Origin of the sequence: Nostoc sp., assembly GCF_036918245.1 — a bacterium.
Classification (GTDB): domain Bacteria; phylum Cyanobacteriota; class Cyanobacteriia; order Cyanobacteriales; family Nostocaceae; genus Nostoc.
Genome location: NZ_JBALEF010000084.1, coordinates 1 through 45,544 on the forward strand (window position 1 = coordinate 1; position 45,544 = coordinate 45,544).

Genomic DNA, 45,544 nt, shown 5'->3' on the forward strand with positions numbered 1-45,544 from the left:
ACTGGTTCAAGCTTTCTCGGTCTATATCTTGAGGCAGGTTTTGGTTCATATTTGTGATACTCCCCCTCAAGTGTCCCCCTTGTCAATACTCTGCCGCCTGAATCCTTACGCTAAATCTACTTTTGACATTAGAATAAGAGTCTGGCTACTAACCTTGCAGCCGCTTACGAACAAGGCAATGAATATTAATTGATAACCGATATTAGAGCTATTTCGTAATTTTTCATGATTATACAGGAAATAAAGTAATGTTGAAGGTTTTTGCTGACCGTGGTGGTACATTCACAGATATTGTTGCTGTTACTAATAATCAAGCAATTATCGATAGACTTTCAAAACATCCCGAACGTTTTTTAATTGTGACTCTGCCTAATCAGCAATGGATCATAGTCTACAAACTCCTTTCAGAAAATCCCGAACAATATCAAGATGCAGCCATCCAAGGTATTCGAGATATTGTGGGTATTCCTAGCAACGAACCCATTCCTACTGAGGCGATAGAAGTGGTAAAAATGGGGACAACAGTAGCAACAAATGCGCTGTTAGAAAGAAAAGGAGACAGGGTTGTTCTTCTGATCACCAAAGGGTTTAAAGATGCGCTGCAAATTGGCTATCAAAATCGTCCTAACATCTTTGCGCGCCAGATAATTTTACCAACGATGCTTTATGAACAGGTGATTGAGATAGATGAACGCTATGATGCTAACGGAAATGAATTAATATCTATAAATATTGAACAAGTTAAAAGTGATTTACAAGCAGTTTACCATACAGGAATTCGGAGTTGTGCTATTGTTTTTCTGCACAGCGATCGCTATCCTGCTCACGAACAACAAATAGCCCAGCTTGCCCAAGAAATTGGTTTTACTCAAATATCCGTATCCCATCAAGTTAGTCCGTTAATGAAGTTGGTTAGCCGAGGAGATACAACAGTAGTTGATGCTTATTTAACTCCTATTCTGCGTCGCTACGTTAACCAAGTAGCCAGTCAGTTACCCAGCGTCAAATTAATGTTTATGAAATCTGATGGCGGTTTAGTCGCAGCCGAACAATTTCAAGGAAAAGATAGTATTTTAAGTGGCCCGGCTGGCGGTATTGTTGGCGCAGTTCAAACTAGTAAAAGGGCAGGTTTAGAGTTAGTTATTACCTTTGATATGGGAGGGACAAGTACAGATGTTGCCCACTTTAAAGGAGAGTATGAACGACAACTAGATTCGGAAATTGCTGGGGCGCGGATGCGAGTTCCTGTATTAGCAATTAATACCATTGCTGCTGGAGGTGGTTCAGTTCTCTTTTTTGATGGTTCTAGTTATCGTGTTGGCCCTAAATCTGCCGGATCAAATCCTGGGCCTGCTTGTTATCGACGTGGTGGGCCATTAGCGGTTACCGATGCCAATGTAATGTTAGGTAAAATTCACCCACAATATTTTCCCTCGGTTTTTGGCATTGATGGTAATTTACCTTTAGATAAAGATATTGTTATTCAAAAATTTACCCAATTAACTCAAGACATTCAAGCCGCTACATTAAATCATTCTACTCCCCAAGAAGTAGCCGCAGGATTTATGGCGATCGCAGTGGAAAATATGGCGAACGCAATTAAAAAAATTAGTCTGCAACGCGGTTATGATGTTACCCAATATGTGCTTTGTTGTTTTGGCGGTGCAGGTGGGCAAGTTGCTTGTTTAATTGCCGATACCTTGGGAATGAAAAAAATATTTATACATCCTTATGCTGGAGTTTTATCTGCTTATGGGATGGGATTAGCTGATGTCCGGGCGATTAGAGAAGGAGGAATTGAGCAATCTTTAACTCAAGCATTAATCTTTCAACTACAGCAGTTAATGGAATATTTAGAAACTCAAGCTAGAAGCGAAATAGATGAAGTACTAAGTCAAGTAGAAGTAATCCGAAAAATCAACTTAAAATATGAGGGGACTAACTCTACCTTGACCGTTAATTTTGCCGATGATTTGGTATTGATGCAACAAGAATTTGAGAGTGAACATCAATCTCGGTATGGTTTTATTCAATTAGAGAAAAGCTTAATTGTTGAATCCGCTTCAGTGGAAGTAATTCAGAAAATGGATACTCCCGAAGAACCTTTAATTATTCCTACTCGCCCTTTAAATGAAGTCCCCCTGTCTGTTGAGACAGTAAGGATGTTTACTGCTGATAGATGGCACGACACTCCTGTTTATCGACGGGAAGATTTACAACCAGAAGATAGTATTAATGGCCCTGCGATCGTTGTGGAAAAAATTAGCACAATTGTAGTAGAACCTAATTGGCAAGCAAGATTAACTGAACACAATCATCTAATTTTACAGCGTCAAGATTGATGAATTCATCAGGTTTGCCTGTATTTGTAGGATAATCAATATTAGTTCCCTTGTAGTAAACCTAAATAGAAGTTAAATGTCACCTTACGTTTATCCGGTTATTAAAACCGCAGAGATAGAAACTACATTCTCAGAATTAGCAGAACAATGGCGGCGTGAGATAGGAATGCTCTCTGTTGCTTCAAAAATATCAATGCATCCCGCTTATCAAAGAATAATCGGGATGGGACAACCTGTTGTTCCTTTAATTATGCGTGAACTTGAGCGCGAACCAGACCATTGGTTTTGGGCCTTAAGTGCAATTACAGGAGCAAACCCTGTCAAACCCGAACAGCGTGGTAGACTTCAGCAAATGGCTGTAGCTTGGATTGAATGGGGGAAAGCAAATGGATATAGATGGTAAGTTGGAAAGCTACAGAGAAAATAAATTTCCCAACTTATACCATACTGAATATTCTGTAACCAGTAAGCAAAGTACATCATATAATTGTTTTGCTTGGGCTGCGGGTGAGGATGATCGCTGGTGGAGTCCAATAGACCCAGATAATATGTATTACTGGGTAGAAGGTGTAACAGCAGAATTAACTATGTCAGCTTTTATCCAAGCATACAAAAGCTTAGGGTACAAACTTTGCGATAATTCCGAGCTTGAAGTGGGTTTTGAGAAGATAGCAATATACGCTACTTCTGATGGTGAACCAACCCACGCTGCCAGACAATTATCTAACGGAAAATGGACGAGTAAACTTGGACGTTGGGAGGATATAGAGCATGAACTTGAAGGTTTGACAAGTGAAATGTATGGTTCTGTACAGCAGATTTTAAAACGTCAGACTTATTAATTCAAAATTAAAATTAAAGTGACTATGGAAATGAAGCTAACTAGGTTAAAACAAGAGGATTAGTTCAAGACGATTAACTTAGCTTTTACAAAGTTACAACAAACAAATCATGTTGAAGATGAGCATATTTTACATGACTGCAAAATGGCTTTTAGAGACAAAGTAGATTGGAAAACTAATTTAGATGATTTAAATTATGAAGAAAAAGTAGTTTTTCAATACTTAATTGACGTGGGACTAGTCGAGAAGCCAGAAAAATCTAAGCAAGCAAAACAGCAAGAGTTAGTTAATGGACTGCTAAAATTTACTTTTATTCTCGGTATTTTTGGCTTGGGGTTTGCTGTACCATTTATAGCTAATTTTGTAAAGGAGTCTGAGGCTATATCCGACTACAAAAGCGAAATATCAAATTTAGAATTGCAAATCGACAATTATAAAAAAGATATTCAAGACCTAACATCCGAAAATCAAGAGTTACAAAAAATCGCTAAACCAGAAGTGATTCAAGAGCTTGAGCAAAAATTAGATAATGCCGAAATAGCTAGACAAAATCTTAATGAAGAGCTAGCTAAGGAGAAAAGCAAGAAATGTCTAATTAGATTTCCTTAAATCAATAAATTTGTTGTTGGTAGGGCAAATCTAGCTATGAAATCATCTATTTAAAGAAAATCTCAAAATGTACATAACAACTCAACCCGATCCCATTGGTTTAGAAATATTCAAAAATCTCTATCAATTTATCGCTGAACAAATGGGAATTGTGTTACAAAACACGGCTACATCAGTGAATATCAAAGAGAGGCTGGATTTCTCCTGTGCTATTTTTGACTCATCGGGATTATTAGTAGCAAATGCTCCCCATATTCCTGTACATTTAGGCTCAATGAGTGAAAGTGTCCGCAGTTTAATTAACGATAAAGGCGATACTTTCAAACCGGGAAATGTCTATCTATCTAATAACCCCTATAACGGTGGAACACATCTCCCTGATGTCACTGCAATTACCCCTGTTTTTTTAGAAAGTAGTGAAAATAATCCATCCCCCATGCCCCATGACGCCACTTGCTTCAAGTCGGCAAAGCCGCCCAACGCAGTGGCTCCCCAATGCCCCATGCCCCTATTTTTTGTTGCTTCTCGCGGACACCAAGCAGATATTGGTGGAATTACTCCCGGTTCTATGCCTCCTCACAGTACCACAGTAGAAGAAGAAGGAATTATTTTTGATAATTTTCTCTTGGTTGAAGAGGGCAATTTTCGAGAACTCGCAGTCAGACAGCACCTTTTAAATCATACTTATCCTGCTCGCAACCCTGACCCAAATATTGCTGATTTTAAAGCACAAATTGCCGCCAATGAACGGGGAGTACAAGAACTTCGTAAAATGGTTTTACAATACAAGCTCGATACTGTTCAAGCTTATATGAAATTTGTGCAAGCTAATGCTGAGGAGTCTGTTAGACGTGCGATCGCAGTTCTCAAAGATGGCTCATTTACTTATAAAATGGACAATGACGCACAAATTCAAGTTAAAGTAACGATTCACCCAGAAAACCGCAGTGCTACCATTGATTTTACTGGGACTTCTCTACAACTAAATAGTAATTTTAATGCTCCTAAAGCTGTAACTCAAGCAGCAGTCTTATATGTCTTCCGTACTTTAGTTGATGATAATATTCCTCTCAATGCCGGGTGTCTTAATCCTCTAGAAATTATTATCCCGGTTGGCTGTATGCTCAACCCAACCTATCCAGCCGCAGTAGTCGCGGGTAATGTAGAAACTTCTCAAACTATTGTTGATGCTTTATACGGTGCTTTGGGTGTTATGGCCGCTTCTCAAGGAACGATGAATAATTTTACTTTTGGTAATGAGCAATATCAATATTATGAAACTATCTGCGGCGGCTCTGGGGCGGGGATTGATTTTGCTGGCACTAATGGTATTCATTCTCACATGACTAACTCCTGCTTGACCGATCCAGAAGTTTTAGAAACCCGTTATCCTGTACTTTTAGAAAGCTTTAGTCTTCGTCCAGATAGCGGTGGCAAAGGAAAATATTCGGGTGGCAATGGAGTTGTCCGCCGCATTCGATTTCTAGAACCGATGACAGCTAATATTCTCTCTGGTCATCGGCTTCTTCCTCCCTTTGGATTAAATGGTGGGGAGGCAGGAAAAGTAGGACGCAACTGGATACAACGTCAGAATGGAATTGAAGAAAATTTAGACAGCACAGCAACAGTAGAGATGAAAACTGGGGATGTTTTTGTAATAGAAACTCCTGGCGGCGGTGGATTTGGTAAATGCTCTTAAATAATCAAAAATTGGTATAAGCTAGCTTCAACTTCCCCAAAAATTTGAGCATAGCTAAAACCACAGCATCCGGCGACTCAATCAAGAAGCCATGACCACCACGTTCGATGACTACAAGTTCAGCATTGGGAATACCTTGAGCAAGTTGCTGGGAAAACTTTAGCGGGGTGAGAATATCTTGTTTACCAACCAGAACTAAGGTAGGACAATGAATTTGTTGGAGGCGGTCTATTGTGTCACTGCTAAGAATGGCTTGACTGTGATGATAGAGTGAATGAGTTGCAGGTGGGAAAGGATATCTGATAGCAAATTCAATCAGACCTTCGATCATGTCAGGAATTGAGTAGAAAGCATCTGTAAATATCCAGGGCAATATGACTTTTTCATAAAGTTTTAGGTCTACATTACTAGGAAGTTCGCCCCAAGTCTCGATGATGCTGTTGAATAATGTATCACCTTTTGCCAAAGATGAGAGTAGCATCAGACTTTTTACTTTTTCAGGGTGTGCTAACACTAACTCTTGGGCTATCTGACTACCCATTGAATGGCCTGCTAGATGCACCTGATTAATTCCGATGCGATCGAGCAATGCTGCAACGTCACTAGCCATCTGTTTCAGACTATAGGGGTTTTCGGGAGCAGAACTTCTCCCCATACCTCGATTATCCAAGCGAATGACTTGATACTGCGAAACCAGCGATGGCATAATTAGCGACCAATAGGCATGATCGCAAAGAAAGCCAGCTATTAATAGCAAAGGCTCACCCGTTCCCTTAATATCGTAGAACAAATCAATCCCGTTAATCTGAACCTTGGGCATAGTAAATAATTCTGCTAAACCTTATTTTTAAGCAGGGATAGACAAGGCTAAACTCCTACGTCTTGAATTTCTCGTCCACGGGAATTTGATAGCCGTTGGCGAGGCGATTGGTCATATTGGCAGTGGCTGCGATCGCCATTAGTTCCCCAAACATAGTATCATTCATACCCTTGGCACGTGCTGCTGCTGTGTGCGAGGCGATACAATACTCACAGCCATTCGTCGCACTCACGGCAATGTAAATCAGTTCGCGCATCAGTGGATCGATCTCACCAGGGCTAACCATCACTTCCTTTAATGCTTGCCACGTTCGTTGCAGGGTAGGGGGATGGTTGGCTATAGCTTTCCAAAAGTTATTGATGTAGTCATTCTGACGTGTAACGCGGATGTCGTCATACACTGCACGTACTTCATCGCTGGCTTCTTCGTATTCGATCAGCTTAGTCATGTTTTAATTCCATATAGTTTCCCCAGCGAGTGGGAACCCCTAGATTGTAATACTGAGTTGCAATTAAAGATAGTAATATCATGTTCCCTTGGCATCTATTGGTGAAAATTCTACATCGTCTACAAATGACTTGGCATAGGCTAGGATTTGTTGGGCGTTCTAGTAGAACAGACTAAACAGGAAATTTACACTATCCTGTCAGATAAATAGGTGGGGTTGTCCATGAAGAAATTGCTCCAGCGTATTAAAGCATTACTCCAACGTATTCTCAAGAGGTCTGCATCCAATTCTCAGCAACCATCGCCCCTAATAAATTCTCGATTAGAAACTTCTATTCCCACCGTTTCTCCTCGATGGGAATCTGGTTTGGTGCTTGTGTGTTCACAATGTGCAAACGAGCGGTCAGGCTCAACGGCTTCCGAAGACTTAGAGAATTGGTTGAAATCTCGTTTAAAGTTTGAGGGATTATGGGGTGATTTTCGGGTGGTTAGCACCAGTTGTTTAGGAGTTTGTCCACGGATGGGTATTACTGTTGTTCTTATCAGTAATGGAAGTTACGGAAATAGTCCATGTTTAATTGTAAATCCTCGGAGCGATCGCGAAGTTCTGTATTCATACATCAAACAGAATAAAAGCTGACTGCAAATGTTTGCTAAAGTTTAAAATTATTAAATTCAGAACTGTATTTTATCTCGCACTATGTTTTAAACTAGTGTTTTCTATGGTAGTAGTTTGTCCTACTAGAAAAACATACTTTGATTCTAAGTGTTTAACTTTAGCGATCGCACCCCAACGAATATAGCCGTACAATACCCGTTGCTAGCTTTATTTGACCCTTGTTGCAGTAACTTCTAGGGAAACAAGCCTTGACACTTCCCGAATCAACCCTGACACTTACTTGACCTTTTTTTGACTTACCAGTTGGTGTTTTTGATGAATTTATTATAATGCTCAAAAAATGCTCAGAGCTAAACTGGTTTTATTATAGCTCCTACGCCAACCGCAGATAAGGACACTTCTGTAAAAATCCAGAGGCCTTATTATGGGCATCTAAATTATGAGTATGTGTTGGCGTAGGTCGAATAATGCCACCAAATAGGTCATCCAACCCGTAGGGTGTGAAAAATTGCCATTGTCCTTGGGTATTTAGTCGAACTCCCACAGCCGTAGCGGTGTGCAGCCAATCTGTGATGCCATCCTCTGTACTAGTGTAGAGTCTGCTACCAAGACGCCAACGAGCAAAACTGGCTTGATTTTTGACATCAAACTCGTCATGAGGAAATTGTTCTGTGAGAGTCGCCTTTGCTGCTAGTTCTTGAGAACGGTTCCCCTCTATATCAAAGAATGCAATATCGAAATCTTTAATGCCTAACCCACAGTCATTGCCAAAAATTGAAGACCAAACGGTGTTTCGGACTGCACCCCCTGCTAACCACCAGTTAGGTAGATTTAGTTGAGCGATCGCTCTTAATACTGTATTAATACGTGTATCAGCTAAAATCATTTGTAAGCGAGTGTTACTATTCATATCAAATTCCTGGGATTGTCAAGTAGAAGGTGAAAATATTATCATTCATATTTCATTAAACTTACGGTGTTAATATTCCTGTTGTGACACTTTGCAGTTCAATGTTTATCAGGACAAACTCTGTAGTCATAGTATAAATAAAACAGGTTACACAAAAGGTGAAATTATGAATTTAGAATTTAGAATTTTTAATTATGGAAGATTTATTTGCGCGACTAGAACGCACACTCAATCCTGAACTGCCTTCTTTAACAGAGTCACAACAACAACTCTTACAAGAACTCAGTATTGATGAAAATCAACCTGGTACGATTCTGCATGACTTTCAAACTCTGATAGATTTCTTACAACCAAATGGAGTAGAAGTTAGTAGTGTTAATAATCTTTTACCGTTAAAAGTATTATCAGAAGTTAATTCTCGGTTAAGTCACCCAATTGAAACTAAACTCAAACGCCCCGTACAGAAATCATACCCCTACATTAATGGACTATATCTGTTATTACGCAGTTCTGGAATAGCCCAAATTAAATCCCAAGGGAAGAAGCAGTTTTTAGTTTTAGAAGCAGCAATTTTGCAATCATGGTCAAACCTTAATCCAACCGAACGCTATTTCAACTTATTAGAAGCTTGGTTGATTTGGGGAAATAACGAAGTTTTAGGCGAACGTCAAGATTCATTCGGGAATTTATTTAGATGTATTCAACTTTGGCCTCGTGTCCCAGATAAAGGTTTAAAATTCCCTAAATATGAAGATCAAAATAATATTAGTTATTACCCTGGGCTGCATAATATTGCCCTGTTAGAGTTATTTGGATTGTTATCTATCAAACATGGGAAACCACAAGAAGGCAAAGGGTGGCGCATTACTAGTTTACAACGCTTACCCTTTGGTGATGCTTTGTTGCAATTCCTCTTTCCATTAGGTATACGAGGAGAATTACAGGATGATGTAAATATAAATTTTGGAAAATTGCAGTCACATTTTAAACCATTTTTTCCCGAATGGGAGCATAATTTCTTTGTTCCCAAGCAAGGCTTTACTGATGGTATTTATATTTTTAAAGTATCCCTTTTAAAGGCTTGGCGACGCATTGCCATACCAGCAAAAAAACCATTAAGCTGGCTAGCAGAAATAATTCTCGATGCTTTTGATTTTGATTACGATCACCTGTACGAGTTTAGTTATAAAGACTATTTCGGTCGCATAATCAAAATCGGTCATCCCTACATGGAAACACCCCCATTTGCTGACCAAGTGCAGATTGGTGATTTGTCTTTAGAAGCAGGTGGTAAAATGACTTATCTTTATGATTTTGGTGACAACTGGAAATTTGATGTGCAGTTAGAAGCAATTAATCCACCTGATAACAAAATCAAGAAACCGAAGATTTTAGAAGTTTACGGAAATGCACCTCAACAGTATTGGAGTGAGGATGATGAATTGGATGAAGAAGATTTATAAAAATGTAGATAATGAAAATTTACTTATGTTCTCGTGTCTTTTGTTTGTGTCTATTAAAATCCGCTTTCAGATTGAAATAGTTTTAGTTACAATAAAGTAATACAAATTTTAAGGAGATAAAAGCTGTGAATCTTCCATATACTGGAGGTTGTCAATGTGGACAGATTCGTTATGAAATTCATGCTCAACCTTTAACCCTTTATCTATGCCACTGCAAGGAGTGTCAGAAACAATCTTCTAGTGCCTTTGGTATGTCTCTTACAGTATTACGAGATGCTGTTGTAATTGTTCAGGGAAAACCGAAAACTTGGACTCGGAAAACTGATAGCGGACGTGAAGTAAACAACCTGTTCTGTGGCGACTGCGGAACGCGATTGTTCCATGAACGGACTTACAACCCAAATACTATCAATGTCAAAGCTGGAACCTTAGATGATACCAGTTGGTTACGCCCAGTGGGTAATATTTGGACACGCAGTGCCCAGTCATGGGTGGTAATTTCAGACCAATTGCTCAACTATGACGGACAACCAGAGGATACACAGGCTTTATGGGAAAAATGGAAACAACAACATCCATAAAGGCATAACTCCTGATATTAGACATTATATTTTTGACACTTAAATCAATGCCCTTGGTTGTGAGTCTAACTCATGACTGTACCAAAGGAGATAATGATAATATTTTACTGGAAAAGTGCTTTAATGAACATATTAACTTATTTAAAAAAGTAATAGTAAACTCAAATTATAAGTTCAGCTTGTGTACTATATATATTTCCACTTGTCTGCAAATCATTAATAAAGCTAATACAGTATTAGTATTTCACATGAAAACTTACTGGATATTTTCAATCAAGTAATTATAAGTGAAATTAGATAAGTAAGACGATTTCGGTTCATTTTCAACACTTTTAACAGTTATTTCTAGACAAGCTTGATGAAAAACGATACACCGCAAGAATTGAACCCAGACCAACAAATTGGGCGCTTGATTGATGAGGTAATGTCTTCATCTGTGACTGATGAACAGTACCGCAAAAAGATGCAGCGACGCAAAGAAGTGCAAGATAAGCGCATAGCAGAAGCTGTACCAGAAAAAGGGTTAATTATTGTAAATACTGGTAACGGTAAGGGTAAAACCACTGCGGCTTTAGGGATGGTGTTGCGATCGCTCGGTCATGGGTATAAAGTAGCGATCGTCCAATTCATCAAAGGTAGCTGGGAACCTTCCGAAAAAAGGGTTTTCAGCTATTGGGAAGACCAGATAGAATTTCATGCAATGGGCGAAGGCTTTACCTGGGAAACTCAAGACCGCGATCGCGATCTTGACAAAGCTAGCGCCGCATGGGAGAAATCGTTAGAATACATCCGCAACCCAGACTTTCATCTAGTGTTGTTAGACGAAATCAATATAGCCCTCAAAATGGCTTACTTACCAGTAGAAGACGTTTTAGCAGGTTTGGCACAAAAACCCGCTAACAAGCACGTTATTCTCACAGGTAGAGGCGCACCACCTGCTTTAATTGAGCGTGCTGACTTAGTAACTGAAATGACCCTAGTTAAGCACCCTTTCCGCGATCAAGGTGTGAAAGCACAACCGGGAATTGAGTATTAAATGAGAATTCAGAATTCAGAACTCAGAATTCAGAATTGTTAAAAAACCAGGTTTCTTACTTAGCAGAGATCAAAAACCTGGTTTTTAATTCTCGTATGTCATACCAATTTGAAAAAAGAATGCAACACATAGATAATACCCTTCCCCAACCCTGCCCTTGCTAAGGGGTGCACGTCAGCGCGGGTGGGCTTATCTGTCGTAAACATTTTTTGAATTGGTATCAGATGTGGAAAAGCAGATTATGCCTATATACAGCAGATTTCAAATTAATGAGGTACAAAAGCTAAGTCTGTTATCCAGGTATAAAGTGTATTTTAGTTCAGAATTCTGAATTCTGAATTCTGCTGTAAGTCCCATTTGTTACTTCTTATTCCAGAGACTTAAAAATGCTTGATAGATGGCTGGAGTCATCTGACTTTGTAAGTGATTTAGTGCATCACGATGGTTTGCATTGTTGTCATCATAATAAGTAAACAGATTCGTCAGCTTGACAATCTCAGGATTTTGATCGTTTGTTCCCCTCCATTTGTTAGTAACTTTGTGTAAAACGTCCTTGGGTAAATTTTGTTGTAAGTTATTTAATGCTGCGATGTAAGAAGGATTTTGAGGATTCTTTTTGAATTGGAAACACAAATCTATCAGCTTGACTTGTGACTGGGGCTGGGGCTTATCTGTTAGACTAGATTGCTGTAGAATTTGACGCTGTTCAATAGTGGCAATGCCATTTTCAGTTAAACCCTGAGATTTCTGAAATTTCTTAACTGCTGTATAAGTGGCTGGCCCATAAAAAGGCAAGTCTTTTGGAATTTCGGCATTGGTTGCAAAACCGTGAAACTTCAATCTATTCTGAAGTCCTTTGACTGTATCTTCCATTACAGTTCGAGTCTCGGAATCAGCGTTACCATTAACCGTAAGTTTTTGTGAATACTGTTTCTGAAACTTTTTAATCGCTTCTTCCGTAGGATCGTCTGTCAAGGAGTTGTTATTCCGCTTCCAGGGAGCAAATTTAGTGAGATCCGGCTTAGGATCGATCTCAGGAGCTAAATATCCCAATCCGATCAATATGTGACGGATGACTTCAGGGCTACTAACGGCCATGCTTTTTGGTTCCTTTGCGATTAAACTACCATTTAATGTATCTTGTTTTACAAAAATTAGGTAAGTAGAAATAAATAAATCTAACATTTCTTGTTTGCAAGGCGTTCCGAAAGTTAAGTGATGTGTGACGAAAAGCTGCAACTTTTTGAGACGTTCGGCGTAGGCGACTACAGAGAGTGAAAAAGAAAGAGCCGCGATCGCTTATTCTCAACTATTAATGATACTACGTGTTAAGTGCACACATCTGTCATTGGTGTAAACTTAAGCTGAAAGCTATATCGGGTAGGTGTTTGACACATCACCTCACGCCCTCATCCCCTAACCCCTTCTTCCAAGGGAGAAGGGGAATTAAATCTCAGGCTCCCCTCTCCCCAGGGAGAGGGGCTGGGGGTGAGGGTAAAACGTTCTCACCAAGCGGGTTTCACGTTAAGTTGACACCAATGCACATCTGTGCACCCCTACTGCTCTATCCACTGCAAATTTATCAAAATTAATCTAGTGGAGTACTAGCTAACTGACTCTCTGGCGTTGACAACATATAAAAACTCATTTTCATTCTTGGGTAAGAAAACGAGTGGTTTTTCCCTCGCTGGCTGCTGCAATTGAGGAGGAAGTAAAGTATAAATATCTTGGAAATCAACTGTAATCTTCTTAGTAGTGCCATTAACTAAGAAACAAGATGGATTCTTATTTCCACTCCTATATTGATCATAGAGAGCATCAAGTACTTTCTTGCGTAATTCTTCAACAGGAGAAACGTAGATAAAATAACCTTGGGCATCTAGTTCTTTAGCTCTTTTAGATGCATCGTCTGAATCTAGAAAGAAATTTATCTGAGTGTCTTGAACTTCTAAAGGACATTGCTGCAAAGGTTTTCCAGATACTACACTATATAGTTTCTCTCCCGAAGGAGCACCAACACTAAACAATTGGTTGCCAGTATTTTCAGCTTCTCCAGCTTGGAAGTCGAACCAAGCTTTCGTAACTGAACCATCTCCAAGTCCTTTGACCAGTCTTGGTACTACTGTTTTATCAAACTCTTCTTTAGTGGCAGGAATCGGAAAATTTGGAGGTAGAGAAAAAGGGGTAGCAATTGCGTATTGAAGTATATCCTTATAGACCGTAACTCCTTGTCCTTGTTGCTCTGGGGTGCTGTAAAGAGTAGTTACACCTAATACTGTTTTGTTATCTGCTAAAGCTGGACTTAGCCCACCTAGCCAAAGAATAAAGGTGAGGAGAACTATTAAAATACGATTTAACTTTTTCACTGGATTTCTGAATTGGAAAACTTTTTGTATTTTGCACGTGTAACTCTGCGCTAACAACCGAAGTTAAGGAACTTAAGAAATAAACTTAAAAAATTTTGGTCGGTAATTCCCCAAAGCTTTTACCAGCAATAATTTCATCTACCAACAACTTCAGCAAAACTTCTGGTTCATCTCTGGTAGTTTTGCAAAAAATGCATCGTCAGTCACAATAGATATCTGGCGAAATTAAATCTGCGTTATCCACAACCCTTGTAGAAACGTAGCACTGCTACGTCTATACATTCATATTTTTAATATTCATAATATTTAACAAACCTGATTTCAGGAAAAGCACATCTCATCTTTGTAGCACCTTCTTGAGTGAAGTAGATATTTTGGCGGCATATTACAGGCGCTAACTACTGACTATTACTTTATGAGTGTATGTACAAAACTTAAGGGACAGTAATGAATCCACTACAACGCAGGCGCAAACGGGGTGTTATTCTTACACATCAAGGGTTTGAGAAACTTCAAACAGCAAAATGTCAGGCACAAAGTTGGGAAAATCTAGATAAACGTTATACTTTGGAAGATTTAAGCGATCGCACTGGCTTAGATCCAGATACACTGATGAAGGTATTTCATTGCCAAGTAGGAGTTGACAAGCAAACTCTAAACATCTGTTTCAGGGCTTTTAATTTATTACTTGAATCAAGTGATTATCAACTACCTCGGACTGATGAAGTAATCAGTAATCAGCATTCAATCCAAAATTTAACTGATTGGGGCGAAGCACCCGATATCTCTGTATTCTTAGGACGTACAGCAGAACTAACAACACTAAAACACTGGATTCTCGAAGAACACTGCCGACTAGTGACTTTGTTAGGTATGGATGGGATGGGCAAAACCAGCTTATCAGTAAAGCTAGCAGAACAAATTCAAGATAAGTTTGAGTTTGTAATTTGGCGCAGTCTCCGCAATGCTCCACCAGTCAAAGATATGCTAGCCGATCTAATTAAACTTTTATCCAAAGGGCAGGAAACTAATTTATCAAAAACTTTAGACGGCAGAATTTCACAGTTGATTCATTATTTAAAAAATGCTCGTTGTTTATTGATATTAGATAATCTAGAGACAATTTTACAAAAGGCTTCAGGTAAATATCATATTGGATATTATCGTCAAGGTTATGAAGGTTATAGCGAACTTATAAGACGAGTGGTACAAACACTTCATCAAAGTTCCTTAGTGCTTACAAGTCAAGAAACACCGAGAGAAATTAGGCAACTGATAGGAGAAGAATTACCCGTTAGGTTATTGCAACTAAAAGGCTTACAAATCCCAGAAGTAGAAGAAATCTTTAAACCCAAAGGTGCTTTTTGGGGTTCAACTGGTGATTTGCATCAACTCATTGAGAGCTATGCTGGTAATCCATTGGCATTAAATATAGCCTTTAACAAAATTGATAAGTTATTTGACGGTAATATTTCGGAGTTTTTAAACCAAAAAACATTAGTTTTTGGTGAGATTAGCCAGCTTTTAAAAAAGTATTTTCAACGCTTGTCAGATACAGAAAATATAATTATTGAGTGGTTAGCAAATAATTCTCAGCCAGCCTCACTTACAGAACTGCGATCGCAAATATCACCTACTATACCAACACCACAATTATTAGATGCTTTAGAATCTTTGCAAGAGCGCTCTCTAGTAGAGAAGAATGCTTATCTTTTCTCTGTCTCCCCAATGATTAGAGAATATATAAATCACCAATTAATCCAAAACAAAATTAGCTCAGATATAAAACAGCAGCATCCATCACAAAAACATCGCTCAATTACTACCAGAGAAAAAAGCAAACTCTCGTTTAATATTCCAGCGCTTCCCGTCGTGAAGCAGCAAGGTTAATTTGTCAGCAGTAAACTCAAAATGCAACTGACGATTTTCAAATTCTGGCCAAGCAGCTTTAAAATTCTGCTTTGTTAAATCCCGAAATGCAACCGTTAAATGGGGTGCAAAAGGGCGGGTTTTAGAAACCTTGTCAACAATTCTCAAGTTGCTTTCTGTATAAGCCATTAAATCAGCTTGCAAAGTTAAAAGCTCTTGACTTCTGACGACGTTAATGTAGATGACACGAGGCGCAAAGGCATCAAACCCTTTGAGTGTAATTGCCACTGGCTGTTGTCCACTGGCAAACTCCTTCAAGGATGCTTCTAATAGTGGCAAGTTAGCATCTGCCCATTCAAAGGGCGGTTGCAGGGTAATATGAGGCGGAGACTTTAGCGCCCCGCTACTAGCATAGCGATCGGCAAAGTACTGCTTAATCTCGTTGGCGTAGTCTTGAATATCTTGCGGTGGTAGGAGGGCGATAAAAAAACGGCTCATCTATCTATATTAATTATTTTTATTGCTTAGTAATTGGTGGTTAGTGGGAAAACTTAGGGAAGGCGGTTCGAGTTGGCGCTTGATCCGCCATGTTGTTTACCGAAAGAGAAAACTAAATGAGCGATCAAATTTTTCTGTCTGATGAGGATGTTGTTTCTATGGCTCAAGATGCTAACTTAACTGAGGCTTCAACATCAACAGGTGAAGAATTGATGGAACGTGTGAAGTATTTGGTGCATAGGAGCAGCCACTTAGAAGAGGAAAAGGCTTCAGATTGGTTTGAAGATGGTGTGAACTGTAAGCTTTTACTGGCTCAGGGTGGCGGTTGGCAGAAAGGTAAAATCCGAATTTGCTTTGAATTTGTTCCTGACAAGCCCACACCAACAAAACCACTGATTCCCACGAACTCGGCATCTCCACTGGATGATCTACGATCGCACTTAGAGGTCTAATAGTCACAGATGCGTCGCTTCTGCTGTTTTAGTGAAATCTTCAGTAAATCGCTGTAGTTCGTGTATATTGCTACTCAAAAATAGTCATAACTAAAGCAGGCTGTCTATTGTAACTGGAGTTAAGAAGCTAATGCCGTGGTTTGTAAAAATTGAAGAAGGCAAAGTCGATAAACCTACCTTTGACCAATATGTACCTGCCCACAAAGCCTACATTCAGGACTTGATTGCTAAAGGACACAAAGCACGAACAGGCTATTGGGCGGAGCATAGAGGCGGGATGTTGCTGTTTGAGGCAGCCTCAAAGGAGGAAGCGGAAGTGATTGTGGCTGATGACCCCTTGGTGAAACACGGCTGCGTCAACTATCAGCTTTATGAATGGCGAATTGTTATGGAATAACACACACTTACTGAATTTTCATGTTATGTTTATAGAAGACCTGGATCTATGCGATCGCAACACCCAAATCTTGTCAGAACCGGAAGGTAGCAGCAACACGGGAGGCTTGTGGTAGGCTTAGTCTCCGGGTCGCCCTATTTTTAGGAGCGGTTAGCAACAATGCCTGGTTTTGGAGATATTGTTCAAAAAGCTTTTTACCTCGGAGTTGGATTAGCTTCTTACGCAGGTGAGAAAGCAGGGGGAAAATTAGCCGAAGTGCGATCGCAAGTCCAAAAACTGGCAGATGAAATGGTGGCAAAGGGCGAAATGAACACAGAAGAAGCCCGCCGCTTCGTTGAGGACATGATGAAACAAGCCCAACAAGCCCAAGCATCTGGTGAAACCTCTGAGAAAACGCCCCCTTCTCAACCTCGCCGCATTGAAATTTTAGAGGACGATGAAGAGCCAACGGTCAAAGAGGCGTCAAATGATGAGAATGTAGATAAATTACGCCAAGAAGTGCTAAACCTGCAAGACGAGTTAAAACGATTGCAACGGGACTAATAAAAAGCATTGTTTGAGCAAAATATCAGTAATAAGTGGCATTTTGACATGACACTTCGGATAAAAACTTGATAAGATACATTGCCTAGTGTGTATTTTAGTGCTTCAAGCCAGATAACACAAAGCGTCCTGTTTATAGCCTGCAAAGGTGTCAAGTTTATGGAACAGTGGCAAAAAGATTTAGTAGAAATCGTCGAAACAGTGGCTGATGAAGTAGAGCGCTTCTTCCTCGGAATGAGTGAAGTGGTAGACGCATTTTTTGAGCTAACGGAAGAAGTCAGCGAGCAAGTACATAATAATATTGTTACTGAAGTCGATCAGTATCTACAGGATTTCGCTGAACCGATGTTGGAAGCTTACTGGGAACTGGAAGACATTGTAGCAGATGTCGATCCGGGTTTTCCTTATGCAGTTGAACCCACATCTGAAAAAAATCCTGCCTGTATCGGTTGTAGTCACTACCACGGTCAAGTTTATGGTGGTAATTTGTTAGTTTGTGCTATGCATCCCCACGGTTGTGAAGATGAGAATTGTCCAGACTGGGAGAAGGAAGAGTATTGAGTGGGGAGTTATAAAATTACTAAAAGGACGTAAAGACCGTTAAAATAACCAATGACAAATGACAAATGACAACTGATAAATTATCTGAAAGTGCATCCCAGGCAAACCAAGAAATGAAGTATGGCGAACGCGACATTGCAGAAGGTAAACTAATTACCTTTCCGAATCCGCGTCTGGGCAGGCGATATGACATTAACATTACTTTGCCGGAATTTACTTGTAAATGTCCGTTTTCCGGTTATCCTGACTTTGCGACAATTTATGTTAGCTATGTCCCTGATGAACGGGTAGTAGAATTGAAGGCGCTCAAACTTTATATTAATAGTTACCGCGATCGCTACATTTCCCATGAAGAATCTGCCAATCAAATTTTAGATGATTTTGTGGCTGCTTGCGATCCGTTGGAAGTCACTGTGAAAGCAGATTTCACGCCTCGTGGGAATGTACATACTGTGGTTGAAGTGCGTCACCAAAAGTAACATTATCATTGATGAGCGCAGATGGCATTGGCTTCATTCAGCAATTTTCTTCACGGCAGATTGCACTTGAAGCACAACTTTTTTTGATAAAGGAATATATCCAAGTTCCAAACTGGATTTTTGCCCGTCAATCACAGCCCAATTCACAAAATTTTTCAGCGCTTGAGCTTTGACTCGGTTGGGATATTGGTGATAAGTTAAAAGCCAGCTGTAAGTGACGATAGGATAAGACTGGGCATCTGTAGGATCGGTGATAAAAGCAATCAAGTTATCATCTGGTAATTTCACTGTTTCTAGAGTTTGTGCTACAGATTTTGGTGTTGGTGTAATATAATTACCAGATTTATTTTCTAAAGCAGCCACAGGAAGCTTATTTTGTTTGGCGTAAATGTATTCTACATAGCTAATAGCTCCTGGTATCTGTTGAATCAGGGCGGTAACACCTTCGTTACCCTTTCCACCAATTCCTACTGGCCATGCTACAGATTTACCAGCCCCAACTTTGCTTTTCCATTCTGGACTTATGGTGCTTAGGTGTTGCGTTAACACGCTCGTAGTTCCACTACCATCAGTTCGGTGTACAACTTGAATTGGTAAATTGGGCAAACTTACTCCTGGATTAGCTGCGGCTATTCTAGGGTGATTCCAATTCTTAATTTTTCCGAGAAAGATATCTACGTAAACTTGGCGTGGTAGCCTTAGAACAGTTGGCACATTGACTTGAGACGACTGCTGTGCAACTGATTTGAGATTATAAGCTAGCACAATAGAACCAGCAGTTATTGGCAAAGCAATTACTCCCCGTTTTATCTTGGCTGCTTGTTCACTTGTAATTCCTACATCACTAGCTGCAAAATCCACAGTACCATCAATAAGTTGTTGCACTCCAGCACTACTTCCTATAGCTTGATAGTTAATTTCTACATTGGGATTTTGCTGGTTGTAATCTGAAAGCCAACGCTCATACAAAGGTGCGGGAAAACTTGCCCCAGTTCCAACAAGGGAAACACGCTTTATGTTTTTCTGCTCGGCAGTGCAAGAAGCAATACTCAACAAGATAGCGATTAAAGGTAGAAGGCAAACCCGTCCCTGAGATTGAAGTTTAGCAGACATAGAAATCTTTTGTTCCAATGTTTAACAAATACCTCTAGTAGTTTTCCAATTTGTGGCTGTGTGAGCGTAATTAATTGTAAATAACTTTGAAACGCATAGGCACTTCGCCTTCCCGCAGGGTAGGGACACAGAGGTTAACGCAAAGGTACGCAAAGTAATCCTCTGCGTACCTCTGCGATTTCCTTTGCGCCCCTTTGCGTTTAAACTTCAATCGCCGTCTCTTTCTCTTCACCTTTTGGCTGTGAACTCAGCCGATCTAAAATCTCCAAAACCTCTTGTTCAAAAGCAACTTGGGCACGATTAGTTTTGCCACCTACATACAAGCGATCGCCTTTTTGCAATGCCCAGATTTGTGAGTGGGAAAAGTAACTCATCACCACACCCAGCATGAGCAAGCCAAACCCTGTGTAAACAATTGGTATGCCTGGATCGGCTTTAATTTGTAAACCTGTGCTACCAATGACATCCAAAATTTTCAGCTTCACGCCATTAACTTCGGTGAACATCCCCGCGCGGACTGTATCAACAAGTTTGCCAGTGGCATCATAAATTAATACCATCCCTTGCAAGTCTTTCGCTAACAGGGAGACACCCTCACTCAAATCTGGTTTCGTTGGCACCCACGTTCCCCAAATGCGCCCGTTACCGTTGGTGTTCAATTGCGCCATCGGTAGCTGAAAAATCGGGCTGTTGTTAAATTGGACGCGAACACCTGCAATTCCCCAATCAGTTTGATAGAAAGTTATGCCATGATAGCGCAGAGGCTCGTTGACAAAAATCTTCTTGTGGTCAATTTCTTTTCCCTGATTATTCAAGACAGACATATCTGAATAAAATTGATTAATGCCGCCAGATGGAGTGTAATCAATCCAAAAACGATTGACGCGCACAGACCAATCTTTTGGGATTTTTGCGGCTATTGGGCCAGCATCGACAATATTTCTCACTTGAAATGTATCGCCACTAGCAACCATTTCCTGAGCGAGAAACCCAGTCATCGCCCCCCAAATTCCCCCTAGCAGAATAGCGACGATGCCAATATGAACGATAATTGGGCCGATGCGTCCAACTATTCCTTTGCGGGCGTAAAGGAGATTTTCTTTTTCTTGATTTGGAAAAATTTTATAGCGGTGTTTGTGTAATATTTCGCTGAGAGAATTCAGGGAACCAGTATCTAGTTCTGTACTTAAAGCTAACTTTTGAAATTGTCGGGGTTCTTCGTAATATTTCCAGCGCTGGGCAGCTTTTAAGGCTGGTAACTGACGGGTAAATGAACAAGCAGTTAAGCTAGTGCCAAATAAGATGAGTAATGCTAGAAACCACCAGGTACGATATACGTGGTCTAATCCAACTACTTGAATTACCTTCCAAGTTAAGAAACCAAATAAAGCTGGATGTTCTGGGTAGTTGGCTTGGTAAAATGCGGGTGATTGACCTTGCTCGATTACAGTACCGGTGGAGCTAAAGATGGCAATCAATAGCAGTAGTGCGATCGCTAGTCGTAAGTTGGTCAGTATAGGCAAAAGCTCTTGGCGTAAGAACTGCCCAGGTATCGCCCACCATTTTAATTCTTTGGACGCCGAATCTTCTAAAGTCATTATGTGTAAAATATAACAAAGGTATTGATATTAAAAACTACCGAGCGGAATCCGAGAAATTAAGGAAAACACACCGAATCCTACCAACAGCGCCCCACTAACTGGGTTAATCCAACCAGACCAGCGACGCAATTCTAGTAATTTTTTAATTGAAGCTGTAAAAGTACCCGCCAAAATCAATGGCGCTACATAACCGGCTGTATAAGAAAGTAGCAAAACAGCACCTAAAATTAAGTCTTGTGTATTGGCAATCCAACCCAACAAACTAGCTAAAACAGGTGTGCTACAAGGGGATGCGACTAAACCAAAAGTCAGCCCCAGCAAATAGGAACGCAACCCTGCTGGTAAATCTGGCGAAATCCAATTCGTTTCACCCAAGGATGGAAATTGCAGAGGCAGTGCTTCTAATAAGTTCAGCCCCATGAGAATGGCGATAATGCTGACGATAATCGGCAAACCAATTCCTACTTGACCGTAGACTTTTCCGATAAAACCTGCTACAATACCTAATCCTGCCAATGTAGTTGCTAATCCTAAAGCAAACCAAGTTGATTGGGCAGCTGCTTGCAAGCGGCTTTTAGCTTCATAACCGCCGATGTAACCAATGGTAATTGGCAGCATGGAAAGCATACAGGGTGTGAGACTGGTGAGCAAACCAGCTGCAAAGATGATACCAATACTCACCACGCTTAGGTGTGTCAGTTGGTTAGAAACGAGGCTGTTGGCAAATTGTTCTAGTTGGTAAATTTGGGTTTGCAGGTTATCAAACATGGGGAGTTTCTGAGCGGGAAATGCTTACTCTGCTTGAATTGTAGCTTAGTTTTGGTTTTTGAGTCAGCAGAAGTGATTATCCGAACCTGATATCATCTAAATTTCATCTGCCCAAAGAAATGTATTTAAAATACAATTAAGCTCGGATTATCCCTGAAGAAGGACGGCTGGAGTATTTGGCATGATGATTGCATTACCCGGATTTCAGATTGTCAGTTTGTTAAAAGCAGGGGTAAAAGCAGTCATATACCGTGGAATTAAGGTTAAGGATCGGTGTCCGGTAATTATCAAAGGGCTACGTCCAGAACAGTGTACGCCCAATAATATTGAACAACTCAAACATGAGTATGCGATCGCCCAAAGGTTAAATATCGCCGCCGCCCTCATTGTCTACGCCTTAGAGATGCATCAGGGAATCCCTTATTTAATTATGGAGGATTTTCAGGCGCGATCGCTCGACCAGTTTCTAGACCAATTTCAACAGCCTGTGCCGTTTCTGAAGATTGCGATTGAAATTACTAGCAAACTCGCACAAATTCACACTCATCATATTGTCCACAAGGATATTAAGCCGCAAAATATCTTAATTAACCTCGAAACTAGTCAGGTCAAAATCGCCGATTTTGGAATTGCTGCTTTCATTCCATACCAGCAGCAAATAGTTAGCAGTTCCAGTCGAATTGAAGGCAGTCTACCTTATTTATCACCTGAGCAAACCGGGCAAATGAATCGAGGAATTGACCATCGCAGCGATTTGTATTCTCTAGGAATCACCTTTTATGAGATGCTAACAGGTCAGCTACCATTTCAAGGCAAAGACCCCTTAGAATGGGTGCATTGTCATATTGCCAAATCTCCACCATCCCCGAAAAAGCTAAACTCTGATATTCCCCAAATGCTCTGTGACATCATCATCAAATTGCTGTCGAAGGTTGCAGAACAGAGGTATCAGAGCGCTTTAGGTTTACAATTTGATCTGGAAAGGTGCTTAAAACAATTGGAGATAACTGGACAAATCCAATCCTTTGTTTTGGGTGAACAAGATATCTCAGAGCGCTTTCAAATTCCTCAAAAATTGTATGGGCGAGAGCCAGAGATTGCCAAGCTTTTACAAGCATTTGAACGAGTTGTTAGTCAAGGAAAACCAGAACTAGTGTTAGTTTCTGGCTATGCTGGGGTTGGTAAATCTTCTCTAGTGAAAGATGTTGCCCATCGATCTGCGATCGCCATTGATAATGCCCGCCTTTACCAAGAAGCGCAGCAAGCACAAAAAACGGCAGAACGAGCATTGGAGCGCATTGCCCGTCTTCAATCCATCACGGCTGCGCTTTCAGAATCCCTGACACCAGCCCAAGTATCTGATGTGATTGTAGAGCAGAGCATGACTGCCTTGGGAGCCAGTTCTGCCCTTGTTGCCTTGGTGAATGAGAGTAAAACTGAACTGGAAATTGTGCGGGCGGTTGGCTATAAGCAGGATTTGATAGACGCTTGGCGTATTTTTGCCATCGATTCACCCTCTCCACTAGCAGAAGCTGTGCGAACTGGGAAACCTATTTGGGCTGAATCAACAGAAAATCGGGTAGCTGATTACCCACATTTAGCAGAAATTTACGCTCAATATGATTTTAATGCCTGGATTTCTATTCCTTTGATGGTAGATGGTTGGGCAGTTGGCGGTATAAGTTTGGGATTTACTCAGCCTCAACAACTGAGTGGAGAAGATCAAGCATTTATTTTGGCTGTTGCTCAACAATGCGCTCAAGCGATCGCTGTCGGATTTCAACAGCATATTTCCAAACCTGTAGATCCAGAAGAATTGGTGAAGGCGATCGCGTCATTAACGATATAGCCAAACACGCAACAGCGACAGCAATTGCTCAGTATCTACGGGTTTAGTAATGTAGTCTGATGCGCCGGCTTCAATACACTTCTCGCGATCGCCTTGCATGGCTTTAGCAGTCAGTGCAATAATCGGCAAAGATTTAAATCGATCGTTTTGGCGGATCGTGCGTGTTGTTTCGTAACCATCCATTTCTGGCATCATTACGTCCATCAAAACGACATCAATATCTGGTGTATTTTCTAACATGGTAATCCCCTCTCTACCATTTTCAGCATATAAAACCTGGATTTGATAACGCTCTAGCATACTGGTAAGGGCGAAGATATTACGCATATCGTCGTCTACAATTAGCGCTGTTTTACCAGTGAGCAAGTAGTCTTGTGAATGCAGCTGTTCGAGTATTTGTCGCTTCGGTTCAGGTAAATTTGCTTGGACTCGGTGTAAAAATAATGCTGTTTCATCGAGGAGACGTTCGGGCGATCGCACATCTTTAATAATGATTGTCTCGGCAATCCGTCTGAGTTCTGTTTCTTGAGCTTTGCTAATTTCTCTACCTGTATAGACAATAATTGGTAAAGTTTTGCCGTTAGGTAGAAGCTTTATCTGCTCGATTAGTTCAAACCCGGTCATGTCAGGTAGCCCTAAATCGAGGACAAGGCAATCAAAATGCTGGGTACGAATAGCTTCTAGAGCAGCTGCACCATCAGCCACAGCAGTGGTCGAAACATCGCTGTTACCAATCAACTCAACAATACTCAGCCGTTGAGTGTCGTCGTCTTCGACTACCAATAAATTTTTCACCTGGCGCTCAACAAAACCTTTAATTTTGGTCAACGCCTCAGATATTGTCTCGCTGGTTAAAGGTTTTTGCAGATATGCGATCGCACCTAGTTGTAAACCGCGCTGTTTTCCTTCTTCAACAGTCATGATATGTACGGGGATGTGACGGGTATTTGGGTCATGTTTGAGACGATCCAATACCGTCCAACCATCCATTTCTGGCAACCGAATATCTAGCAAAATGGCTGAAGGTAGGAATTGCTGCGCTAGCATCAAACCTGTACTACCTGTTTGGGCAGCTATCACCTTGAATCCTTGCTGTTGCGCCATATCTAAAAGGATACGCGCAAAATTAACGTCATCTTCGACAATTAGTAAGACGCGATCGCCTCTTTCAATAGTAGTGCGATCGTCATTAATCAGTGCTGTTAGCGGATAGCTAAGGTTTAGCCCGTGCTGAGTGCTGTTAGCGGTAGCGGGGCGTTGAGCCAGTGCTGAGTCAGGAGTGAGGAGTGAGGAGTGGGGAGTGGGGAGTCCAAAGTAGGGAGTACTGGATTGTGTCGATATCAACTCAGGACTCAGCACTCGTGACTCAGGACTCAATTGTGGTAGATAGAATGTAAAAGTGCTACCTTCACCGGGTTGACTGATGAGTTTAATTTCGCCACCGAAGAGACGGGCGATTTCGCGGCTAATTGATAAGCCCAATCCGGTACCGCCGTATCTCCGACTGGTAGAGCCATCAGCTTGCTGGAATGCTTCAAAAATCACTTTCTGTTTTTCGGGGGCAATGCCAATGCCTGTATCGCTGACTGAGAAAGCAATCACAACTTGGGCACGATTTAAGGTTTCGTTGTCGTTGCTCCATCCTAGCTTGGGCACCGCAATCCGTAAGCGCACCTCCCCTTGCTCTGTAAATTTAAAAGCGTTGGAGAGCAGATTTTTCAACACTTGTTGTAAGCGTTTAACATCTGTATAAATGCTGTTTGGCAATTCGGCAGTAAATTCAATAGCGAAGGCAAGTCCTTTACTCTGAGCGATTTGTCGGAAGGTACGCTCAATCTGCTCACCCAACTCTGCTAATGGTATTTGGGTCATGTCAATGGACATGGTTCCAGATTCAATTTTAGCGAGATCCAGAATGTCATTGATTAACGTCAACAAATCAGTACCTGCTGAGTAAATTGTCTGGCTGTATTCGACTTGTTTGCTAGTAAGGTTGCGATCGATATTATCTGTCAACAATTTCGCCAAAATTAACAAGCTGTTTAGCGGTGTCCGCAGTTCATGAGACATATTGGCGAGAAATTCTGATTTGTATTTTGAAGAAAGGGCGAGTTGTTCAGCCTTGTCTTCTAAAGAGAGTCTTGCTTGTTCAATTTCCCGATTTTTGCGCTCGACTTCTTTCTTCTGCATCGCCATCAACTCTGCCTTTTCTTCTAATTCGGCGTTGGTTTGTTGCAGTTCCTCTTGCTGTCCTTTGAGTAAATCCTCAGAGGTTTTGAGTGATTGCGCTTGTTGTTCTAAGCGCTGGTTGGTTTCCCGGAGTTCGCTTTGCTGGGTTTGGAGTTCTTCAGCCAAAGATTGCGATTGTTTAAGTAATTCTTCAGTTCGCATCGATGCTGCGATCGTGTTGAGGACGATCGCTATACTTTCGGTAAGTTGGTCGAAGAATGTCAAATGAATTTCGCTAAAGCGGCGGAAGGAAGCTAATTCTATGACTGCTGTCACCTGTCCTTCAAAAAGTACAGGTAACACTACGGCATTGAGTGGAGTTGCTTCCCCTAAACCAGAGGCAATTCTGACATAATCACTTGGTACTTCCGTCAGCAGTATTCGCTCTTTTTCCAAAGCGCATTGTCCCACCAAGCCTTCACCCAAGTGAAAGCGGTTAGCTAGATGTCTGCGTTCGCGGTAAGCGTAGCTACTGATTAGTTTCAAATACTGTGTATTTTCCCCATACTCCATCAGGAAGAATACACCATGTTGCGCTCCTACCAAGGGTGCTAGTTCTGAGAGAATTAGTTTAGATACAGTTTCCAAGTCTCGCTGCCCTTGGAGCATCCGGGTAAACTTGGCTAAATTAGTTTTCAACCAGTCTTGTTCGGTATTTTTCTGCGTTGTCTCCCGCAGGTTGGCAATCATCTGGTTGATGTTGTCTTTGAGGATGGCAACTTCACCTAGTGCTTCGACGGCAATTGAACGAGTTAAATCACCCTTAGTGACAGCTGTAGCAACTTCTGCCAGCGATCGCAACTGGGTGGTAAGTGTCGCAGCGAGTTCGTTGACATTATCTGTCAAATCTTTCCAAGTCCCAGCCGCCCCAGGTACTTTCGCTTGTCCGCCTAACTTCCCTTCAATTCCCACTTCCCGCGCCACTGTGGTTACTTGATTGGCAAACGTCGCTAGGGTATCAATCATTTCGTTGATTGTCTCTGCCAAAGTTTCAATTTCTCCCTTGGCATCTAACATCAGTTTGCGTTTCAAGTCACCGTTAGCAACCGCCGTTACAACTCTGGCAATACCGCGCACTTGGGCCGTTAAGTTCCCCGCCATTGAGTTAACGTTGTCTGTTAAATCTTTCCAAGTCCCTGCAACACCTTTGACTTGTGCTTGTCCGCCCAACTTCCCTTCAGTTCCCACTTCCCGCGCCACCCGCGTTACTTCACTTGCAAAGGAACTGAGTTGATCAACCATTGTATTGGTGGTATTCTTCAAGTCTAAAATTTCGCCTTTGGCATCGACAGTAATTTTCTTGGATAAGTCGCCATTAGCTACTGCTTTTGTAACTTCCGCGATGTTGCGAACTTGAGCCGTTAAGTTCCCCGCCATTGAGTTAACGTTGTCTGTTAAATCTTTCCAAGTACCTGCAACTCCTCTGACGTAAGCTTGCACGCCCAATTTACCTTCGGTTCCCACCTCACGGGCAACCCTTGTAACTTCTGATGCAAAGGAATTTAGCTGATCCACCATTGTGTTGATGGTGTTTTTAAGTTCTAGAATTTCGCCTTTAACATCGACAGTGATTTTCTTGGAGAGGTCGCCCTTCGCTACAGCTGTGGTAACTTCAGCAATGTTTCGCACTTGCGCCGTCAAACTTCCCGCCATGAAGTTTACACTGTCGGTCAAATCTTTCCAAGTGCCGGCGACACCTTTAACTTCCGCTTGTACACCCAGCTTCCCTTCAGTTCCCACCTCACGGGCAACTCTTGTAACTTCACTTGCAAAGGAATTAAGTTGATCTACCATCGTGTTGACGGTGTTCTTCAACTCTAAAATTTCACCTTTGACATCAACGGAGATTTTTTTAGATAAGTCGCCATTAGCTACAGCAGTGGTGACGGCGGCAATGTTTCGCACCTGTGCGGTTAAACTTCCCGCCATGAAGTTCACGCTATCAGTTAAATCTTTCCAAGTGCCAGCCACACCGCGCACATCTGCTTGCACACCCAGTTTACCCTCACTTCCCACCTCACGCGCCACCCTTGTGACTTCACTTGCAAAGGAATTGAGTTGATCCACCATTATATTGATGGTATTCTTCAGTTCCAGAATTTCGCCTTTGACAGCAACAGTAATTTTCTTAGATAAGTCACCATTGGCGATCGCAGTTGCAACTTCGGCAATGTTTCGCACTTGGTCAGTGAGGTTCCCCGCCATTAAATTTACGTTGTCGGTCAAGTCTTTCCAAGTACCTGCCACTCCTCTAACTTCGGCTTGCACACCCAATTTACCTTCAGTTCCCACTTCACGGGCGACTCGCGTCACTTCACTAGCAAAGGAACTGAGTTGATCCACCATTGTATTAATGGTATTTTTCAACTCCAGCATTTCACCTTTAACATCGACAGTGATTTTCTTAGAAAGGTCGCCTGTTGCAACGGCGGTAGTTACTTCGGCAATATTCCGCACCTGCGCCGTTAAACTTCCCGCCATGAAATTCACGCTGTCAGTTAAATCTTTCCAAGTGCCAGCCACGCCGCGCACTTCTGCTTGCACGCCCAGTTTACCCTCGCTTCCCACCTCCCGCGCAACCCTTGTTACTTCTGATGCAAAGGAATTGAGTTGATCCACCATTGTGTTGATGGTGTTTTTGAGTTCCAGAATTTCACCTTTGACATCGACGGTGATTTTCTTGGATAAGTCGCCTGTTGCAACGGCAGTAGTCACTTCCGCAATGTTTCGCACCTGTGCCGTTAAACTTCCCGCCATGAAGTTTACACTGTCGGTCAAATCTTTCCAAGTGCCAGCGACACCCTTAACATCTGCTTGCACACCCAGTTTACCTTCACTGCCCACCTCACGAGCAACCCGCGTCACTTCACTTACAAAGGAACTGAGTTGATCCACCATTATATTGATGGTATTCTTCAGTTCTAGAATTTCACCTCTGACATCGACGGTAATTTTTTTAGATAGATCGCCATTTGCGATCGCAGTGGCAACTTCGGCAATATTTCGCACCTGTCCGGTGAGATTACCTGCCATTAAGTTAACGTTGTCAGTTAAATCTTTCCAAGTACCCGCTACTCCTTGCACTTGCGCTTGCACGCCCAATTTTCCTTCAGTTCCCACCTCACGCGCAACTCTTGTTACTTCCGATGCAAAGGAATTAAGCTGAACCACCATCGTGTTGATCGTGTTTTTCAACTCCAGTATTTCGCCTTTGACATCCACAGTAATTTTCTTAGATAAGTCGCCATTCGCTACAGCCGTGGTAACTTCCGCAATATTCCGCACTTGTGCCGTCAAGCTTCCCGCCATGAAATTCACACTATCGGTAAGGTCTTTCCAAGTACCCGCTACCCCGCGAACTTCTGCTTGACCGCCCAATTTGCCTTCTGCACCCACCTCACGCGCAACCCTTGTTACTTCTGATGCAAAGGAATTAAGTTGATCCACCATAATGTTGACGGTGTTTTTCAACTCTAAAATTTCGCCTTTGACATCGACAGTGATTTTCTTAGAAAGGTCGCCATTTGCTACCGCCGTTGTCACTTCTGCAATGTTACGGACTTGGGCAGTAAGATTCCCTGCCATTAAGTTAACGTTATCAGTGAGATCCTTCCAAGTCCCTGCGACTCCTTTAACTTCGGCTTGCACACCCAACTTACCTTCAGTTCCCACCTCACGCGCAACTCTTGTCACTTCCGATGCAAAAGAATTAAGCTGATCCACCATCGTGTTGACGGTGTTTTTGAGTTCTAGAATTTCGCCTTTCACATTCACAGTGATTTTTTTCGATAAGTCACCGTTAGCGATCGCAGTGGCAACTTCGGCAATGTTGCGAACTTGTCCGGTGAGATTACCTGCCATCAAGTTAACGCTATCAGTCAAATCTTTCCAAGTGCCAGCAACACCTTGCACTTCGGCTTGAACACCCAACTTACCTTCAGTTCCCACCTCACGCGCAACCCGGATCACTTCACTAGCAAAAGAACCGAGTCGATCCACCATTGTGTTGACGATATTAGCAGTTTGGAGAAACTCACCTTGCAAAGGTCTGCCGTCAATTTCTGTGGCGATCGTTTGCGATAAGTCACCATTGGCAACTGACCGAATTACCCGAGTAGTTTCAGCTGTTGGTTGGACTAAATCTGTAATCAGACTATTGACAGAAGTAACACAATCTGACCATGAACCACGAACATCTCCTAAAGAGGCGCGTTCGGCAATTTTGCCTTCTTTGCCGACAACATTGCCAATCCGTTGTAACTCTGCCGCCATCCGCTCATTCTGGTCAATAATATCATTGAGCGTATCAGCTATTTTCCCCGCCACACCAGTATGGTCTATGGGCATCCGAGCCGAGAAGTCACCCTGTTTAACAGCATTCAGCGTTCTTAGTAGCTGATTTAAATCTAGATTGTCGCTGTCTCTAGTTAACTGTTCGGTTGCCATAGCCTTATCTCTAAAGAATTTTCTGGGTTTTCGTGTTTAAAAGAGGTTTTATCAAAGCAATTCGTGACTCTATATTCCGGTTTGCACCCGTAATGCATACTAACTTCTAATGATAACGGGGGAAAGGCAAGGGGGTAGAGGGCAGGAGGGGAGTTTGCTATGGGGTTTGTGTAGTATCTCTGCTAGTAGAGCTTGTTGTTACCAAAAAAAGACGCAGTGAACCAGCGCTTTAGGCGGGTTTACTGCGTCTTTTTTATTATTGTTGATTAACTTGCATTCGGGCGGGCGGTTACGCCATCGCAACTGACTTTTTGCGGGAAGGACGCTTGCGCTCTGATTTTTTCTTTAGTCCAACCGCTTGGGCTTCGTCGCTATCTGATCCATATTGTCCGCGGATTACTTCTTTCATGGCTAATACAGCATTGTGAAATTCCCATTCTGCTAATCGTGCAGAATCGGTAGCAGCACGGTATAAAGTTAGTTTTTCGGTTTCGGCTTGTTGCTGCGTCAACATATCCTGATAAGCTTGCAGTAAGTTTCCTACAGAGGCATCAGCACGGGTTGTATCATAGGTACTGACAGTTTGCAAACCGTGTAATGAAGTAATATCTTGACTAATTGATTGAGAGGGCAAACGGCGGGTTTTATCTTGAGTAGGCATATATGCATACTGTTGTAATGGATAAGTTTAATGTGCCCATTACAACAAAAAAACTAACAGTAAATGATATTTTTAGATAGAACAAAGTTAAGGAAACGTGGGTTAATTTTTGCAAGTCGATGCAATAGTATTGTCAGTCGATGCGATCGCATTGTTAGTCGATACAATGGCATTGTGAGTTGATGCGATCGCATTGTTAGTCGATACAATGGCATTGTGAGTTGATGCGATCGCATTGTTGGTCAATGCAATGGCATTGTTGGTCAATGCAATGGCATTGTTAGTCAAAACAATCGCATTGTCAGCCGATGCAATGGCATTGTCAGTCGAAGCAATGGCATTGTCAGTCAATACAATCGCATTGTCAGTCGAAACAATCGCATTGTCAGTCGATACAATTACAGCAGTTTTCATGTATTTGAACCACATCTGTTGTAGGGGCACAGCATTGCTGTGCCCAAGAGTGCGTGATCTATTTAGTTGAAAATAGCTGTAAGTAGGTAAGTGGGAAAATTTATAAGTATGTCATTACTACGACTCAGGGGCGCGATGCCCGCAGGCTTCGCATGTGCGCCGGATCGCAAAACCCAAAACCCAGATTCTCTCGTAGCAGTTTCTCGGTAGCTAGGGTAGTGAAACACACGCTCTTAGACTTTTCAAACATCCTCTAAGATGTTTCCAGGAACCAACGCCTTAATTTTTATGCTTTATAGAATGAGCTTTCTGAGTTTTGCACTCCTTACTAGTGTAAACTCCAACAAGAATTTATCAATTCCAAAGCAGTCTTGCATCATTACGACGCAGACCCCAAGCCCTAGTATTTCCGCTACGGCTGGAAGCATATAACTCAATTTTATCTTTAATTACAAGCGTAAATAGACATGATACAAGCAGCAAATCGAATAATACAGAGCTTATGGTTAGGAAATGAACTATCTTTAATGGAGCAGTTATCTATTAACTCTTTTTTGTCAAATGGGCATGAGTATCACTTATATATTTATGACGATGTTAAGAATATCCCAGAAGGTACGACTGTTAAAAATGGTAATGAAATTTTGCCAGCAAAAAGGATTTTTACTTACTCAGTAGGATGGGGGAAAGGAAGTTATGCAGGATTTGCGGATCTTTTCAGGTATCACCTGCTGAAAATTAAGGGGGGTTGGTGGGTAGATACAGACATTGTATGTCTAAAACCATTTAATTTTGAATCAGAGTATGTAATTGCTTCAAGTTATGAACGGCAACAGGGAGAAGCTGCTAATAATTGTGTTCTCAAAATACCTAAAGATAGTTATTTGGCTGCTTATCTTGTTGAAGTCAGTGACAAAGCTGAGCCAAATACTCTTAAATTTGCGGATACTGGCCCAGTCCTAATTCAAAAAGCAGTTTCTGAATTAAATTATCAACAGCATGTTGTTGGTCATGAGATATTTTGTCCAATAACATGGAGGGCTGTAAATAAGATAGTTTACAATCAAGAATTACTAACATTTCAAAAGGCTTTTGAATTAGCAAAGGATTGGATAAAACCAATAATTATACCTGATACCAAATCGGGTATGATTACAAAGAATAGCTATGCAGTACACCTATGGAATGAGGTTTGGCGGCAAAATAATTTAGATAAAAATGCAACTTATAATACAACCTGTTTATATGAGCGACTTAAACGCCAGTATTTATATAGCAATTCTAATTGAAGCATGAGAAAATACCTGACTTTTCACGGGATGTGGAAGTGCGATTCGTTGGTAGCTGAATTCATAAGCTATCCAAGGTGAAGACCTAGAGTAACAAGAGTTGCGTGTAATATATAATACTATGATTTTGAGGTAAGTATTCTGCATGTAAATGTGTTTACCTATCCTATTTAGACAGTTTCAATATTAATTCAGTACTTATATTGAATTAAACAACGACCCCTTCTAATTCCTCATCTGTCAACTCATACAACTGGCGCAATTTATCTAACTTCTCACTATCAGCTTCCCAGAAACCACGCCCATGCGCCTCCAACATTCTCCCTAAAATATTCCGAAAAGCTTCAGGATTTGCCTTGCGTAATTTATCCGCCATCTCTGCATCTAACGCATAAGTATCAGCCGCTTGGTCATAAACCCAATCATCGGTAAAATCGGCAGTACCACCCCAACCAATCAACGCCGTCATCCGTTGGGAAATTTCAAAAGCACCACCAGAACCTTGATTCACCATCGCTTGCGCCCATTTAGGATTTACCAACTTAGTGCGATACTCCATTCTGAGCAAATCATCTAAATTGCGGGGTGTAGTATCTTTCGAGAAACTTTCCACAAAGCTAGTTGTAACCTTCTTACCGCGTTGTTTTTCTGCTGCCCTTTTTAAACCGCCGGTATTGGCGTAATATTCTTGAATATCAGTTAAACCATATTCAACCGAATCGATTTCTTGAACAATGCGATCGCTAGTTTTCAACAACGTGTTCAACACTTCCGGTCTAGCTTGACCTTTATCTTCTCTCCCGTAGCTAAAAACGTTGCGACTTTGCCAAGTATTCCCCAACTCCTCACCAGATTCCCAGTTACCATCCACAACTCTATCATTCACCAAAGAACCAAAATCACCCGCCGGATTAGAAAACAATCTCGCGGATGCATTTTCCACACCTTGGGCTTTTAAAGCTAAAGCATGTCTTCTAATAAAATTCTCATCTTCCGATTCATCAGCATCAGCCGCCCGTTGAAATAAATCATCCAACAATTCGATGATATTTACAAAACTATCCCGAAAAATCCCAGACAAATTACCCAACACATCAATGCGAGGATGTCCAACCTCCGCCAACGGCTTCAACTCATAACGAACAATTCTGCCAGTTCCTTCCTTAACTGGTTCAGCCCCCACCAACTCCAACAAAATCCCCAGAGATTCACCCTTAGTTTTAATCGCATCCAATCCCCATAACATCACCGCCACCGTTTCAGGATATTTCCCATATTCATCCAAATGCTGGGCGATAATTTTTTGAGCAATTTCTCGTCCCCGTTCATACGCCGCAGGTGAAGGCATCCGATAAGGATCTAAAGCATGAATATTTCTCCCCGTAGGCAAAACACCAGCCCCATCCCTTAACAAATCCCCCCCAGGCGCAGGCGGAATATATTCCCCATTTAACCCCCTTAACAAATTCGTTAACTCATCCGTAGATTGCATCAACAAATCCCTTATTAATCTTTCTTCTTCTTCTCTTTCTTCTTTGCGTCCTTTGCGTCTTCTCTGCGAGACGCTTTGCGAATGCGGTTCGTTTTCTTCCTCTTCCTCTCCAAAATAAGCCTCCAAATACGACCCTAACTCCTCCTCATTCGGTGCTTCCCCCAAAGTATGCAACCCAGAAGAAAACAACCGATTTTCTAAAACTTGCAAATATTCATACAACTCCACCAAATAATCATCAAAAGCATGAGTGCTAAACATCCGAACATTTTCTGGAGTAAACGCAATCCCCAACTTCTTCGCACCCGCAAACGGACAATCTGCATCCAACCCAGAATCCACAATTTTTTTACAAATCCCTTCCTTCAAAACATAATTCTTTTGCGGATCTTCACGATACTCCGCAATCAAATCCCGCAACGCCACCAATTCCTTATACAAACCTGCACGACCATAAGGCGGTACATTATGAGAAATCAATACACCATAACCGCGACGTTTTGCCAACATCGACTCAGACGGATTATTCGCTGCATATATATATAGATTAGGCAAATTTCCTAACAGAATATCCGACCAAGAATAACCCGTATTACCCAACGGCGAACCAGGCAACCATTCAACAGTCCCATGCATTCCAAAGTGAACTAAAGCATCAGCTTGAAACTCATTTTGCAACCATTTATAATAAGCAGCATATTGCGGATGGGGCGTTAAATCTCGTTCAAACATTAAACGCATCGGGTCGCCTTGTATCCCCAAAGGTGGTTGTACACCTATCCAGACATTGCCTAATTGCACACCGCCAATTTGGAATTCGTCGCCATAAGTTTTAATTCCAGTTCCCGTCAGAGATTTCCATTGTTTTTCGATGCGGGAGGTTTGCAGATATCCCAGCCATTTTTCTAGAGTACGGGTGCTAACGGACGCAGGAATATTTTTTGTATCACCAAAAGTTTCATCCGCTTCTTTCACCCAGCGAATCAATTCTTCCCCATCTTCTGGCAAATCTCCGACGGTGTAGCCTTGTTCTTTAAGTGCGTGGAGAAACTTCAACAAACTACGTGGCACATTTAATAATGCAGCTGTGCCCACAGCACCATAACCAGGAGGAAACCCATATAATATAATGGCAATCTTGCGTTCCGATGCAAGTTTTTGCCGCAAAGCTACCCAACTTTTCACCCTACCAATTAATCGCTGCACCCGTTCGGGAACCAGATAAATATTTTCACCCACCAAACCACCAAGGGGAACAGTATCAATAGCCCCATCCAATTCTGGTAATGCGTACAACACTACACTTTGCAATCCGCCGATACCTTGGCGCGTCCACGAGGAAATATCTTGAATTAATAGTGGTGCTGCAACAATATAAGGTACATTTTTGGCAGTGAGGATGCGTTTTGCTACTTCTATTTGACGCCCTGCTTCCATTGAACCAGCCGGGCCACCCACTAGAGGAAAGCCAATTGTCGAAACGATCGCATCTACTTTTACTGCTTCACTAGAAAGTGAGGGAATCTCTATATTACCTAGTTGTCGTTGCTGAATTTCATAGTCGGTTGTCATTAAATCTCGTACCGCCACATGTCCTTCTACGCCGTTGATAAAGATGGGTAAAGGAATTAACCCAGCTTTTTCAAAACTGCGAATCAGTTGGGGAATGTAGGGTTGTTTGGTGATGACGTGTTTTCGGTAGAGGAGAATTCCTACAACTGGGGAGACGCGATTAATCGCGTCTCTACAAGAGGTTTTATACCATTCTAAATACTCACGGGGCGATTCAAAAAACCCTTGATAGTCAGGATGGAGTAATCCGATGTTGGGGGTTTCAATTAGCGGGGGAATGTCGCCGACTTTTAAACCTAAGTATTTTTCTGCTAGTGTCCAGAATAATGAAGCGACGTTTTCTGGGCCACCAGCATTCCAGTAACCATAGATAATTAACCAGTTGCGTAAGTCTTGGACTTTTTGCACTGGCACATATTTCAGTAGTTTGGGGCCAATTTTTAAGAAGCTGATATAACCAGCAAGTTTGTCTTCTTCGCGTCCGTTGCTAAATTTGTCGAGGATGAATTTAACTGGTTTGGGCATTCCTTTGGGTTTGTCACCAATGGCAAAGTCACCCAACTTGGTTAAACTCATCAATTCCAAGGCTGACTCAAACACCAGACGGATGGGAATTTGGGAAATGCGATCGCGCAACCACACAACCTGGTCATAATCAAATAGTAGGCTACCGAAAAACACATCAGCATCATGAAGTGCTACTTCTACCTCAGTGCGAATGCTAGTAAGATCGCGATCGCTAAATACCCGAATATCCAACTCAGGACAGCGAGAGTTAGCCAAAAAGGCTGCTTTTCTGTACAAGTCAGCGTTGAATGATTCAAACCCAGCAATCAAGACGATGCGTTTCATGCCTGTAAGCTACGAAATATTTCTTTACTTAAATTTTAAACGTGCTTTCAGGCTGATTGTTAAATATCTACCCACAGATTCCGGTCAGTAGTGCCTTGAAGGAGTTAGGAATTCACTATCACCACTGCCTTTGGGATATTTTGATTTCAAAAAAGTTGTAATGTGTTGAGTCAAATTAAGTGCATCACTGAACTCTTTCGATTCCTGTAGCGCTTCATATAGCGAACGAATTTCTTGTGGTGACAGGTTTGTGAATGTACGCAACTCGGTAATATCTAATCTCCGATTAAACTCATTGGCAGTATGCCGCCATTGATGTAAAAGCGAAAACAACTCTCTATCTTGACGTTCTGCAAAGACATCAGATGCAATGGCGGTTTCCGTTACTGATATAATTAATCGTGGAAAGACTATTGGTCGTCCCGGCTTATGCGAGTTGGGGTTGAAGCGGCTATCAGATAGAATTACCTCATTTGATTTGCACTCATTCAGTAAGGCCCGCAGAAATTCTATCCTCTTTTCGTTAGCTGATGCCCATCGTTCGCCAAAAATCCCGGTAATTGTTGCTAATAATCCCAGACCTGTTAGTATTGGTTCTAAATTTTTTTCATCTCTAGTCCACCAGACGGCAGCTAGAATAAATCCCAGAAGTAGAGGGAAAAACGTGATAAAGGTGACTAGGTTTTTCATACTCATCTCACATCTTACCGTTTAGACCATATATCATTCGCTACAGAAGAATTATTGTTAATTCCTGAAGAGTCAGAGGCAAGTAAGATTAAATCCATACCAAATCCATTCTTTAAACGTGGTTCCAATACTGTGTGGAGCCTATCAACAAGCACCAGATTACTGTCTGATATAGTTTGATCGATGCCACTAGAAGTATATTTCCGAGTTAGATATAAACGAATCGTATCTTGGTCTTCAAAATTTATTACCGATCGGTCAGGTAACATGACCTCAATTTTATTTCCAGTTAGGTTACGATACAGGATTTTTATCAAAATTCCTCTATCAGTTTCTACGGTACCATCAAAAAACACACTATTTAAGTCGATATGTAAGTCAGTATTTTGCAGTAATGCACTGGTGACAAACTCTTTAAACGATCTAGTCTTCGCGTATTCTTTCGCCGCATTTTGTGCCGCTTCTTCGCTTAATTCTTCAGTGGTCGCTACTTCTAATAGTAGCCTATCTTCACTTCGCATTAGTTTAGAAAGAGTTCGCAAAAGTTCTGTATCTTGTTGAAAATTAGCTAATGTGTTCCCCAATAGCGAAAATAGCACGGGACTGTTATTGATAACTCTATCTAGTAGTTTCCGTAACTCGTCAACATTTCTCTCAATTGAAAAGTCAACTTGAGTTGGCAACACATGGCTACCTTGCAATTGCGATCCTCTCATTGCCCGTTGTACACCTAACCTTAACATTTCCGAACTCATATCAACTGGAAAGTAGAGGAAATCGGGATTTGTGTTGAACAATAAACTTAAAATGTGTTGGTCTTTTTCACCCGTGCCTACGCCTAAACTTACATAATGATATTTCTGATCTTTGATATTATTAGCATTAATTTGATGCCATCGATATCTAAAAGACTCTATACTCTCTTTCATCACGAGATAGAATCGATCGTTACAGGCATGATCCCAGGCGATCGTTGGGCCTATTCCCCAATAGGAAAAACCAGATAAAATCTCTTTTCCATCGCCTGTCGCCGAAAATTCTCCTCTCAATTCCTGCGTGAGTTCTGCAAGTTTGTTAGATTGATCTTCCCCTATAAAGCAGAGAGTCCACCCTAAGCCGGGTTCATTAATGGAATTTTCCAGTAGCTTCACAAAATTTAAAGATCCCATGTTGAGCCTCGTTTCTTGAGCAGTTTATCTGATAAATCTCGTACAGATGTCTAGAAGCGATTGCGTATTCATTAATACTGTAAAGCATTATGTGTTAAGCTGCTCAGGGTTAACAGGAAGCCAAGGGTAGAGTCTGTTAAGGGTTTACGACCTTATAAAACCCAGGTTCACATCAGGGGGTGCGTTCGGTTTAGGGATTTGGGCATCTAACTAAGTACATTTGTCATGGCTTTCCACTTTTACAAAGCGTTATTATCTAAAGAATGGAGGCAATTGCTGGATTTCAATTTATTGCAAAATTTTACTGGTTATTCTCGATATTGATAACTTATAATAGTTGTGTTTTTGGTTACAATATAACTTTAAATTAGTGGATTTTACCAAATAAAAGTTCCTGTTCAAGTTTGCACAAAAACTTATTTGGTCTAATAGCGTAGTAATGCTGAAAAGAATGCAGCCATTGCTAACAAGTATTTAAACAAAGCTATTAACCAAATTTTGTCTATATAATTATAAGAGTTTTGAACTAGTGTAAAAACAAGTAAATTGAGGATGAAATCATGAAATTCGGAATTGATAGCGGGCACAATTGTCCACCAGACACAGGAGCTAGAGGAATCAAAGTTGAGGATAATTTAACTCTAGATGTAGGTAATAGAGTTATAGCCAAGTTAAGAGCTTTAGGAAATGAAGTCGTAGTATGTAAACCAAGTAGCGCTAGTACAGTACGTGAATCACTCTCAAAAAGATGTTCTACAGCTAATGCCAGTAAAGTAGATATTTACGTCTCGATTCATTTTAACTCCTTTAACGGCCAAGCTAATGGCACAGAAGTATTTGCAACTAGCGATACAGGTAGAAAAATCGCTAAACCTGTATTAGATGAAATCGTCAAGTTAGGATTTTTTAATCGTGGCGTTAAGAGTGGTTCCCACTTGTTTGTTCTGAAAAATACAGATATGCCTGCGATTCTTGTAGAAGGTTGCTTTGTGGATTCGCAAAAAGATATAAATCTTTTTAATCCTGAAGCAATGGCTAATGCGATTGTTAAAGGCTTAACTGGTAAAGTGCCAAGTGTTCCTGTTATCCCTGTACCAGATGAAGAAGAGAATGTAGATACCACTATTTTGAGACTGCAAAAGGCCTTAAATCGACTCAAAATAACTGATAAAAATGGTAAGGCGTTAGTGGAAGATGGCTTTACCGGCGCTAATACAAAATCTGCCATAGAAAAATTTCAGACTATTGTCGGAGTTCAGTCAACTGGAATTGCTGACTCAGCTACATGGAATGCCATAAATCAAATTTTGGCAAAACGAGTGCTCAGACCAAACCATGCTGGTAATGAAGTTGTCAGATACTTACAATACCGTTTAGGTGTTGAGAATGATGGCGTCTACGGGCCGCAAACAGAAGTTGTAGTTAAAAACTTTCAAAAGCAAAATGCTTTAGATGCCGATGGAATTATTGGGCCTGCTAGCTGGCAGAAATTAATTGGTTAGGCTGATGGGAACTAGAGACTAGAGACTGGGGTAGTAGTGCTGAGTAAAGAAGTTGGGAATCTGACTTCTTTACTCAGAACTGGGAACGGGCTAAACGTACCACTACCGTTAACAGAACTGTTTTGCCTAATGAATAAGTGAAGGGGTTAATTTTAGCAACTTACAACCATATTTTGTTCATAACATCTTTGGGAAGCGCACAAACTGCCAAAGCATTTGAGATAGCATTGATATCGCTTAAAGCTATTAAGCTAAAATAATTAAAAGAAATAATTAGGGCGTAGGAAATCACCTATTCTGCTGACAAGAATCTGTTCAACTTAACCAGGTTTGCGTTTGATAAGTATCAATCGCATTTGGTAACAGGTAACTTCCTATCGCTCTGGTGCTTTTTTGGCGGTGAAGTTTCGCCAAAAGTATAAAAGTAAAGGGCTTTTCAAGCCTATAACAATTGCTACTATTTTTTGTATAAATAAATACCTTTTTAATAATTTTAAAATTTATTTATTATGTCATATCAAGCCTGATACAACACTTATTCTAAGAGATGATTCAAAACCGTTGTTTTTATAATAACTGAGTTTAAATACAGCGTATTTCAGGTAAATGAAGTACACGGGTAGGGGCACAACATGTTGTTCCCTTACGATTATCTGTACCTCACCTTGGCGTAGCCTCTCGTAGAGAAGTTGCAATCTGCTGTATGATATTTCAGTAAGACAGCGATCGCTATCCTCTGGTTTCACTGACTGAATTATCCTAGTGTGTAGATATAGGCTTGTCTTAACTGCCTTACCAGTGCCTATTTCAATTATTGCAATTTCAAATAAGTTGCTCTGCCAATTTGGGATTTTTGATTGAAGGAAAAATCCCAAATTGAATGACTCCTGAGTTATTTATTGTTAAAAGAAAGTGCCAAATTAACCTTCGGCACTTTCAGCGCGCACGGGAATTACAATTCCTTCCCGCAGTAGTGCATTCGTAAAAATCTTCCGAAGAACGCGCTGAATCTGAAGATGTTTTCCTGGCTTTACTTTCGTCAATGTCCGTAGCAACAAGTTAGACTCTCCCAGACTTTCGACTCCATCCACCTGTGTGCCTTCGAGTACATCTGGATCGTCTGCTTTTAACTGCTGTCCGACTTCCTCAATTACTTTGTACACGTGCGCTAAGTTGGAATTATAAGGCACACCAACTTCTACTACTGCAAAGATATACTGTTTGGAGTAATTAGTAATTGAGCCAATATTCCCATTTTGAATAATCTGCAATTGACCATTAGGATGTCTGACACGAGTGGTTCTGAGTTCAATTGCCTCGACAATACCTTCGACAACTTTATCTTCGGCTTTTCCAGCTTCAATATAGTCACCTACTAAGTAGTAGTTTTCAAACAGAATAAAGAAGCCACAGACAATATCGTTAATTAGTGTTTGTGCCCCTAACCCCACAGCGATTCCGACAATACCAGCACCCGCAAGTATGGGAGTGGGATCGATACTCAGGGCATAGAGAATGAAAACTGTAGCACCAAAGTAAATTAAGTATTGTAAGAAACTACGAAACAAAGGAACAAGCGTCATGCGTCTACTTCTTTGAATATCAGTTAGATTCTGGTCTTTGAACAGCACCTCTTCAATAAGTAGGTAAACGACCTCAAACAACACGCGACTAATGAAGATGATACCGATTATCTTGATAATTCGCGGGCCAAAAGTTGCAATATTGGCAATTAACTGCACCTGCTGAATTACCAATGTTGCCATGCAGACATAAATCACAAATTCCAAGCAACGCTTTAAAAAGGGTATCAGGTGTCGGAGGCGATCGTAGAATCTCAGCAGGTTATCAGGATTGGAGTATCTGATGCTGAGAGCATCTAGGCTATCAACGATCGCAGCAATTGCTTTGAGTATAAGCAACCCGACGCCAATGATTAGATAGATTCGCAGCGCGATGTACAAATATTCCGAAATCGTTGCTGGCAATTTGAGAAAATGGGCACACAAGATGGTAGCCCATAGCCAGATTCCACCACTAATTCTGTCATAGAAGGCGTTAAAGAAAGCATCAATACTTTCATCGTCAGCAGTATTTTTTTCTAAGTTCTTAGTGCGAGTGCTTGCTACCTTCAGCCAATATTTTAGAAATTTCAGGGCGATCACCGCTAAAATCAAAGATGCTGATAGAGGATTACCCCTTCATTTATCCAATCAAGAAAAGGTTCTTGTTCCATTAGGATTCCTGAAAAGTCATTCCAGCAACGGCTAGCTGTGAAAAAGATTTACTGGCAATGTCAGGGAGAAATGATCACTCTTCCGACGAAAGCTGGTAGGTGCGACAAAAGTGAAGTTGACATCAGAACGTTTCTCTGGTGTTCACTACAATAATTGCGCGTAGATAGTGGGTTAATGTGTCTTTTCGTCTGCGTATATCTGCGTCTTTACATCTTTCTAGCGATTTGAACTATGCAATTTACAAGCGCATCAGCTTATTTAATATCAGCATTCTCACAATCCATCTGCACCACACAATTTCTTCCTTGTGCTTTTGCCTGGTAGAGTCCTTGGTCAGCAGCAGCAATTAAGATTGCAGGAGATAATTGGCTATCAGGAGTGATGGTTGCCACACCAAGACTTAGGGTAATAAATTCACTGACCTGAGAATGGGGATGAGGCATTTGTAATGCACTAATATTGATCTGAATATCTCTTGCAACTGCAATGGCCCCTTCAATATTAGTATTTGGCAAAATAACTGCAAACTCTTCTCCGCCATAACGAGCAACTAAATCAGCGGGATGTTTAACTGTCTGAGAGATTGCCTTAGCAACTTGTCTAAGTGCATCATCTCCTGCCAGATGTCCATGCGTATCGTTGTAAAGCTTAAAGTAATCGACATCACACAAAATCAAAGATAATGAGCCTTGCTCTCGTGCCAACCATTGCCACTGCGTGTTTAATGTGTCATCAAAGCAGCGTCGATTTGCCACTTGGGTTAGACCATCGGAACAGGCAAGGCGCTGTAATTCCTGGTTTGCTTGTTGTAATTGGTGGTAAAGTTCTGATTGCTGAATAGCGATCGCAGCTTGACCTGCCAACTGGTTAAACAAGTTAATCTCCGATTGCTGCCATTGTCTGGGATGACGGCATTGGTGAGCAATCAATAGTCCCCACAAACGCCCTTGCTGCAAAATGGGCACTACAAGGTTTGCCCGGATTTGCAGACTTCTGAGGAGGTCAACATGGCACGGCGATAATCCCGCAGTTTCAATGTTTTCGATCACTCTAGTGTTACCTTGTTGATAGTAAGCTGCACGCGTGGATTGAAAGCAGGTATCCATGACGTGAAATCCCAAAATCGACATACAGCCTTCTGCTAAAGATTCTACAACAACTAACCCACTCCAGTCTGGCTTAAACTGATACATCACCACTCGGTCTACCTCAAACAGTTGTCGCACTTCGGCTACCGTAGTTTGCAAAATCTCGTCTAACTCCAAGGATTGGCGAATGCGCTGCGTCACAGCTGCGACAATTCGCTCAGGCTCGCTTTGGTGTTGAACCTGCTCAACTACCTTAGAATGTGCCGATGCTACAGTTAACACGATTGGATCAAAGTGAGGGGTTGTAGTGACAGGCACTGCACTGGGTTTACCAATCAAATAGCCTTGAGCAAAATTTGCACCTCGTTCTCGCAGCCAATTCAATTCCTCAATGCATTCAATTCCTTCAGCAACGGTTTGGATGTTTAACTTTTGAGTAATCTCTAGAAGTTTCTCGGTAATCGAAGCTTTGTAAAGGTTTTGATGTACATCTCGAATTAACTCCATATCCAACTTGATAAAGTCTGGACGTAACTGATGCAGCAAGTTTAGGCTGGAATAGCCAGAACCAAGGTCATCAAGGGCGACTAAAAACCCAGCATCCCGATAGTATTTAAGTACTGCCTTGAGGTGGGCTAAATCTTGAGGATTGTCTGATTCCACAACTTCAAAAACAACGCGATCGTGGGAGATTCCGGCAGTATCAATTGCTTCTACCGTACTCCGTAGGCAAAAAACTGGGTCATAAAGTGACGTTGGTGCAAAATTGATGAAGATGTGCCCACTCACTTCATATTGGCTGAATTGAGTGATTGTGCTGAGGCGAGCAACTTGGTCGAGTTGTGGTAGAAGTCCGGCTTCGGTTGCTAACTCCAGAATGGATGTTGGTAGTACTAAATTGCCATGTTCGTCCAGCCCCCGCAAAAGCGATTCATATCCAAAAATCTGCGATGTATTGTTAATTGAGACAATTGGTTGGAAGTAACTGGTGAATCGTTCCGTTGCCAGCATTTCAACCAGCCAGTCGGATTGGTTCAACTTAATGAAGCGTTGTAATGAGGCTATGTCACTAAAATCATGGAGTTGAGGTTGGAAAGTGCCTTGAATGAAAAGGACTTGCGTCTCTTTTAATTCTCTTGGTGCAAGTAGTTTGGCGAGGTTTCGGGCAATTTCTAGGGACTGTCCGGGTCTACACTCCAAACTCAAACCTGGTCGCTCATGCATCAGTTCATACTTAAGGGCAAACTGTTGTAGGTAGGAAGTGACTTTTTTTAGGGTATGTGGAACGGGGAACCAGAGAAAGAGCCTACCTGCCTCTTTAGTCCGGCAGCGTGCAACATTGCGACAAGCACAAGTTTTGGAAATAGGACATATTTGGCTCATAGCTAAATAATTTGCTCAATCCGATTTACTCTATTATTCCCACTATTTTTCCTGTAAAAGATAAACTATACTTCAAATACATGAAGATTTGATGAGTTAAGTAAACTGAATAATTTAGCTGAGTAAGTGACTTTGCAACACATACCAAAGTTTATACTAAAACCCCAAATAATTGCCGATATATTTTGTGCAATTAAGCAACAAAACGAGGAGTTATCTTAATAATTTAACTTACAAAATAAAGGCAAAATTAGCCAGTTTAGTAACAGCTTTTAGCTAGATTAATTCAGAGTAAATATATCTATTTGAAGAATGAATCTACCTCAACAAACAACAAAATTTTTGAGAAAAGTTAATAAATTAAGCCATTAATCAAAAACCCTCACCCTAAATCCCTCTCCCAATTTTGGGAGAGGGACTTTGAAATTAGCTCCCTTCTCCTAATTTTGGGAGAAGGGGTTGAGGGATGAGGGCGAATTTTGCATTTGTGCAAGAGGTCGATTGAATGGTTTTGGGGGAAATAAATATCTAATGTTGGTATTTCTTCCACGAATAAATTTATGGCGTTGCATAATAGGGTATGAACATAGGGTGCTAAAACATGAATTGTCCTGACTGTGGCTCTAAAAACATCCGTAAGAATGGGATAAAAAGAG

General features: G+C 41.3%; 35 protein-coding genes and 1 other RNA gene. 19 read left to right on the forward strand and 17 right to left on the reverse strand.

Annotation, left to right across the window (positions count from 1 at the left end):
* Positions 1 to 248 precede the first annotated feature (248 nt).
* From V7L12_RS23750 to V7L12_RS23770, 5 genes are all read left to right on the forward strand, one after another.
* Positions 249 to 2,342: a hydantoinase/oxoprolinase family protein gene (locus V7L12_RS23750; protein WP_335088056.1), complete on the forward strand. Its 2,094-nt coding sequence runs from the start codon at positions 249 to 251 to the stop codon at positions 2,340 to 2,342.
* A gap of 76 nt (positions 2,343 to 2,418) precedes the next feature.
* On the forward strand, positions 2,419 to 2,745 hold the full coding sequence (locus V7L12_RS23755) for a hypothetical protein (RefSeq protein WP_335088058.1): 327 nt from the start codon (positions 2,419 to 2,421) through the stop codon (positions 2,743 to 2,745).
* On the forward strand, positions 2,729 to 3,184 hold the full coding sequence (locus V7L12_RS23760; RefSeq protein ID WP_335088060.1) for a DUF7689 domain-containing protein: 456 nt from the start codon (positions 2,729 to 2,731) through the stop codon (positions 3,182 to 3,184). Before V7L12_RS23755 ends, V7L12_RS23760 begins: the two co-directional genes overlap by 17 nt.
* Before the next feature lie 144 nt (positions 3,185 to 3,328).
* Positions 3,329 to 3,793, forward strand: coding sequence for a hypothetical protein (locus tag V7L12_RS23765; protein WP_335088062.1), 465 nt, complete (start codon positions 3,329 to 3,331; stop codon positions 3,791 to 3,793).
* Between the two features lie 67 nt (positions 3,794 to 3,860).
* A complete protein-coding gene (locus tag V7L12_RS23770) occupies positions 3,861 to 5,492 on the forward strand; it encodes a hydantoinase B/oxoprolinase family protein (RefSeq protein WP_335088063.1) in 1,632 nt (543 codons plus the stop codon).
* A gap of 4 nt (positions 5,493 to 5,496) precedes the next feature.
* On the opposite strand, the gene V7L12_RS23775 is transcribed toward V7L12_RS23770, so the two are convergent.
* Together V7L12_RS23775 and V7L12_RS23780 are read right to left on the reverse strand one after the other, a co-directional pair.
* Positions 5,497 to 6,312: an alpha/beta fold hydrolase gene (locus tag V7L12_RS23775; protein WP_335088065.1), complete on the reverse strand. Its 816-nt coding sequence runs from the start codon at positions 6,310 to 6,312 to the stop codon at positions 5,497 to 5,499.
* A 55-nt stretch (positions 6,313 to 6,367) separates the two neighbouring features.
* Positions 6,368 to 6,760: a carboxymuconolactone decarboxylase family protein gene (locus tag V7L12_RS23780; protein WP_094350326.1), complete on the reverse strand. Its 393-nt coding sequence runs from the start codon at positions 6,758 to 6,760 to the stop codon at positions 6,368 to 6,370.
* A gap of 222 nt (positions 6,761 to 6,982) precedes the next feature.
* On the opposite strand from V7L12_RS23780, the gene V7L12_RS23785 reads away from it, so the two are divergent.
* Complete coding sequence (locus V7L12_RS23785) at positions 6,983 to 7,399, forward strand: (2Fe-2S) ferredoxin domain-containing protein (RefSeq protein ID WP_335088067.1); 417 nt, start codon at positions 6,983 to 6,985, stop codon at positions 7,397 to 7,399.
* 352 nt (positions 7,400 to 7,751) lie between these two features.
* Here the strand turns inward: V7L12_RS23785 and V7L12_RS23790 are convergent, their stop codons facing one another.
* Positions 7,752 to 8,288: a nucleotidyltransferase family protein gene (locus tag V7L12_RS23790; RefSeq protein ID WP_335088068.1), complete on the reverse strand. Its 537-nt coding sequence runs from the start codon at positions 8,286 to 8,288 to the stop codon at positions 7,752 to 7,754.
* Between the two features lie 194 nt (positions 8,289 to 8,482).
* Between V7L12_RS23790 and V7L12_RS23795 the strand changes: the two genes are divergently transcribed.
* The 3 genes from V7L12_RS23795 to cobO all read left to right on the forward strand — a co-directional run bounded on the left by V7L12_RS23795 (position 8,483) and on the right by cobO (position 11,368).
* The gene (locus V7L12_RS23795; RefSeq protein WP_335088070.1) at positions 8,483 to 9,751 is read left to right on the forward strand and encodes a plasmid pRiA4b ORF-3 family protein; all 1,269 of its coding nucleotides are present in this window, start codon (positions 8,483 to 8,485) and stop codon (positions 9,749 to 9,751) included.
* 125 nt (positions 9,752 to 9,876) lie between these two features.
* Complete coding sequence (locus tag V7L12_RS23800) at positions 9,877 to 10,332, forward strand: GFA family protein (RefSeq protein ID WP_335088072.1); 456 nt, start codon at positions 9,877 to 9,879, stop codon at positions 10,330 to 10,332.
* Between the two features lie 358 nt (positions 10,333 to 10,690).
* Positions 10,691 to 11,368: a cob(I)yrinic acid a,c-diamide adenosyltransferase gene (cobO, locus tag V7L12_RS23805; protein ID WP_335088074.1), complete on the forward strand. Its 678-nt coding sequence runs from the start codon at positions 10,691 to 10,693 to the stop codon at positions 11,366 to 11,368.
* Between the two features lie 360 nt (positions 11,369 to 11,728).
* Here the strand turns inward: cobO and V7L12_RS23810 are convergent, their stop codons facing one another.
* Both V7L12_RS23810 and V7L12_RS23815 read right to left on the reverse strand, forming a co-directional pair.
* Positions 11,729 to 12,553, reverse strand: a complete 825-nt coding sequence (locus V7L12_RS23810; protein WP_335088076.1) for a peptidoglycan-binding domain-containing protein — start codon at positions 12,551 to 12,553, stop codon at positions 11,729 to 11,731.
* Positions 12,554 to 12,972: 419 nt separating this feature from the next.
* Positions 12,973 to 13,734, reverse strand: a complete 762-nt coding sequence (locus V7L12_RS23815; RefSeq protein ID WP_335088078.1) for a hypothetical protein — start codon at positions 13,732 to 13,734, stop codon at positions 12,973 to 12,975.
* A 447-nt stretch (positions 13,735 to 14,181) separates the two neighbouring features.
* On the opposite strand from V7L12_RS23815, the gene V7L12_RS23820 reads away from it, so the two are divergent.
* Positions 14,182 to 15,624, forward strand: a complete 1,443-nt coding sequence (locus tag V7L12_RS23820) for an NACHT domain-containing protein (RefSeq protein WP_335088080.1) — start codon at positions 14,182 to 14,184, stop codon at positions 15,622 to 15,624.
* Here V7L12_RS23820 and V7L12_RS23825 read toward each other — a convergent pair.
* Complete coding sequence (locus V7L12_RS23825) at positions 15,550 to 16,101, reverse strand: 2'-5' RNA ligase family protein (protein ID WP_335088082.1); 552 nt, start codon at positions 16,099 to 16,101, stop codon at positions 15,550 to 15,552. The genes V7L12_RS23820 and V7L12_RS23825 overlap by 75 nt on opposite strands.
* A gap of 116 nt (positions 16,102 to 16,217) precedes the next feature.
* Between V7L12_RS23825 and V7L12_RS23830 the strand changes: the two genes are divergently transcribed.
* The 6 genes from V7L12_RS23830 (at position 16,218) to queF (ending at position 18,533) form a co-directional block, all read left to right on the forward strand.
* A complete protein-coding gene (locus V7L12_RS23830) occupies positions 16,218 to 16,553 on the forward strand; it encodes a KGK domain-containing protein (RefSeq protein WP_335088084.1) in 336 nt (111 codons plus the stop codon).
* Positions 16,554 to 16,683: 130 nt separating this feature from the next.
* Positions 16,684 to 16,950 (forward strand): YciI family protein, encoded by a 267-nt coding sequence (locus V7L12_RS23835; RefSeq protein WP_335088086.1) that lies wholly within the window; start codon positions 16,684 to 16,686, stop codon positions 16,948 to 16,950.
* 37 nt (positions 16,951 to 16,987) lie between these two features.
* Positions 16,988 to 17,084: signal recognition particle sRNA small type (gene ffs / locus V7L12_RS23840), an RNA gene on the forward strand.
* Positions 17,085 to 17,109: 25 nt separating this feature from the next.
* A complete protein-coding gene (locus V7L12_RS23845; protein ID WP_335088087.1) occupies positions 17,110 to 17,493 on the forward strand; it encodes a phasin family protein in 384 nt (127 codons plus the stop codon).
* Between the two features lie 159 nt (positions 17,494 to 17,652).
* Positions 17,653 to 18,054, forward strand: a complete 402-nt coding sequence (locus tag V7L12_RS23850) for a hypothetical protein (RefSeq protein ID WP_335088089.1) — start codon at positions 17,653 to 17,655, stop codon at positions 18,052 to 18,054.
* A 65-nt stretch (positions 18,055 to 18,119) separates the two neighbouring features.
* Complete coding sequence (gene queF, locus V7L12_RS23855) at positions 18,120 to 18,533, forward strand: preQ(1) synthase (RefSeq protein WP_335088091.1); 414 nt, start codon at positions 18,120 to 18,122, stop codon at positions 18,531 to 18,533.
* A 33-nt stretch (positions 18,534 to 18,566) separates the two neighbouring features.
* Here queF and pstS read toward each other — a convergent pair whose 3' ends face one another.
* The 3 genes from pstS to V7L12_RS23870 form a co-directional block, all read right to left on the reverse strand.
* Positions 18,567 to 19,646: a phosphate ABC transporter substrate-binding protein PstS gene (gene pstS / locus V7L12_RS23860; RefSeq protein WP_335088093.1), complete on the reverse strand. Its 1,080-nt coding sequence runs from the start codon at positions 19,644 to 19,646 to the stop codon at positions 18,567 to 18,569.
* Between the two features lie 200 nt (positions 19,647 to 19,846).
* Entirely contained in the window at positions 19,847 to 21,244 is a 1,398-nt protein-coding gene (locus V7L12_RS23865) for a cytochrome c biogenesis protein (protein WP_335088095.1), read from the reverse strand.
* Between the two features lie 30 nt (positions 21,245 to 21,274).
* Positions 21,275 to 22,015 carry a cytochrome c biogenesis protein CcdA gene (locus tag V7L12_RS23870; protein WP_335088097.1) on the reverse strand — a complete coding sequence of 247 codons (741 nt, stop codon included), beginning with the start codon at positions 22,013 to 22,015 and terminating at the stop codon, positions 21,275 to 21,277.
* 181 nt (positions 22,016 to 22,196) lie between these two features.
* On the opposite strand from V7L12_RS23870, the gene V7L12_RS23875 reads away from it, so the two are divergent.
* A complete protein-coding gene (locus tag V7L12_RS23875) occupies positions 22,197 to 23,864 on the forward strand; it encodes a serine/threonine protein kinase (protein WP_335088099.1) in 1,668 nt (555 codons plus the stop codon).
* Here the strand turns inward: V7L12_RS23875 and V7L12_RS23880 are convergent.
* The 3 genes from V7L12_RS23880 to V7L12_RS23890 all read right to left on the reverse strand — a co-directional run bounded on the left by V7L12_RS23880 (position 23,853) and on the right by V7L12_RS23890 (position 31,614).
* Positions 23,853 to 30,539: a HAMP domain-containing protein gene (locus tag V7L12_RS23880; RefSeq protein ID WP_335088101.1), complete on the reverse strand. Its 6,687-nt coding sequence runs from the start codon at positions 30,537 to 30,539 to the stop codon at positions 23,853 to 23,855. The genes V7L12_RS23875 and V7L12_RS23880 overlap by 12 nt on opposite strands.
* A gap of 289 nt (positions 30,540 to 30,828) precedes the next feature.
* Positions 30,829 to 31,200 (reverse strand): hypothetical protein, encoded by a 372-nt coding sequence (locus tag V7L12_RS23885; RefSeq protein WP_335088103.1) that lies wholly within the window; start codon positions 31,198 to 31,200, stop codon positions 30,829 to 30,831.
* A 102-nt stretch (positions 31,201 to 31,302) separates the two neighbouring features.
* Complete coding sequence (locus V7L12_RS23890) at positions 31,303 to 31,614, reverse strand: hypothetical protein (protein WP_335088105.1); 312 nt, start codon at positions 31,612 to 31,614, stop codon at positions 31,303 to 31,305.
* 467 nt (positions 31,615 to 32,081) lie between these two features.
* On the opposite strand from V7L12_RS23890, the gene V7L12_RS23895 reads away from it, so the two are divergent.
* Positions 32,082 to 32,903, forward strand: a complete 822-nt coding sequence (locus tag V7L12_RS23895) for a glycosyltransferase (RefSeq protein WP_335088106.1) — start codon at positions 32,082 to 32,084, stop codon at positions 32,901 to 32,903.
* 208 nt (positions 32,904 to 33,111) lie between these two features.
* Here the strand turns inward: V7L12_RS23895 and bchH are convergent, their stop codons facing one another.
* From bchH to V7L12_RS23910, 3 genes are all read right to left on the reverse strand, one after another.
* Positions 33,112 to 36,819, reverse strand: coding sequence for a magnesium chelatase subunit H (gene bchH, locus V7L12_RS23900; RefSeq protein ID WP_335088108.1), 3,708 nt, complete (start codon positions 36,817 to 36,819; stop codon positions 33,112 to 33,114).
* Positions 36,820 to 36,903: 84 nt separating this feature from the next.
* A complete protein-coding gene (locus V7L12_RS23905) occupies positions 36,904 to 37,509 on the reverse strand; it encodes a hypothetical protein (RefSeq protein WP_335088109.1) in 606 nt (201 codons plus the stop codon).
* A gap of 14 nt (positions 37,510 to 37,523) precedes the next feature.
* Positions 37,524 to 38,678 (reverse strand): L-histidine N(alpha)-methyltransferase, encoded by a 1,155-nt coding sequence (locus V7L12_RS23910; RefSeq protein ID WP_335088110.1) that lies wholly within the window; start codon positions 38,676 to 38,678, stop codon positions 37,524 to 37,526.
* Positions 38,679 to 39,238: 560 nt separating this feature from the next.
* On the opposite strand from V7L12_RS23910, the gene V7L12_RS23915 reads away from it, so the two are divergent.
* A complete protein-coding gene (locus tag V7L12_RS23915; RefSeq protein ID WP_335088112.1) occupies positions 39,239 to 40,180 on the forward strand; it encodes an N-acetylmuramoyl-L-alanine amidase in 942 nt (313 codons plus the stop codon).
* Between the two features lie 920 nt (positions 40,181 to 41,100).
* On the opposite strand, the gene V7L12_RS23920 is transcribed toward V7L12_RS23915, so the two are convergent.
* Both V7L12_RS23920 and V7L12_RS23925 read right to left on the reverse strand, forming a co-directional pair.
* Positions 41,101 to 42,357 carry a mechanosensitive ion channel family protein gene (locus tag V7L12_RS23920; protein WP_335088114.1) on the reverse strand — a complete coding sequence of 419 codons (1,257 nt, stop codon included), beginning with the start codon at positions 42,355 to 42,357 and terminating at the stop codon, positions 41,101 to 41,103.
* A 314-nt stretch (positions 42,358 to 42,671) separates the two neighbouring features.
* Positions 42,672 to 44,888: an EAL domain-containing protein gene (locus tag V7L12_RS23925; RefSeq protein ID WP_335088116.1), complete on the reverse strand. Its 2,217-nt coding sequence runs from the start codon at positions 44,886 to 44,888 to the stop codon at positions 42,672 to 42,674.
* Positions 44,889 to 45,544: the final 656 nt, after the last annotated feature.

Excerpts from the sequence above, each read along its gene's own strand:
- V7L12_RS23750 (WP_335088056.1), top strand. The coding sequence starts at position 249 with ATGTTGAAGGTTTTTGCTGACCGTGGTGGTACATTCACAGATATTGTT.
- V7L12_RS23755 (WP_335088058.1), top strand. The coding sequence starts at position 2,419 with ATGTCACCTTACGTTTATCCGGTTATTAAAACCGCAGAGATAGAAACT.
- V7L12_RS23760 (WP_335088060.1), top strand. The coding sequence starts at position 2,729 with ATGGATATAGATGGTAAGTTGGAAAGCTACAGAGAAAATAAATTTCCC.
- V7L12_RS23765 (WP_335088062.1), top strand. The coding sequence starts at position 3,329 with ATGGCTTTTAGAGACAAAGTAGATTGGAAAACTAATTTAGATGATTTA.
- V7L12_RS23770 (WP_335088063.1), top strand. The coding sequence starts at position 3,861 with ATGTACATAACAACTCAACCCGATCCCATTGGTTTAGAAATATTCAAA.
- V7L12_RS23775 (WP_335088065.1), bottom strand. The coding sequence starts at position 6,312 with ATGCCCAAGGTTCAGATTAACGGGATTGATTTGTTCTACGATATTAAG.
- V7L12_RS23780 (WP_094350326.1), bottom strand. The coding sequence starts at position 6,760 with ATGACTAAGCTGATCGAATACGAAGAAGCCAGCGATGAAGTACGTGCA.
- V7L12_RS23785 (WP_335088067.1), top strand. The coding sequence starts at position 6,983 with ATGAAGAAATTGCTCCAGCGTATTAAAGCATTACTCCAACGTATTCTC.
- V7L12_RS23790 (WP_335088068.1), bottom strand. The coding sequence starts at position 8,288 with ATGAATAGTAACACTCGCTTACAAATGATTTTAGCTGATACACGTATT.
- V7L12_RS23795 (WP_335088070.1), top strand. The coding sequence starts at position 8,483 with ATGGAAGATTTATTTGCGCGACTAGAACGCACACTCAATCCTGAACTG.
- cobO (WP_335088074.1), top strand. The coding sequence starts at position 10,691 with ATGAAAAACGATACACCGCAAGAATTGAACCCAGACCAACAAATTGGG.
- V7L12_RS23810 (WP_335088076.1), bottom strand. The coding sequence starts at position 12,553 with ATGTTAGATTTATTTATTTCTACTTACCTAATTTTTGTAAAACAAGAT.
- V7L12_RS23820 (WP_335088080.1), top strand. The coding sequence starts at position 14,182 with ATGAATCCACTACAACGCAGGCGCAAACGGGGTGTTATTCTTACACAT.
- V7L12_RS23825 (WP_335088082.1), bottom strand. The coding sequence starts at position 16,101 with ATGAGCCGTTTTTTTATCGCCCTCCTACCACCGCAAGATATTCAAGAC.
- V7L12_RS23830 (WP_335088084.1), top strand. The coding sequence starts at position 16,218 with ATGAGCGATCAAATTTTTCTGTCTGATGAGGATGTTGTTTCTATGGCT.
- V7L12_RS23835 (WP_335088086.1), top strand. The coding sequence starts at position 16,684 with ATGCCGTGGTTTGTAAAAATTGAAGAAGGCAAAGTCGATAAACCTACC.
- V7L12_RS23845 (WP_335088087.1), top strand. The coding sequence starts at position 17,110 with ATGCCTGGTTTTGGAGATATTGTTCAAAAAGCTTTTTACCTCGGAGTT.
- V7L12_RS23850 (WP_335088089.1), top strand. The coding sequence starts at position 17,653 with ATGGAACAGTGGCAAAAAGATTTAGTAGAAATCGTCGAAACAGTGGCT.
- queF (WP_335088091.1), top strand. The coding sequence starts at position 18,120 with ATGACAACTGATAAATTATCTGAAAGTGCATCCCAGGCAAACCAAGAA.
- pstS (WP_335088093.1), bottom strand. The coding sequence starts at position 19,646 with ATGTCTGCTAAACTTCAATCTCAGGGACGGGTTTGCCTTCTACCTTTA.
- V7L12_RS23865 (WP_335088095.1), bottom strand. The coding sequence starts at position 21,244 with ATGACTTTAGAAGATTCGGCGTCCAAAGAATTAAAATGGTGGGCGATA.
- V7L12_RS23870 (WP_335088097.1), bottom strand. The coding sequence starts at position 22,015 with ATGTTTGATAACCTGCAAACCCAAATTTACCAACTAGAACAATTTGCC.
- V7L12_RS23875 (WP_335088099.1), top strand. The coding sequence starts at position 22,197 with ATGATGATTGCATTACCCGGATTTCAGATTGTCAGTTTGTTAAAAGCA.
- V7L12_RS23880 (WP_335088101.1), bottom strand. The coding sequence starts at position 30,539 with ATGGCAACCGAACAGTTAACTAGAGACAGCGACAATCTAGATTTAAAT.
- V7L12_RS23885 (WP_335088103.1), bottom strand. The coding sequence starts at position 31,200 with ATGCCTACTCAAGATAAAACCCGCCGTTTGCCCTCTCAATCAATTAGT.
- V7L12_RS23890 (WP_335088105.1), bottom strand. The coding sequence starts at position 31,614 with ATGAAAACTGCTGTAATTGTATCGACTGACAATGCGATTGTTTCGACT.
- V7L12_RS23895 (WP_335088106.1), top strand. The coding sequence starts at position 32,082 with ATGATACAAGCAGCAAATCGAATAATACAGAGCTTATGGTTAGGAAAT.
- bchH (WP_335088108.1), bottom strand. The coding sequence starts at position 36,819 with ATGAAACGCATCGTCTTGATTGCTGGGTTTGAATCATTCAACGCTGAC.
- V7L12_RS23905 (WP_335088109.1), bottom strand. The coding sequence starts at position 37,509 with ATGAAAAACCTAGTCACCTTTATCACGTTTTTCCCTCTACTTCTGGGA.
- V7L12_RS23910 (WP_335088110.1), bottom strand. The coding sequence starts at position 38,678 with ATGGGATCTTTAAATTTTGTGAAGCTACTGGAAAATTCCATTAATGAA.
- V7L12_RS23915 (WP_335088112.1), top strand. The coding sequence starts at position 39,239 with ATGAAATTCGGAATTGATAGCGGGCACAATTGTCCACCAGACACAGGA.
- V7L12_RS23925 (WP_335088116.1), bottom strand. The coding sequence starts at position 44,888 with ATGAGCCAAATATGTCCTATTTCCAAAACTTGTGCTTGTCGCAATGTT.